Source organism: Neisseria sp. (assembly GCF_030523955.1).
In the GTDB taxonomy this organism is placed as follows: Bacteria; Pseudomonadota; Gammaproteobacteria; order Burkholderiales; family Neisseriaceae; genus Neisseria.
In genome coordinates this window covers 1-42247 of the sequence record NZ_JAUNHL010000022.1, presented here as the reverse complement: position 1 = coordinate 42247, position 42247 = coordinate 1, and the positions used below count along the sequence as shown (strand labels likewise).

34 protein-coding genes and 1 pseudogene are annotated in these 42247 nt (G+C 53.6%); 15 read left to right on the top strand and 20 right to left on the bottom strand.

Annotated elements, in window-relative coordinates; genetic code table 11:
* Positions 1–163: 163 nt before the first annotated feature.
* From Q4C79_RS06375 to Q4C79_RS06335, 9 genes are all read right to left on the bottom strand, one after another.
* Positions 164–1204: a DUF2157 domain-containing protein gene (locus Q4C79_RS06375; protein ID WP_303090188.1), complete on the bottom strand. Its 1041-nt coding sequence runs from the start codon at positions 1202–1204 to the stop codon at positions 164–166.
* A gap of 37 nt (positions 1205–1241) precedes the next feature.
* Positions 1242–2561, bottom strand: coding sequence for an MFS transporter (locus tag Q4C79_RS06370; RefSeq protein ID WP_303090187.1), 1320 nt, complete (start codon positions 2559–2561; stop codon positions 1242–1244).
* Positions 2562–2922: 361 nt separating this feature from the next.
* Positions 2923–3675 carry a class I SAM-dependent methyltransferase gene (locus tag Q4C79_RS06365; protein WP_303090186.1) on the bottom strand — a complete coding sequence of 251 codons (753 nt, stop codon included), beginning with the start codon at positions 3673–3675 and terminating at the stop codon, positions 2923–2925.
* Positions 3676–3863: 188 nt separating this feature from the next.
* Positions 3864–5669: a sigma-54 dependent transcriptional regulator gene (locus Q4C79_RS06360; RefSeq protein WP_303090185.1), complete on the bottom strand. Its 1806-nt coding sequence runs from the start codon at positions 5667–5669 to the stop codon at positions 3864–3866.
* Positions 5656–7269 (bottom strand): nitrogen regulation protein NR(II), encoded by a 1614-nt coding sequence (locus Q4C79_RS06355; RefSeq protein WP_303090184.1) that lies wholly within the window; start codon positions 7267–7269, stop codon positions 5656–5658. Before Q4C79_RS06355 ends, Q4C79_RS06360 begins: the two co-directional genes overlap by 14 nt.
* 152 nt (positions 7270–7421) lie before the next feature.
* Positions 7422–9725 carry a DNA topoisomerase IV subunit A gene (gene parC / locus Q4C79_RS06350; protein WP_303090183.1) on the bottom strand — a complete coding sequence of 768 codons (2304 nt, stop codon included), beginning with the start codon at positions 9723–9725 and terminating at the stop codon, positions 7422–7424.
* Positions 9726–9971: 246 nt separating this feature from the next.
* Positions 9972–11312 carry an NCS2 family permease gene (locus Q4C79_RS06345; protein ID WP_303090182.1) on the bottom strand — a complete coding sequence of 447 codons (1341 nt, stop codon included), beginning with the start codon at positions 11310–11312 and terminating at the stop codon, positions 9972–9974.
* Between the two features lie 150 nt (positions 11313–11462).
* Positions 11463–12794 (bottom strand): tRNA (N6-isopentenyl adenosine(37)-C2)-methylthiotransferase MiaB, encoded by a 1332-nt coding sequence (gene miaB, locus Q4C79_RS06340; RefSeq protein ID WP_303090181.1) that lies wholly within the window; start codon positions 12792–12794, stop codon positions 11463–11465.
* Positions 12795–13156: 362 nt separating this feature from the next.
* Positions 13157–13525, bottom strand: coding sequence for a hypothetical protein (locus Q4C79_RS06335; protein ID WP_303090180.1), 369 nt, complete (start codon positions 13523–13525; stop codon positions 13157–13159).
* A gap of 32 nt (positions 13526–13557) precedes the next feature.
* Between Q4C79_RS06335 and Q4C79_RS06330 the strand changes: the two are divergent.
* Positions 13558–13752 (top strand): annotated as a pseudogene (locus Q4C79_RS06330) (lipoprotein signal peptidase).
* 150 nt (positions 13753–13902) lie between these two features.
* On the opposite strand, the gene Q4C79_RS06325 reads toward Q4C79_RS06330, so the two are convergent.
* From Q4C79_RS06325 to Q4C79_RS06310, 4 genes are all read right to left on the bottom strand, one after another.
* Positions 13903–15783: a bifunctional sugar phosphate isomerase/epimerase/4-hydroxyphenylpyruvate dioxygenase family protein gene (locus Q4C79_RS06325; RefSeq protein ID WP_303090179.1), complete on the bottom strand. Its 1881-nt coding sequence runs from the start codon at positions 15781–15783 to the stop codon at positions 13903–13905.
* A 167-nt stretch (positions 15784–15950) separates the two neighbouring features.
* The gene (locus Q4C79_RS06320) at positions 15951–17291 is read right to left on the bottom strand and encodes an aromatic acid/H+ symport family MFS transporter (RefSeq protein WP_303090178.1); all 1341 of its coding nucleotides are present in this window, start codon (positions 17289–17291) and stop codon (positions 15951–15953) included.
* Between the two features lie 126 nt (positions 17292–17417).
* Complete coding sequence (locus Q4C79_RS06315) at positions 17418–18254, bottom strand: shikimate dehydrogenase (protein ID WP_303090177.1); 837 nt, start codon at positions 18252–18254, stop codon at positions 17418–17420.
* Between the two features lie 62 nt (positions 18255–18316).
* A complete protein-coding gene (locus tag Q4C79_RS06310; protein WP_303090176.1) occupies positions 18317–19426 on the bottom strand; it encodes a 4-oxalomesaconate tautomerase in 1110 nt (369 codons plus the stop codon).
* Between the two features lie 137 nt (positions 19427–19563).
* Between Q4C79_RS06310 and Q4C79_RS06305 the strand changes: the two genes are divergently transcribed.
* Entirely contained in the window at positions 19564–20487 is a 924-nt protein-coding gene (locus tag Q4C79_RS06305; protein ID WP_303090175.1) for a LysR family transcriptional regulator, read from the top strand.
* On the top strand, positions 20487–21905 hold the full coding sequence (locus tag Q4C79_RS06300; RefSeq protein WP_303090174.1) for a deoxyribodipyrimidine photo-lyase: 1419 nt from the start codon (positions 20487–20489) through the stop codon (positions 21903–21905). The genes Q4C79_RS06305 and Q4C79_RS06300 overlap by 1 nt, the downstream gene beginning before the upstream one ends.
* 486 nt (positions 21906–22391) lie before the next feature.
* Here Q4C79_RS06300 and Q4C79_RS06295 read toward each other — a convergent pair whose 3' ends face one another.
* The gene (locus Q4C79_RS06295) at positions 22392–23204 is read right to left on the bottom strand and encodes an inner membrane protein YpjD (RefSeq protein ID WP_303090173.1); all 813 of its coding nucleotides are present in this window, start codon (positions 23202–23204) and stop codon (positions 22392–22394) included.
* A gap of 157 nt (positions 23205–23361) precedes the next feature.
* Here Q4C79_RS06295 and ffh point away from each other — a divergent pair, with 157 nt between their 5' ends.
* Positions 23362–24726: a signal recognition particle protein gene (ffh, locus tag Q4C79_RS06290; protein WP_303090172.1), complete on the top strand. Its 1365-nt coding sequence runs from the start codon at positions 23362–23364 to the stop codon at positions 24724–24726.
* Positions 24727–25167: 441 nt separating this feature from the next.
* On the opposite strand, the gene Q4C79_RS06285 is transcribed toward ffh, so the two are convergent.
* The 5 genes from Q4C79_RS06285 to argE all read right to left on the bottom strand — a co-directional run bounded on the left by Q4C79_RS06285 (position 25168) and on the right by argE (position 30040).
* Positions 25168–25953: a cytochrome c1 gene (locus Q4C79_RS06285; protein ID WP_303090171.1), complete on the bottom strand. Its 786-nt coding sequence runs from the start codon at positions 25951–25953 to the stop codon at positions 25168–25170.
* 15 nt (positions 25954–25968) lie between these two features.
* Entirely contained in the window at positions 25969–27324 is a 1356-nt protein-coding gene (locus Q4C79_RS06280) for a cytochrome bc complex cytochrome b subunit (RefSeq protein ID WP_303090170.1), read from the bottom strand.
* A gap of 14 nt (positions 27325–27338) precedes the next feature.
* Entirely contained in the window at positions 27339–27920 is a 582-nt protein-coding gene (petA, locus tag Q4C79_RS06275) for a ubiquinol-cytochrome c reductase iron-sulfur subunit (protein WP_303090169.1), read from the bottom strand.
* A gap of 121 nt (positions 27921–28041) precedes the next feature.
* Entirely contained in the window at positions 28042–28791 is a 750-nt protein-coding gene (locus Q4C79_RS06270; protein ID WP_303090168.1) for a Nif3-like dinuclear metal center hexameric protein, read from the bottom strand.
* Positions 28792–28882: 91 nt separating this feature from the next.
* On the bottom strand, positions 28883–30040 hold the full coding sequence (gene argE, locus Q4C79_RS06265) for an acetylornithine deacetylase (protein WP_303090167.1): 1158 nt from the start codon (positions 30038–30040) through the stop codon (positions 28883–28885).
* 58 nt (positions 30041–30098) lie between these two features.
* Between argE and Q4C79_RS06260 the strand changes: the two genes are divergently transcribed.
* On the top strand, positions 30099–30635 hold the full coding sequence (locus tag Q4C79_RS06260; protein WP_303090166.1) for a gamma carbonic anhydrase family protein: 537 nt from the start codon (positions 30099–30101) through the stop codon (positions 30633–30635).
* A gap of 547 nt (positions 30636–31182) precedes the next feature.
* Positions 31183–32640 carry a pyruvate kinase gene (pyk, locus tag Q4C79_RS06255; protein WP_303090165.1) on the top strand — a complete coding sequence of 486 codons (1458 nt, stop codon included), beginning with the start codon at positions 31183–31185 and terminating at the stop codon, positions 32638–32640.
* Positions 32641–32897: 257 nt separating this feature from the next.
* Here the strand turns inward: pyk and Q4C79_RS06250 are convergent, their stop codons facing one another.
* On the bottom strand, positions 32898–33710 hold the full coding sequence (locus tag Q4C79_RS06250; protein WP_303090164.1) for a methylenetetrahydrofolate reductase: 813 nt from the start codon (positions 33708–33710) through the stop codon (positions 32898–32900).
* Positions 33711–33893: 183 nt separating this feature from the next.
* Between Q4C79_RS06250 and pxpB the strand changes: the two genes are divergently transcribed.
* The 9 genes from pxpB (at position 33894) to Q4C79_RS06205 (ending at position 41999) form a co-directional block, all read left to right on the top strand.
* Positions 33894–34544 carry a 5-oxoprolinase subunit PxpB gene (gene pxpB, locus Q4C79_RS06245; protein WP_303090163.1) on the top strand — a complete coding sequence of 217 codons (651 nt, stop codon included), beginning with the start codon at positions 33894–33896 and terminating at the stop codon, positions 34542–34544.
* The gene (locus Q4C79_RS06240) at positions 34541–35470 is read left to right on the top strand and encodes a biotin-dependent carboxyltransferase family protein (RefSeq protein ID WP_303090162.1); all 930 of its coding nucleotides are present in this window, start codon (positions 34541–34543) and stop codon (positions 35468–35470) included. The genes pxpB and Q4C79_RS06240 overlap by 4 nt, the downstream gene beginning before the upstream one ends.
* The gene (pxpA, locus tag Q4C79_RS06235; RefSeq protein WP_303090161.1) at positions 35460–36206 is read left to right on the top strand and encodes a 5-oxoprolinase subunit PxpA; all 747 of its coding nucleotides are present in this window, start codon (positions 35460–35462) and stop codon (positions 36204–36206) included. The genes Q4C79_RS06240 and pxpA overlap by 11 nt, the downstream gene beginning before the upstream one ends.
* Before the next feature lie 263 nt (positions 36207–36469).
* Complete coding sequence (locus Q4C79_RS06230; protein WP_303090160.1) at positions 36470–37660, top strand: NRAMP family divalent metal transporter; 1191 nt, start codon at positions 36470–36472, stop codon at positions 37658–37660.
* Between the two features lie 35 nt (positions 37661–37695).
* Positions 37696–38658 (top strand): YheT family hydrolase, encoded by a 963-nt coding sequence (locus Q4C79_RS06225; protein ID WP_303090159.1) that lies wholly within the window; start codon positions 37696–37698, stop codon positions 38656–38658.
* A gap of 198 nt (positions 38659–38856) precedes the next feature.
* A complete protein-coding gene (gene trpC / locus Q4C79_RS06220; protein ID WP_303090189.1) occupies positions 38857–39639 on the top strand; it encodes an indole-3-glycerol phosphate synthase TrpC in 783 nt (260 codons plus the stop codon).
* Between the two features lie 166 nt (positions 39640–39805).
* Positions 39806–40273, top strand: a complete 468-nt coding sequence (locus Q4C79_RS06215; RefSeq protein WP_303090158.1) for a hypothetical protein — start codon at positions 39806–39808, stop codon at positions 40271–40273.
* Between the two features lie 66 nt (positions 40274–40339).
* Entirely contained in the window at positions 40340–41116 is a 777-nt protein-coding gene (map, locus tag Q4C79_RS06210) for a type I methionyl aminopeptidase (protein ID WP_303090157.1), read from the top strand.
* 589 nt (positions 41117–41705) lie between these two features.
* Complete coding sequence (locus tag Q4C79_RS06205; protein WP_303090156.1) at positions 41706–41999, top strand: DNA-binding transcriptional regulator; 294 nt, start codon at positions 41706–41708, stop codon at positions 41997–41999.
* The last annotated feature ends 248 nt before the right edge of the window (positions 42000–42247 follow it).

Sequence of the window (42247 nt, the reverse complement as noted above, 5' to 3'; positions counted from 1 at the left end):
ATTTGGGCGGCGGTGGCGGAGAGTTCGGCGGCGAGAATCTGGGTGATGTTCATAGCGGTTTTCGAGGAATGCAAAAAGGGGAAAGGATAGCGGTTTTAAACACACTTGGCAAAGAAAATGCCTGTCTGAAAGTTTTCAGACAGGCATCATGCTGGTTGGGTGTTTATTGGAATTTCCGCTGTAAAAAACGGCGGATGGCAACCGGCATTTTGCTTTGCAGTTTTTCGGTAAACAGGTCTTCGTTGCGCTGCCACCATACGCCGATAAATACGACGGCCAAGCCGGCCAGTGTGAGCGAAATCGGAAACAGCCAGCTGTCTTTGAATATTTTATCGGCCAGATGCCAAAAATAACCGAGCATGCCCAATGCGCCGAAGATGGTGAAAACGCGGCGGCGGATTAATACGCCGGCAAACACCATGGCTACATTAATCAGGCAATACAGAAACTTGCTCCATTCGCTGTCGGAATCCATCATGCTCAGGCCGCCCCAGAAGGTCAGCACGCCGAAAAGATACAGCCAGAAAGGATAATCGCGTACGCTTTGGTTGCGGAAATCCACCCACAGTGCTAATGCAATCATCAAGATACCGAACCATACGGATACCTGTTTTCTCAACAGCCAGTCGTCGTATTCGCCCAAACCGAATATCAACCAACTGGACACGTCCATAGACATGTACCACAGTGTTACCGCAACCGGCATCAGCAAAAAAGGATAACGGTAGCGCCAGAACATCAACGCACCGGCAGCCAAGGTGGCCAATTCCATCAGAAGCCAGCGCCAGTCTATCCAGCGGTGGTAATCGCGGTAAACCCGATCGCCCGACCACAAACCCATCACATCCTGCACGCCGTATACCGCCAGCGGTACCAGCGCCACCACAAACGCCGCGCAAATACCCGCCGGAATCGACAGGCTGCGTTTGCGGAAATATTCGGTTAACGACACGCCCGCCACACCGTAAAGCAGGCACAGCAGCACAATGGCGCTGCCTCCGAAAGTTTCCCAGCCGAGTGTCATAAATAGCGTCATCGCGCCGATGGCGAGCAGCCCGCCGATGTAGTACAGCACATGATTGAAGCGAAACTGCGGTACTTCGTTTTGCTGCGACTGCCAAAACCGCCACAAAGCATCGGCCTGCTGCCGGCTGATAATCTGCTGCTCTACGGCTTGTTGCAAATGTGATTTACCGATATTCATGGGATTTCCTCTGTCAAACTCAGTTTTCAGACAGGCATCAACCGCTGATGTCTTCCAACGTACGTCCTTTGGTTTCCTCGCCGAGCCATACAATCACAGCGGCCACGGCCACCAACACCACGGTAAACATCACGAAAATCCGCCCGAAACCGCCGTCGGTGCCCACCATCGCCGCCACGGCCATAGGCGCCAGAATTCCCCCGACGCGGCCAACCGCGCCCGCCCAGCCCGAGCCGTAGGCACGGAAACGCACCGGATACTGCTCGGGGGTATAAGTATAAAGCACGCCCCAAGCGCCCAGATTAAAGAACGACATCAGGCTGCCCCAAACCAAAATCATCGCCGCCGAATCGCTGTGGCCGAAGAAATAAGCGCAAATCGCGCAAGCAAACAGAAACCCCGCCAACGTGGCCTTGCGGCCGATTTTTTCCACCAACACCGCCGCCGTAAAATAACCCGGCAGCTGCGCCAGAATCATCACCAATACATATTCGAAAGTTTTCACCACCGTATAGCCCTGATCCACCAACAGTTTCGGCAGCCAAGTGAAAATACCGTAATACGAAAACACAATACCGAACCAAATCAACCACAGCATCAGGGTACGGCGGGCAAACGGCGGCTGCCACAAGCGGGCGAAACTGATTTTTTCCTTTTGTGCGGGCTCGTTGACCACTGCCTCAGCGACTACAGCCAAGCCAGCCTCCTCTTCCAAACGGCTTACCATAGCGTGCGCCTCCTCCACCCTACCCTTATTCAGCAGATAAGGAATCGATTCGGGCAGCAATTTCCATACTACCGCCACATAAAACACCGGCAGCGCCCCGATTAAAAACGCGCTGTGCCAACCATATTGCGGGATGAAAAAATAAGAGGCCAGCGCGGCGACCAGCCAGCCCAAGCCCCAAAAACTTTCTAATATAACGATAAAACGGCCGCGTACCTTCGGCGGCGCATATTCGCTCACCAGCGATACCGCCACCGGCAACTGTCCGCCCAAGCCGAAGCCTACCCAAAAACGGAAAAACAGCAGACTCGCCAAATCCCAAGAGATGGCGCACAATCCGGTTGCTACGCTGTATAGCAGCATGGTACCGGCGAATACGCCCTTCCGACCGATGCGGTCGGCCAAACTACCACTCAACACCGCCCCGAGCGCCATACCGACAAAACCGATGCTGACAATCCAGCCCATTTCCTTAGGCGAAAGTTGCCATTCCGCTCCCAAAGTCGCCAACACAAACGACACCATGCCGGTATCCATCGCATCAAACAGCCAGCCCAAACCGACCAGCAACAATAATTTATAGTGAAACTTACCCACCGGCAGCCGGTGCAATCGTGAAAGAATATCCATTGCAATAAGCCTGTTAATGGTAATCCATCAAAATAAAAACGATTATATTGCCAATAAATCCATTTTTCGACACCAAACCGTAAATAGCCGAAAAACCAGATACGGGCAACACTAAAGGAGACCTTTGCAAAACCCTCAGATGTGGATGCAGTTCAAGGCGTAGCAGCGCAGCGAGCGCAGACATATCAAGTAGATAGGCAAGCGAGCGAGCAGCACACAACGCAGAAATGCGCCACAGATGGGGGTTTTGCAAAGGTCTCTAAAGATGTATCGGAGAAACCATATTATCCGGCCACCTTCGAAACATTCATAATATTTAAAATGCCTGTCTGAATATTTTTTCAGACAGGCATCATTCACGCTATGCCGCTACGCCGGCAAACGGCAAATACACATCAAAGCGTGTGCTTTTCCCTTCATACTGGTAGGCCGGTTTTTCACCGTTGAGAAAAAGCCCCAAACGCGGCCGTTTGACGACCACCCGTTTACGCGCCACCTTGCGGGCGGCGTTGAGCAGTGCAGCTTCATCCTGTGCTGCGCCCACCAACTCGTGAAAATAAGCCATTTCCTTTTTCACCGCGGCCGATTTCTGCCGCTCGGGATACATCGGATCGAGATACACCACTTCGGGCGCGGCTTCAACCGCCAACAAAGCAGCCATCGCATTAACCGCATCTGCTTGATGCAAGCGGATACGGGCGGCGATTTCCGCCGTTTCCTCCACCTCTCTCGCACGGCGCAAACCGTCTGCCAGCAAGCAAAACACTGCCGGATGCTGCTCGAAGACATCCACCTGCAAACCGTTTGAGGCCAAGACAAAGGCATCGCGCCCCAAGCCGCCGGTGGCGTCCCAAACCTGCGGCTTAGCCGTATGGTTAACCGCCTTGGCAATCAATTCGCCGCCGCCTTTGGTACGCCGATAATGCGCACTGCCGCCGGTAAAATCCACCTGCACCACGCTTTTTTCGCCGGCACGGCGCAGTACGATGCCATTGGCACCAGCCTGAAGATACAAGCCGCTAGCCGGCGGTTCATTCAGTTTCGCCAACCTGCTATCCGCCGCAACCGCCAACACGGCATCCGAAACATCATGCGATACATATACCGGAATCATGCCCGCTCCATTCATTTCTATAGCGGATTAACTTAACTTTCACTACGGCGTTGCCGCGCCTTGTCGTACTACTTGTACTGTCTGCGACTTGCTGTCTTGTATCGAAGTAATTAAATCCGCTATAAGTTCTGAGAAATCCGCTGCCTGCCCGAAAAACAAACGCCCCGTTTCCGGGGCCGTTTGCCTGATTAATTGATATCCAGCCGCTCCATGCGATAACGCATCGAACGGAAACTGATACCCAACAATTTGGCGGCTTGGGTACGGTTGTAACGGGTTTCCTGCAAAGCCCGCTCGATAATGTCGCGTTCCACCGCATCCAGATAATCCTGAATCTGCATCTTGCCCGGCACAAAAGCCTGCAAGACACCGTTTTCGCGAATATTCAAAGCCGGCTCGGTAGGCGCGGCCTCCTCAGAAGCATCCGCCGCCGTTAAAGTTGCCAATGGTGCGGTGTTGGGATTGTCACCGGCAGAGAAAGCGGAAAATACAGCCGCCTCCTCTTCTTCATGCTCGGGAGGCGGAACATCACGGCGAACCGTTTCCGCAGCATGAATCTGCAAGTCATCAGCCTGAATGATATTGCCCACCGTTAAGGCAACCGCGCGCTCCAAGATATTTTCCAATTCACGGAAATTGCCCGGATAGCTATAACGCAACAACGCTTCCTGCGCTTTAGGGCTTAAGCGGTAACTGGTGTCGCCTACCCGATATTTATTCAGCAAGCGAATAATTAACCCGCCCAAATCCTCGCGCATTTCACGCAACGGCGGCATCTGTAGCGATACCACGTTCAGGCGGTAGAATAAGTCCTGTCTGAAAACGCCGGCATCCACCAAACCCGCTAGGTTCTTATGGGTGGCACAAATAATCCGTACATCTACCTTAATTTCTTGCGGGTCACCGATACGGCGTACCGCTTTTTCCTGAATCGCACGCAGTAATTTCACCTGCATGGACAACGGCAAATCCGCCACTTCGTCGAGAAACAGCGTACCGCCGTTAGCGTGCTGAAAGAAACCCATGCGGTCGGAATCGGCGCCGGTGAAGCTGCCTTTTTTGTAACCGAAAAATTCGCTCTCCATCAGATTTTCCGGAATCGCGCCGCAGTTGACCGCGATAAACGGCTGATCGGCACGGTCGGACAATTCGTGTATGCTGCGGGCCGCCTGCTCTTTACCGGTACCCGATTCACCTGAGATATATACCGGTACCACGCTTTTGGCCAAACGTCGGATCAAATGGCGGGCCTCGACGATTTGCGGCGAACTGCCCATCAAGCGCGGCATATCGGCATCGCCCGAAAGCTGTTCTTCCTCTTGTTCGCGAGGAAACCCTCGCGTTTCTTCAGATCCAAACAAACGCTGGCGCAAGGATTTCATACCTGAAGTAACTTCAGCCGGCCGGTCAATCGAACCACCGCTTGGCTTACGGGGCGAAGAACCGAACAGTGAAGCGGATGATGTACTCACCGGCGAGCGCTCCGGCATCGGGCTACCCCCAACCGTACGCTGCGGCGCACCGCTTGCAAACGGCCGACCGAGCTTGGCTGCCGGCTGTGTAGGTGCTGCCTCCGGTGGCGGTGCGACTTTTTTCGGAGTTTCTATTGCTACATCCGTCACTTTCACCGCTGATTTCACCAATGAGCGAAGTTGTGACAAGGTGATCGGTTTTTGCAAATAATCAAATGCACCGGCATTGAGCGCTTCCACCGCTTGGTCGGCGTTTCCGAAAGCCGTAATCACCGCCACCGGCGTATCCAGCATTAATTCGTTGATATATTGCACAACTTCCAAACCCGAGCCGTCGGGCATACGCATATCCGTTAACACCAATGCATAATCATTGTCATCCAACTTTGCTTTGGCATCTTCCACCCCTACCGCCGTTTCAACGGTTAACCCCATTTTCATTAGGGTCATTTCCATCAAATCCCGGATATCGGCTTCATCGTCGACAACCAATACAGGGTCTTGCAAACTAGCCTTGTTCATTATTTTCTTCTCTCGGTAAAATCAATTCGAAACCGTTCATCTCAGGGTGGTAATGCAGCTGGCCAAGATTGGCATGAGCCAATTCGCGAGCGACATAAAGGCCTAAACCGGTACCTGTTTTTTCTGTTGTATAAAACGGTTCGAACAAACGATTGCGGATATCCGGCGGCACCCCCGGCCCGTTATCCGACACGACGATGGAAATATGCATTTTCCCGCTCGGCCGTATCAGTACCGTTATCGCATGCTCGTCTTTTTTACTGTGCCGCCAAGCATTATTGCATAGATTCCACATGATTTGCTGAACATGCATGGGATCAGCCGATACAGCCAAATTTTTGCCCTCCATATTCATTCGCAAGCAGCCGATTGCATCCGGATTATTAAGCGTAAACTCCTGCTTGAAAGCCAACCAAAACTTCATCAAATGGATGCTTTCGCGCGTTACATTATCCTTCTTATTCAAAGAGGTCACGTCCTCCAGCATTTTATCGATACGCTGAATATTGCTGTCGATAATGCCATGCAATTTGGCAGATACCGGGTCTTCATCGCCCTCTTGCAACAGATCATTGGCGTGACGGATGGCCGACATCGGATTGCGAATTTCATGCGCGAGATTGGCGGTGAGCTGGCCTAAAGAAGCCAGTTTAATCGACATTGCTTCCGCCGCCACATCACGCAGCGAGCGGATAAACAACATCAATAATTCGGTTTCCTGATTTTTTTGTACTAAAGGTACCGCACGTACATGCATGGCATGCGAATGCAGATGGATATCGGTTTCGAATACTTTGTCTATCGAATGCTTCCAACGACGAACCAGCTCACTGAAAGCAGGTTCCTGACGCTCTACTGCCAAAGCCGGAAAATAAGCTTTCGCCTGCCTGTTGAACAGCCACACTCGCTGGTTTTTATCGATTACCACCACCGCTTCCTGCACGCGGTTGAGCACCAGCTTATTAAGGCCGCTAACACGGTCGAAAGCCTGTTTGTGTTTGGCTACCGACTCGGAAGCAGCTTTCAGATTTTTAGTGGAAAACGCGGTCAGTGCCGCAACCAGATAGCCTGCGCCAATCAACAATAGCCCCATCAGTACCGTTCTAGGGTCGGCGATGCCGTCCAGCTTTAACGAAAACGCTTGGTCACGCAGCAGCAAGCAAAACAATACCAGCATGCCCGCGTAGCTGGCATACAGTAAAGGATAGCGGCCGTAACTGAGCAGGCAGGAAGTCGCGATAAAGGGCAAGACCAAAATACCGAAACCTGAACCTATCCCGCCAGCCAGATATACCAAAACCATCACCATCGAAATATCGGCAACCGCACCCGCATTGGGCAAAGCCAAGCTTTGTCGTTGCCAGCTGGGTCTCAGGTAGCCGAGCAGTGCGATGACACTGTAAATAAACAACCAAGAATAAAACTCTATCGGATTGAAAATACTTTCAATTTTATCAGTAGCGCTGTAATCACTGACCACCTGAAACACCAGTAAAGAAAAAATAATGGTGATCCGGGCGATATTGATCAGATTTGGCGTACGTTCTATTTGATTGTCCAAATCTTTTTTTGAAAATAACCGAGTGGATTTACCGCCCATAAACAGTTTTCCTTGTTCCGTTCGCATAGGGCCCTATAATTCAGCCCTCGCTTCATGATAATTTCATGATTCATTTTATTGTTAACTGTATTCCTGCTTAAAGCTACAGCCGGTTTGTTGCCTGATGCCCTATCCGGCTGGCAGGGAAAACATTATCCTGGAAACAGTGTTTTTATCGTTCCGGAGACATCCAGCAGCTTGCCTTTTCGACCCCGTTTACTGTCTATATCCTGAATCCTCAACCGCTCTTTGTGTACGGCACCGCGCTTGCCCACGCTCTCGGCAATAAATTCGGGGGTGCTGACCACCGTGATATAACTGAGGCGTGCACCTTCGTTTAATCCCATCAATTGCAGGCCTCTTCCTCGCGCCATGACTTTCAACTCGCCCAAGGTAAATGCCAACAAGCGGTTGTCACTGCTGGCCAATACCACTTTGCAATCGGGATTAATCAGCGACACCGCGTAAATCGGAACCGGCGGCAACACATATTCGCCCTCTTCCAGATTCATAACGACTTTACCGGCGCGGATACGGCTGACCATATCGCCCAACTTAACAATAAAACCGTAACCGCCGCTGTTGCTCAGCAAATAATACTGTTCAGACAGGCCTGTAAGAATGGCTGTGATTTCGGCGCCGTTTTGCAGTTCGATTAATGAAGCCACCGGCACACCGTCGCCGCGGCCGCCCGGAATTTCGGCGGCATCCAAGGTATAACTGCGCCCCAAGCTGTCGAGCACCACGATAGGCCAGATGCTGCGCCCTTCCAAAACCTGTTGCAGGCCGTCGCCCTCTTTGAAGGCCGTTTGGCTCAAATCCAGATTATGGCCAGCCCGGCTGCGTATCCAACCTTTTTTCGAAAGAATAATGGTTACCGGCTCGTCGGCAGTGGTTTGGCTCAACGTAGCGCGCTCGGCGGCCTCCACCAAGGTACGGCGGCCATCGCCGAATTGTTTCAAATCGGCTTGCATCTCTTTGATGATAAGCTTACGTTTGGCCGCTTCGTTTTCCAGCAAATGAGTGAGTGCAGCCAATTCCTCTTTCAATTCCGCCAATTCTTTTTCCAGCTTGAAGCCTTCCAAACGCGCCAACTGGCGCAAACGGATTTCGAGAATATCTTCCGCCTGTATTTCGCTCAAATCGAAAGCGCGCATCAACTCGGGTTTCGGTTCGTCGGCTTCGCGTATCACCCGGATCACTTCGTCGATGTGCAAAAAGGCAATCATGCGACCATCGAGAATGTGGATGCGTTTTTCCACTTGCTGTAAACGGTGCTGCAAACGGCGGGTTACGGTGGCGACTCGGAAATCCAGCCATTCTTGCAAAATGGTTTTCAGATTTTTCTGAGCCGGGCGGCTATCGTTGCCGATCATTACTAAGTTAACCGGCACATTGCCTTCCAAACTGGTTTGCGCCATCAGGGCATTGATAAAATCCTGCGGATCCGTACGGCTGGAGCGCGGCTCGAAAACCAGCCGGACCGGATATTCGCCGTCGCTCTCGTCGCGCACTTTTTCAATCAGCTCCAACATCAGTTTGCGGGTATTAAGCTGATCCTGGCTGAGCTGTTTCTTGCCGGCTTTGGGTTTGGGATTGGTTTGCTCTTCGATTTCGGCCAGAATTTTCTGTGCGCTGGTATTGGGCGGCAATTCGGTAATGATAACGCGCCATTGGTTACGTGCCAGTTTTTCGACTTCATAACGCGCCCGCACCCGTACACTACCGCGGCCGCTTTCGTAAATGGACTGCAATTCCTGTCGGCCGGTAATGATGTGGCCGCCGCCGGCAAAGTCGGGGCCTTGAATGTATTCCATCAAAGCGGCGGTATCCAAAGCAGGCTGTTTGAGCAACGCAATGGCCGCTTCGGTGACTTCGGTGAGATTGTGCGGGGGAATTTCGGTGGCCATACCCACCGCAATACCGGACGCGCCGTTAAGCAACACCATCGGCAGGCGCGCCGGCAGCTGCACCGGTTCTTCAAATGCGCCGTCGTAATTGGGAACGAAATCAACCGTTCCCATATGAATTTCAGATAACAGCAGATCGGCCAGAGGGGTGAGACGGGCTTCGGTATAACGCATGGCGGCCGCGCCGTCGCCGTCGCGCGAACCGAAATTGCCGATACCGTCGATTAAAGGATAACGCAAGGTAAAATCCTGCGCCATCCGCACCATCGCGTCATAAGCGGAAGCATCGCCGTGCGGATGATATTTACCGAGGATTTCGCCGACCACCCGAGCGGATTTCACCGGTTTGGCGCCGGCAGTCAAACCCATATCGCGCATAGCATAGAGAATGCGGCGCTGCACAGGCTTTTGGCCATCTCCCACTTCGGGGAGCGCACGGCCTTTCACCACGCTCATCGCATATTCAAGATAAGCTCGCTCGGCATAGCGACCGAGCGAGAGGGCATTATCGCCAACAGGGGAAGTTTCGGTAAATAACTCAGCCATATAAATAACAACACAGGTAATCAAGCGTTCACGGTATTGTAAATCAATTTAATAGCTTTGACTGCCCTGCCATCCGATTCTTTTATCGCTTTGTCGTATATGTGCGGAGAATTGGCTGAAATCCAACAAAATGCCTGTCTGAAACCGTTCAGACAGGCATTTCCTGCTAATAATCAAACAACGGATTAGATTAATTTCCCAAAATTAATTTAAACATTAAAATTATAAACTAAGAAACTTTTAATATCAGACACCGAGGAACCAGAATTTGGCCGCCCAAGCCACCGCGACAATCCATACCATCACCGGTACTTCTTTCGCGCGGCCGCACAGCAGTTTGATCAGCGCATAGCTGATAAAACCCATCGCAATGCCGTCGGCAATCGAATAAGTAAACGGCATGAACGCAATGGTGAGGAAGGCAGGAGCCGCTTCGGTCATGTCTTCCCAATCAATTTCCAGCGTACTTTTCATCATGTGGATACCGATATAAAGCAAGGCCGGAGCGGTAGCGAACGCCGGTACCGCCTGCGCCAGCGGCGAAAACCACAAACACACCAGCATCAAAACACCAACGGTTACCGCGGTAAGGCCGGTACGGCCGCCGGCGGCCACGCCCGAGGCGCTTTCCACGTAAGGCGTAATCGAAGAAGTACCCAGTGTCGCACCGGCCACAATGGCGGTGGAATCGGCAAACAAAGCGCGTTTCAGACGCGGCAGTTTGCCGTTTTCCAGCAAGCCCGCGCGGTGCGACACGCCCACCAGCGTACCGGTGCTGTCAAACAGATCGACCAAGAAAAATACGAAAATCACTGCAATCATGCTGCCGTTAAACAACTGGTTGAAATCCATCTGCATAAAAGTCGGTGCCACGCTGGGAATGGCCGACACCACGCCGGTAAACTCGGTCAAGCCCATACCGGCGGCAAGCGCGGTGACCAGCAGGATGCTGATGATGATGGCACCGCGCACGCGGAAATAATCCAGAACCACAATCAGAAAAAAGCCCAACAGCGCCAGCAATACCGGCCAATTGGGCGATTTCACTCCGTTTTCCAACACATACACATCAGCCATTTTCACCAAAGTGGCATCACTGGCGATCACCAAACCCGCGTTCTTCAGGGCAATCAGCGCCAAAAACAGGCCGATACCGGCGGAAATCGCCATTTTCAGACTCATCGGCAAAGCGTTAACCAGCATTTCCCGGATACGCAAAAAGCTGAAAACAAAGAAAATAATACCCGAAACAAATACCGCCGCCAGCGCCACCTGCCACGGCACGCCCATGCCTTTGACCACGGCGAAAGTAAAATAAGCATTCAAGCCCATGCCCGGTGCCAGTGCAATCGGATAGTTGGCAAACGCGCCCATAATGAAACAGCCGATGGCGGCCGAAACGCAAGTTGCTACAAACACCGCGCCGAAATCCATGCCGGTGAGCGACAAAATGCCGGGGTTGACGATGACGATATAGCACATGGTCAGGAAAGTGGTGACACCGGCAAGAATTTCGGTGCGCACGGTGGTACCGTGTTCGCTCAATTTAAACAGGCGTTCGAGCAGGCCTTGGTTGGGAGTAGTCATGTGAAGTATTGGTTAAGATAAGTAAAATAAACGGCATTATACCGTGACGGACGGCCAATTTCAAATTTGTTGACAATTTAGCAATTGATAAAATAAATGCCTGTCTGAAAAGCGCAAAATGATTTTCAGACAGGCATCGTTATATGGCGTTTATTCCCCTACCATTACCATTTCGCCGCGCAATGAGAACGTAAAGGCTTCGGTGATTTCCAACTCCACCATCTGGTTAATCAGGCGCGGATGACCGGTGAAATTAACCACTCGGTTGTTGGCGGTGCGCGCCTGCAATTGGTCGGGGTCTTTTTTCGAAACACCTTCCACCAAACAACGCTGCACGGTGCCCAGCATGGTCTGGTTGATGCGTGCGGTTTCTGCCTCGATCACTTCGTTCAAGGCTTCCAAGCGGCGCACTTTTTCCTCGTGCGGCGTTTCGTCGGGCAGATTGGCCGCCGGCGTACCGGGGCGCGGGCTGTAGATAAACACAAAGCTCAAATCGAAAGCAATGTCTTTCACCAGTTTCAGCGTTTGCTCGAATTCGGCCTCGGTTTCGCCCGGAAAGCCGACGATGAAGTCGGAACTCAAACACAAATCGGGGCGGATGGCGCGCAGCTTGCGGATAATCGATTTGTATTCCAGCGCAGTATAGCCGCGTTTCATCGCGCTCAATACGCGGTCGGAACCACTTTGGATCGGCAGATGCAGGTGCGAAACCAGCTTGGGCAGATCGCGGTAGCATTCGATAATCGCATCGGAAAACTCGCGCGGGTGGCTGGTGGTAAACCGCATGCGTTCGATGCCGGGAATTTCGTGCACGATGCGCAGCAAAGTGGCGAAGTCGCAGATTTCACCGTCGTCGGTCAGACCGCGGTAGGCGTTGACGTTCTGCCCCAGCAGATTGATTTCTTTTACGCCCTGCTGCGCCAGATTGGCGATTTCGGTCAGCACGTCGCCCAAGGGGCGGGAAAATTCTTCGCCGCGGGTATAGGGCACCACACAGAAACTGCAATATTTGGAACAGCCTTCCATAATCGATACGAAGGCCGAACCGCCTTCCACCCGCGCCGGCGGCAGATGGTCGAACTTTTCGATTTCCGGGAAAGAGATATCGACTTGCGCTTTGCCGGTTTCTTGTTTTTCTTCAATCAATTGCGGCAGGCGGTGCAGGGTTTGCGGGCCGAACACCACGTCTACAAAGGGGGCGCGTTTGACGATTTCTTCACCCTCTTGCGAGGCGACGCAACCGCCCACGCCGATAATCAGATTGGGATTTTTAGCTTTCAAGGGCTTGACGCGGCCCAGATCGGAAAACACTTTTTCCTGCGCTTTTTCGCGCACCGAGCAGGTGTTGAAGAGAATGATGTCCGCCTCTTCGGCGCTATCGGTTTGTTCCAACTCCTCACCTTCGGCCAAAACCGACAGCATTTTTTCGCTGTCATACTCGTTCATCTGGCAGCCGAACGTGCGGATAAATACTTTTTTCATAATGGGATGTGTCCTTCAGGTGGCCCGTAATCGCGGGGCTGATTTTTGGGAAAGCGCGGATTATAGCCCAACGGCGGAAGTTTTGAAATGAAATCAATAGATTTATCTTTACGCTAGGGTCTGTCGACAATTAACGCAACGGTGGTATTTTTGGTCAAAAATCCCCGTCTGCAGCGTTAGGTAGCGTAGCGGACTTGCGAAGCTAAAATGCTCGCAAGGTGTTCAACCTTGCTGTGCTTTTTGCCTTGCATACGCGGTTTTTGCTTCAAAAAACCGCTTCGCCGGTTAATTGTCGACAGACCCTAGGCCGCAAAAATGCCTGTCTGAAACTTTTTCAGACAGGCATTTTCGGGCAATACGGTTTACTGTTTCGCCCGCGCGCGCAGATAAGCCTGCTCTTCCGGCGAAAGTACCCAGATTTCGACAATGCGCTTATCCTCATCCATGCGCACCGCCACCGGCCTGCCCACCTTGGCAGGCAGTCGGTTTTTCACGATAAAGCGGTTGTTTTCATCGCGGATGCGCACGCCTTCCACGGTTTGGTAGGCCGTGCTGCTTTTGAGCCAGCCCAGCGTGAAAAAACTCAGCCAGGAAAAACCGTCGGGGCTCAACACCACCTGCGGATCATTCACTTGCTGCAACACCGCCACGCTCATATTCGGCGGCACCGCACGCCCCGCCCAAGCGGCGGTGGCGACACACATTATCAAGACGGTAAATAATCGGCGCATTTTTATTCCCCTACAATGCTGTTTCAATATATTTGGAGACCTCTGCAAAACCCCATCTGCGGCGCATTTCTGCGTTGTGTACTGCTCGCTCGCTTGCCTAACTCTATGTTATGTCTGCGCTCGCTGCGCTGCTACGCCTTGAACTGCATCCACATCTGTGGGTTTTGCAAAGGTCTCAATTCGGATTAAGATTTTGCGATTATACCGCCTGCGCCCGCACGGATTGAACAGGACAACACAATATTACGATGTCGTTTCCGAATCGGGCGGCGGATTGTTGTTTTCCGGTCGCAAAAAATCGTTTTCATAAACCGATGCCTGTCTGAAAACCGTTTTCAGACAGGCATTCTGGAAAAAAGAAACGCACGGCAACTGTGTTACGCTTTTTCGTGATGCCGTTTCCAATACAAATCCTGCGCCATCAGCCGCACCGGCGTGTTGGCGGCGCCGTATTGGTCGTAACCGTTGATGCGCTGGATCACTTCGAAGAAGAACCGCTCTTCCACCGGCTCGGAATAAACATGCAAAAACTCGCCGCCGGCACCATCGGCGTCGTACAGCAAATGGTGTTCACGCAAACGGTTGGTAAACTCGTCTTCCAAGCCGAAACGTGCTTGCAGATCATCGTAATAATTATCGGGAATATCGAGCAGGCGGGCGCCGTTGGCACGCAGTTTTTGTACGGTGCTGAAAATGTCGTCGCAACTAAAGGCGATGTGTTGCAGTCCGGTGCCTTTATAAGTGGCCACCGAGCGCGACAATACGGTGTTTTGGTCGCTGGAAACATTTAGAGGGTGGCGCACGCAGCGGTTTTCGCTGCGCAATACACGGCTTTTCATCAGGCCGTAGGGGTCGGCCAGCGTCATATCTGCTTCGATTTGGAAGCCGAATATGGCGCGAAAATGCAGCGTCCAGCTCTCTACCGTATCGGGCGTCATGCCGAAGGCGGCATGGTCGATGCGCTCGAGCAGCGTTTCGCCGCTTTGCGGGGCGAGATGGAAATCGGCATCGTAAATATTGCTGTCGACAAAATATTGCAAGCTGCCGTTGGGCGCGCGCACCGCCAGAATATGCCGCTCGTTAGGGCCGACTTTACCTTCGTAAATCTTGCAGCCGTAGCCGACGGCACGGTCGTACAGTTGTTGGGCGTTGGCGACGGTGTAGGCGGTGGCGCATACTGAGGTGCCGTGCGCCGCGAAAAAAGCATCGGCCAGCGAATCGGGTTCGGCGTTCAGAATCAGGCGGATGTCGCCTTGCTGGTAGAGGTGTACGTTTTTGGTTTTGTGCTCGCCGGTACGGCAAAAACCGAATTGTTCGAGCACGGCGCCTAGGCTTTCGGCGTGTTCGTCGTTAACGGCAAATTCGATAAACTCCATGCCGCGGTATTCAGGCGGCAGCGGTGGATGGAATACGTCGGCCGGGCGCGGCTGTTTTTCGGCCTGTATCTGCCGGCCGGCCTGCTCTTCTACGTAAAACAGCGAGGTGCGCGCATCGCGGGTGGTGCCGGTACCGGGTGCGGCGCGGAATTTGTCGTTGAACACTTCCAAAGACAAGGGGCCGTCGTAGCCGTTGGCAATCAGCGGTTTGACAAACGCGGCCACGTCCAATTCGCCCTGGCCGGGGAAATTGCGGTAGTGCCGGCTCCATTCGAGCACGTCCATTTTCATTTTCGGCGCGTCGGCCAGCTGCACGAATACGATTTTTTCCGGCGGTATCTGCGACAAGGTGCTTAAGTCGTCTTCTATCGACAGGGTGTGGAAGCTATCAAGGATAATGCCGAGATTCGGGTGGTTCACGGCCTGCACCAACTGCCAGGCATGACGGTATGAATAGATGTGTGCGCCCCAGGCCAGTGCTTCGTAGCCGACCAGCATGCCGTGTTCGGCGGCGCATTCGGCCAAGCGGTGCAAATCTTCGGCGATCAGTTTGTTGTCGCGGCTGGTAGCGGGCGATACGTTGCTGCACACCAGCAGGCGGTCGGTTCCCAATTGGGCCATTAATTCGAACTTGCGGCGGGCGCGGTCGAGCTGTCTGTCCAAACGCCCCCTCGGGCCGCCTTCAAAATCGCGAAACGGCTGGAACAGCATAATTTCCAGATTGAGATCGGCGCACATTTGGCGGATATCGGCCGGCGATCCGCTGAAATACAAGAGGTCGTTTTCAAAAATTTCCACGCCGTCGAAACCGGCGGCGGCAATGGCCTGTAATTTCTCTGGCAGCGTACCGCTGAGCGATACGGTGGCGATACTGTGTTTCATGGTGTTCTCCCATAGGGTCGGCGGGAAATGCCTGTCTGAAAAATAAAATGCCGGGTAACCGCTACACATTCTATCTTAAAAGCGAATAATAATGCCTGTCTGAAAACAAGCGGTCGGTTTAAAAATTGCAAACCTCCGCTGATTTTCAGACAGGCATTTTGGCGGTATTAATCCGCTTTCGGCGCGTGGCGGTAAACAAAGAACTTCACGGTCAGCGCAACGGCGATGATGACGGCAGGAACGGTGAGCGCAACGGCTACGGTAGAGAAGTTCCAGCCTTGGTTCAACATCCAGGCGCCGGCAAAGGCGGAGATGATGGCACCGGTGCGGCCGATACCGTGCATCCAGCTGTTACCGGTGGCGCGGGCGCTCAAGGGGAAGAAGTTGCTCGATAAGGCATTCATGCCGGTGCCGCCGCCGTTGAAGGCCGCGCCGATGATAAAGGCGGTAATGCACAGCAATACGTATTCGCCGCCGATGTTGCTCATCAGCACCAACACCACCGCACCCAGCAGATAAGAGGCGGACAATACGCGGTGCGGTTCCAGTTTATCCATCAGCCAGCCCAACATCACTGAGCCGAGCGGGCCGCCCAATTGGAACATGGCGGAAATAATCGAAGCTTGTTGGAACGACATGCCCGACTCTTTAATCATGGTCGGCATCCAGCTGCCCAACAGATACACCAAGAACAAGTGGCAGAAGTAGATCAGCCACAACAACAGGCTGCCGGTACGGTAGTGGCTGTTCAACACGGTTTTCACCGCATTTTCGTTGGCGTTTACGGTGGTGGCGGCCGGTACGGTAAACACGCTGTTTTCCGTGGTGCTGCCGGGCGCGCAGCGTTCAACGATGGCACGGATGGCTTTACGGTCGTGGCCGTGGTGCACCATGAAAGTCAGCGATTCGGGCAGTCGGAAAATCATGAACAGGCTCAGCAGAATCGGCAGCACACCGCCGAAGACAAACACACTCTCCCAACCCCATTGCGGAATCATCCAAGCCGCCAAGAAACCGCCGCCGGCCGCGCCCACGGTAAAGCCTGCGAATACGATGGTGACCATCAGCGCGCTGCGGCGTGCCGGCGAATATTCCTTAGCCAAGGTCGCCACCATGGGCATAATGCCGCCCATCGCAAAACCGGCGATAAAGCGGTAGACAATCAAAGCGGTTATGCTCTCGGTAAACGCCACCAAGAGCGTAAACAAACCGAATACGAATACGCTGACAATCAACACCTTGCGGCGACCGAAACGGTCGCCCAGCGGGCCCGCGGTCAACGCGCCGAAAGTCAAACCGAACAAGGCGGCGCTCAACACCGGCGCCAAATCATTGTTGCTCAGGCTCCAGGCTTCCTTCAAAGCGGGGCCGACAAAGCCCATAATCACCACGTCGAAGCCGTCCATCACCACAATCAGGAAGCAAAGAAAAATCACCAGCTTCTGATAAAGGCTGATCTCGCGGCTGTCGAGCAGCTCGCGGACATTGATTTCATTGGATTGTGACATCAGTTTCTCCTCTTTCATCACATTTTTTACTGTTATTCAGCACGCCGGCATGGATTTTGCATACCCAAGCCAGCCGTATGTTTTTTTTCAGACAGGCATCAAAATGCCTGTCTGAAAGCATATCCATCAATAACGGATCTGCGCCACTTCGCGCAAATGTTCCGCCGTGGTACTCGGCAGGCCGAAGTATTCCAGATACACCGGAATCTGCTCGAACAGCATATCGGTACCGACCTGCACCTTGCAGCCACGCGCCTTGGCCGCCGCCAGAAACGCAGTGGTTTCGCTTTGCAACACCACTTCGCCGACAAAAGTTTCCGGCGCAATGCGCTCAACATCCATCGGCATCGGATCGTTCGCATTCATGCCCATCGGCGTGGCATTGACCACCAAATCGAAACCGGCCGGATCGTTGCTGCCGGTTTCGACCGTCAAAGCCGGATAATGTTCGCGCAAACGCCCGGCCAGCGCATCGGCAGAGGCGTTGTTGAGGTCAAACAGCGCCAAACGCGCCACACCGGCCGCCGCCAACGATGCGGCAATCGCCGAACCGACGCCGCCGCTGCCGACCACCAGCGCACTTTTTCCCTCCGGCGCAAAGCCCTTGCGGCGTACGCCGCGCACAAAGCCCTCGCCGTCGAACATATCGCCCTCCAGCTTGCCGTCCGTGCCGCGGCGCACCGCATTGCAGGAACCGGCCACCAATGCCGTCGGCGTTAATCTGTCGACCAAGCCGATGGTAGTTACCTTATGCGGCATGGTCACCAGCGCGCCGATCACATTCTCGCAGGTAAAAACCGAGCGCAGAAAATCCGGATAAACCGGCGCCTGCGAAGAAAACGGTACCACCAGCGCATTAACGCCGGCCGCCTCGAAATACGGGTTGTAAATCATCGGCGATTTGAAGGTGTGTGTGGGAAAGCCGATGTGTGCAATCACTTGGGTTTGGCCGTTAATCAACATAATCTATTTCTCCTTTGCCTGTTTTGTTTGTTTTAATCTTTTTAAGAATGCCTGTCTGAAAACTATTTGCACCAAACCGAAGCTGGTATCAACACCTCGCCGCGCATCAGATTGCGTGCCGTGCGGATTAAAGCCGCTCCCGCCACTTTGCCTGCCGCATCAACTTCGAGCGCTACGCTGAATTCGCCGCTGGGATGCTCGACCGACCAACTGCCGGACGGCGGCGTTTCGGCCAAACCGGCCGCCACGCTATTGTCCATCACGCAAGCCGTCGCTACCGTTACCGCCGCCAATACGCCGATAGCATCATGACAAACGTGGGGGATAAAACAGCGGGTATGCACCGCACCGCCGTGTAAAGGCCGGTTGAGCAAACACATCTTCGGATAGTTTTTCTGCGAAACATCGCCCAAGCCCATTGCCAAAGCCGCCTGCAAACGCAGTTTCTCCAACAGCGCCTTCAGCTCATTATCTGCATTCATATCGGCCACCGTTTCGTAAGCGCTGCGGCCGACATCTTGCGCACGCACCAGCACCATCGGCATGCCGTTATCGATACAGGTGGCTTCTAACTTACCGAAACCCTCGATATCGAATACATCTTTCGCCTGCCCGGTCGGCAGCAGACTGCCCGCCACCGAGCCTTCGGTATCCAGAAAACGGATGCGTACCGGCGCTGCGGTACCGGGTACGCCGTCGATGCGGGCATCGCCCTCATACGCAATCTGCCCGCCCGGCGTGCATACCGTAATATCGCTCAGCATACCGGTATTCAAAGTCAATACACGCAAGGTCGTCTCTTCACCCTGTGCCTTGGCCATACCGGTTTCCAGCGCAAAGGGCACCACCGCCGCCAGCATATTACCGCAATTGGGCTGGGTATCCACCGTATCCTTGGCAGGTTGCAGTTGGGCAAACAAAAATTCCAAGTCCACACCCGGCTCGCGCCCCGGCGATACGATGCCGACTTTGCTGGTCAGCGGATGGGCACCGCCTACGCCGTCGATCTGTCGCGGATCTGGAGAACCCATCGCCGCCAACAGCACCGCATCACGCACAGCCGTCTCCGAGGGCAAATCCGCCGCCGCAAAAAACAGGCCTTTCGAACTGCCGCCGCGCATCAACATAGCCGGAACCGCCGTCTGACTGCCCATTTTGTGTCCTTTCCTCATCACTGTTCGCCAAAATAATGCTCGGATTATTATGGCTGAAAAACCTTTTTAAAAGCTGATATACTGTCTAGCAGCTATAACAAAATTGAATAGTTTTCAGCTCCGGAAACACCATTAATATCATAATAGGCGGAAAAATGGATTTGAAACAATTAAAATATTTCATGCACGTTGCCGAATTGGGCAGTTATACCCGCGCCGCCGACTTTCTCGGCGTCGCGCAGCCACTGCTCAGCCGCCAGATCCGCCTCTTGGAAACCGAGTTGCGCCACAACCTGCTCAACCGCCACGGCCGCGGCGTATCGCTTACCGATTCCGGCCGCATCCTGCTGGATCATTGCCGTATTATCCAACAACAAATCGATGCTATTCAGGAAGATTTAAGCGCCAGCACCGGCAAGCTGACCGGCCACATCACCCTCGGCCTGCCGCCCACCGTGGCCAAGCTGCTGTCGGTAGACATTATCAAAGCCGTTCGAAAACAACTGCCCGATGCCCACATCAGCATCATCGAAGGGCTCACCAGCCATCTGCAGGAACACTTGCAGCAAGGCAAAATCGATATGGCGCTGCTGTACAACCCCGCCTACTCGCCCCACCTCGACAAACAGCTGTTTTACGAAGAGCGACTGCATCTGATTGCGCCCAAAAACCATGCTTTAAACGTAACCACCAAGGGCCTTAGCGCCGCGCAATTGGCCGAACTGCCGCTGATTGCACCGTCAGCGCCCAATTCATTCCGTCTGCTGATAGAAGAAGAAATGGCGCGCCACAATCTGATTCCGAATATCCGTCTGGAAATCAACAGCGTGGAAGCCATGCTCAAATTGGTATCCGACGGCATGGGTTATGCCATTCTTTCGCCCTGTACCACCGAATTGATGCGCCATCCAGAAAGCGTGGAAGTCATCCCGATTGCCTCGCCGGTATTTACCAGCCAGCTGTTCCTCGCCACTTCCGCCAAACACACCTTATCCCGCACCCAGCGTGAACTGGTACGCCTATTAAAAGACATTACCCCCTTACTGGAAAAAGCTTACAACCAAGCCTATACCGCCTGATGACTACCCAAGCCCTCACCCTGGTCTGGTTGCGCCGCGACTTGCGCACCTTCGACCATACCGCTCTGCAAACCGCCATCCGCCAAGGCCGCCCGCTGGCCGCCGTATTTTTGTTCGACAGCGATATTCTGGCCCCACTGCCCGCTCACGACCGCCGCTTAAGTTTTATTCACCAATGCCTCAGCGAATTGCACCGCAAACTTGCCGAACTCAAGATTCCGCTTTATTTCCGCCACGGCCGGGCCGATATCGAGATTCCCGCGCTGGCGGCCGAAATCGGCGCTAAAACCGTTATCTGCGCCGAAGACTACGAACCGCAAGCCATTGCCCGCGATACCCGGGTAGCCGCCAAGCTGATTGCCGCCGATATTCATTTTCAGGCCGTTACCGACCAAGTATTGCTGGCCAAATCCGCCGTGATGACCCAACAAGGGCAGCCCTATCAAGTATTCACACCCTATTACAAAGCTTGGCTTGCCATCGCAAACGAACAATATGCAGGCTGGCAAAGCCGCGACGACTGGCCCGCGCTGCACCGCTTGCAGCAAAAACTGCCCGCCGCCCTGCCCGCCAGCCCGCCGCCGCCATCTTTATCTTCACTTGGTTTCCAAACACAGCCTTTGGTACAAGCCGGCGGCGAAACCGCCGCCCAAGCCGCGTTAGGCGATTTTCTGAACCGGCTGGCCGACTACCCGCTCACCCGAGATTTTCCGGCCAAACGCGGCACCTCGCAGCTATCCGTACACCTGCGCTTCGGTGCGCTTTCCATCCGTCATCTGGTTTATCTGGCCAAACAAGCCGACAACGAAGGCGGTGCCTTGTGGCTGAAAGAATTGGTGTGGCGTGAATTCTTCCAGCAATTGCTCTACCATTATCCCGATGTGGCGAACAATGCCTTTCGCGCCGAATACCGTAACCTGGCCTGGCAAAACCATCCCGAATGGCTGGAGCGCTGGCAAAGAGGCCAAACCGGCTATCCCATTATCGATGCCGCCATGCGCGCACTTGCCCAAACCGGCCAAATGCACAACCGCCTGCGCATGATCACCGCCAGCTTTTTATGCAAAGACTTATTAATCGACTGGCGGCTGGGGCAAGAATGGTTTGCCGCCCAACTCTTGGATTTCGACTTGGCTGCCAACAACGGTAACTGGCAATGGGCGGCCGGCACCGGCTGTGACGCCCAGCCCTACTTCCGCATATTCAATCCGATTACACAATCCTACAAATTCGACCCCGACGGACGCTTTATCCGCCGCCACCTGCCTGAAATCGCCCATCTGGACCATCATTTCATTCACGCCCCGTGGCTTGGCGGCAGCAATATCGACCGCAACGGCTATCCTGCCCCCATGGTCGACCATGCCGTACAACGCGAAAAAGCACTGGTCTTATTTACCGATGCCAAATTGGCCTGATGCCTGTCTGAAACGCTTTACGGCAAACCGCCGTCTAATTTTGTTCCCCCGTTTTTCTCGACAAACCGCTGAAAAAACAGAAAATAAAACCCTTAAACTACAAACCATTACAAAAAAATCATTCCCATAAGCCAGATAATGCTTGTTTATTTCTTCCAATTACATTACATTGTTTATCAAATATACGGAGCAAGCACTCCGACAAGCCAAGTAAACAAAGGCAATATAGAAATAGAGAAACTTAATTGTTGTAAACATTTATGCAAACAGGCTGCCCAAATGGCAGCCTGTTTCGTTTCATATCACTATGGTCTGAAAATTCCTGTAACTCTTCAATAGCGGATTTAATGACTTCGATACAAGGCAACAACGCCGTAGCGAAAATTAAGTCAATCCGCCATACAACAAGAAACCGGCTTTTCCCAAAGGAAAACCGGTTCTATCCATTTCTTCTACGCCCGTCTGGCAATGCCTGTCTGAAAGCACTCAAGCGCCGTTTTTCAACATCACTTCCAATACAAACTTACTGCCCACATAAGCCAGCATCAGGCTGACAAAACCGACTATCGTCCATACCGCTACTTTTTTACCCCGCCAGCCCGACTGGCGACGTTTAAACAGCAAAGCGGCATAAATCAACCATGAAAGAATCCCGAACACGGTTTTATGGGAGAAACGCGCAGGCACGCCGAATACCTCTTCCGAGAACACCGTGCCGCTCACTACCGATACCGTCAATAGCAAAAAACCGGCCCACATCCCCTGAAACATCAATTTTTCCAAGCTCAACAGCGGCGGCAGGAACGCCACCATAGGCGAGAAGCGGTGCTGGTGCAGATGACGGTTGAGCCACAAAATCAAAACCGCAAGCAGCGCGGTGAGGCCGAATAATCCGTAAGCCAACAGCGATGAGGCAATATGCAGCATAAATGGCCAATTGGTTGCCAAATAGCCCGTGTAATGCCCCGGAAATACGAGTGCCGCCAACATGGATAGCGCCGCCACCGGATACAACAGAAGCTGCAAACCGCGCAGGCGGTAAAAAAAGCTGCCGGCGAAATACAACATCAGCATCAGCCAAACAATCATACTGATGGAATAACCAAACCCCAGAATAATCTGCTTTCCGCCCAGCAACGGCTGCCACAAAACCAAGCTGTGCACCAACAGCGCCACGCTCAAAATCAACAATTCGGTTTTAATCGGATAAGGCTTATCTCCCCCTACCCGCTGAAAACGCCACACGAAAGCAGCCAGCAGGCCATAAACGATCGTCAGGCAAATCAAAAGAATCGGCATCGGTTATCCTAACTTGCGCATACTCAGAACGGCGCCGGTGGTGTAAAATACAACAATTTTAGCAAAGAACACCCTAGGCGTGGCAGCAATTGCAGCGCCGGCGCAGGCGGCGGCAAATATTTTAAGCCGCTACAGCCGCTATTTTGAAGGATAAATCATGTTAGACAACTTAACCAACCGGTTTTATTCGGTATTCCGCAATATTCGCGGACAAGCGCGCTTAGACGAAGAAAACATCAAACCCGCGCTGCGCGAAGTGCGGCTGGCGCTCTTGGAAGCCGACGTCGCCCTGCCTGTGGTCAAAGATTTTGTTGCCGATTTAAAATCCAAAGCCATCGGCCAGGAAATCAGCGAAAATCTCACCGCCGAACAAGCTTTCATCAGTATTGTGAACCAGGCACTGATCGATTTGATGGGCAAACAAAACAGCGCGCTTAATCTGGCCGTTTCCCCGCCCGCTGTGGTACTGATGGCCGGCTTGCAAGGTGCCGGTAAAACCACCACCGTCGGCAAACTCGCGCGCCTGCTGAAAAATCAGGACAAAAAGAAAAAAATCCTGCTGGTTTCCGCCGACGTATACCGCCCCGCAGCGATTGAACAACTGAAACTGTTGGCCGAACAGGTGGGCGTGGATTTTTTCCCTTCCGACAACAGCCAGCAGCCCGTTGCCATCGCCCGTGCGGCAGTGGATTATGCCAAACGCCATTTCTATGATGTCTTGATGGTCGATACCGCCGGCCGGTTGGCCATCGATGAAGAGATGATGGACGAAATCAAAGCGCTGCACGCGGCGGTGAATCCGGTGGAAACCCTGTTCGTCGTCGACGCCATGCTGGGCCAAGACGCCGTTAACACCGCACAAGCCTTTAACGAAGCACTCCCCTTAACCGGCGTGGTACTCACCAAGATGGACGGCGACTCTCGCGGCGGTGCCGCCCTATCGGTACGCCAAGTAACCGGCAAGCCGATTAAATTTATCGGTGTCGGCGAAAAAATCGACGGCCTCGAAGCCTTCCACCCCGACCGTATCGCCAGCCGCATCCTCGGCATGGGCGATGTGTTGACGCTGGTAGAAGACGTTCAACGCGGTATCGATGAAGAAATCGCCACCGAAATGGCGAAGAAGCTGAAAAAAGGCAAAGGCTTCGACCTCAACGACTTTAAAGCGCAAATTCAGCAGATGCGCAATATGGGCGGCTTGGAAAACATCATGTCGAAAATGCCGGGCGAGCTTGGCCAATTGTCCAAGCAAATTCCCGAAGGCACCGCCGAAAAAGCCATGGGGCATGTGGAAGCCATTATCAATTCGATGACACCGAAAGAGCGTGCCAATCCCGCCCTCATCAAAGCCAGCCGCAAACGCCGTATCGCCGCCGGTGCCGGTACCACCGTGCAGGAAGTGAACAAAATGCTCAACCAATTCGAGCAGTCGCAAAAAATGATGAAGATGTTCAGCGGCAAAGGCATGGCCAAACTGATGGGTATGGCTAAAAACATGAAAGGCATGTTCCCCGGCATGTAATGCCTGTCTGAAAAAATGCCTGTCTGAAAATATCTTTCAGACAGGCATTTATTATTATTTGCACGTTTCCGTGTTATCAAGCAAATGCCAACAGGAACATGCTGGAATTTTTGTAAAAACCGAAAACATTGCCAAAGTTTTACGCTACACCACACTCGTTCTTAACACAATTATATTAAGTTTCAACAACATGAGATATCCCGGTCAAACCCCAGTATGACGTGCATGCTTTTTATCATCTAATTGAATTTCAGAGTAAGTAGGTTCGCCACACCGCCTTTTCCAAAACCAAAAGGCGCGCTCAAACAAACCCTAATAATGTATATATGCACCCAAATATTGAAACAGCTTAACCGATTATGTTCGCACCCCAAATACCGGCAATGCCTGTCTGAAAAGAAAAAAAGCGGAGCACTCAAGCTCCGCTTTTTACGTATCGAATTAATGGATGTCTTTCCAATATTCTTTTTTCAGGAAATAAGCCAGCGGCAACATTACAGCCAACAGGAAAATCATGACGACGTAACCGATTTGCTTGCGCTGTACTTGCGCAGGCTCGCCCATGTAAACCATGTAGGTTACCAAGTCTTTAACGTACTCGTCATACTCTTTATCGATAACCTTGCCGTTCGGCAGCTGGCGGCTGTGCAAACCGGTAGTTTTCCAATAAAGCTTGGGTTCGCTCACACCATGCTCGTTGGTTACCCAAACCGGCTGGCCTTTGGCATCCAGTTCAACCGCTTTCACCCCCTGCTGTTCCCACAAAGGATGCGGCATGCCGACTTTATCGAATACCGTATTGTTCCAACCGGTCGGGCGGGTCGGATCTTCGTAGAAGCCGCGCAGATAAGCGTACAGGTAATCGGCACCGCGCGCACGGGCCATCAGCGTCAAATCTGGCGGTGCCGCACCGAACCATTTGGCCGCATCGGCCGGATCCATCGCAGAGAGCATCACGTCGCCCACTTTATCGGTGGTGAACATCATGTTCTTTTTGATTTGCTCTTCAGTCAGCCCGATATCCTGCAGGCGGTTAAAACGCATGCTGGAAGCGGAGTGGCAGGATAAGCAGTAGTTGGTGAAAATCTGTGCGCCGCGCTGCAAAGCCACTTCGTCGCCCAAATCGATATCGACTTTCGGATAAGTACCGCCGCCGGCCGCAACAGCCATGCCCATCGGCGCTGCCAGCAGTAAGGCAGCAAACCAGTTTCTCAAGGTTTTTTTCATTTTCGCTGCCCTCTCTTAAACACTGATTGCAAACAAATACGAACCGATTAAAGTGATTGCCACGTAAACAAAGAACATCACTTTTTGCTTGGTCGTACCCATGGTTACACGTGCCGGTACTGCACGGTCTTTATCAATCTTGGTGTAGAACGGCATACCCAAGAAGAATGCAAAGTAAATAATCGAGAAGACACGGGCAAAAATGGTACGTACGTCAGTGGCCGGCAATGCACCCAAAATACCCAAGCCGATGAAGGAAATAATAAACAGCACCAGCATGGTTTTGAAAATCGGACCGCGGTAGCGGATGGATTTTACCGGAGACTTATCCAGCCAAGGCAGCAACGCAATCAGCACGACTGCAGCGCCCATGCCCAATACGCCCCATACTTGCGTACCGAAGAACGACGGAATCGCACGCAAAATGGCGTAGAACGGTGTGAAATACCATACCGGTGCAATATGTGCCGGTGTTTTCAACGGATTGGCACCGTCAAAGTTCGGTTTTTCAAGGAAGTAGCCGCCGCCTTCGGGAGCGAAGAACATAATCGCACAGAAAACGATCAGGAACACCACCACGCCCAGGATATCTTTTACGGTGTAATAAGGATGGAAAGGAATGCCGTCGACAGGGATACCGTTTTCATCTTCGTTATCGTGGATTTCCACGCCGTCGGGGTTATTGGAACCGACCTCATGCAGAGCAATCAAGTGCGCCACAATCAAGCCGATCAATACCAGCGGTACGGCGATAACGTGCAGGGCGAAGAAACGGTTCAGGGTAACGTCGGATACGTTGAAGTCGCCTCGGATCCAAGTGGAAAGATCCGGACCGATAACCGGAATGGCGGCAAACAGGTTAATAATCACCTGCGCACCCCAGAACGACATCTGACCCCAAGGCAGCAGATAACCCATAAAGGCCTCAGCCATCAGGGCCAAGAAAATTAGGGAACCGAATATCCACACCAGCTCGCGCGGTTTTTTATACGAACCGTATACCAGACCGCGGAACATATGCAGATACACCACCACGAAGAACATGGAAGCACCGGTAGAGTGCATGTAACGGATAATCCAACCGCCGGATACGTCGCGCATAATGTATTCGACCGCAGTAAAGGCAGCCGGCAGATGGTAGGCGTTCAGGTTACCGTCGGGTTTGTAGTTCATGGTCAGGAAAATGCCGCTGACGATTTGAATCACCAACACCAAGAGAGCCAACGAACCGAAAAAATACCAGAAGTTAAAGTTTTTCGGTGCGTAGTACTCGGTTACCTGCTCTTTCATCATTTTAGTCAAAGGGAACCGAGCGTCCACCCAGCCTAACAATGATTTTTTTTCATTATCGGTATGATTGTGGTTTGCCATAATAAATCCCTTTATTAATCTTCGCCGACCAGAACGACCGAGTCGCTCAGGAATTTATACGGCGGAATGATCAGGTTGGTCGGAGCGGGTACGCCTTTGTAGACGCGGCCGGCCAAGTCAAACTTGGAACCGTGGCAGGGGCAGAAAAATCCACCTTTCCAACCGGCACCCAAATCAGCGGGGCCCATATCCGGGCGGTAAGTCGGCGAGCAACCCAGATGGGTACAAATACCGATGCACACCCACAAGTTAGGCTTGATAGAGCGTAATTCGTTTTTACAATACTCCGGCTGATGCTCCACTTCCGATTTAGGATCGGCCAATTCACCGTCTAACGTCGGCAAATTTTTGATTTGCTGTTCGGTGCGGTTGAGAATCCAGATAGGCTTGCCACGCCATTCTGCCGTCATCAACTGACCGGATTCGATTTTGCTGACGTCCACCTCGACGGCAGCACCCGCAGCCTTGGCTTTCTCCGAAGGGAAAAAGCTGGCAATCAGCGGGGTGGCAACTCCGATTGCCGCGACACCGCCCGCTCCTGCTGTTGCCAGCGTTAGGAAGCGGCGGCGCCCTTGATTGATTTCTTTGTTATCCATTATTCAGTCATCCTAAAATTTGGGAACACCGAGCCATTAAACCGCATAATTCTAACCGATTTTGCGGGCTTACTTAAAGTATTATTTAAAATAACGTAAAGTTTTACAGGAAACTTTGATTTTACGCAGGGTTTTGTTCGTCGAAAAAGTAAATCTCCAACCCAAATTGACATTTCATCGCTTCGGCTAATGCCTGCACGCCGTAACGTTCGGTGGCATGGTGGCCGGCGCTGATAAAAGCAACTCCCGTTTCGTGCGCCAAATGATATTGCGGCTCGGAAATTTCACCGGTGACATAAGCATCAACGCCCTCGGCCGCCGCTTGGGTGAAAAAGCCTTGGGCACCGCCGGTACACCAAGCCAGTGTTTTGATTGGTTTGGACATATCGCCGGCAACAATCGGTTCCCGTTCCAACTCGGCAGCCAAGTGTGCACCCAACACCGCTAACGACTGGCTTTCAGACAGGCATCCGATATTCAGCAGGTTCTGTTCGCCGGTTTGCCGCTTCAGTTGCCAACCCATTTTTCGGGCAAGCTGCGCGTTGTTACCCCACTCAGGATGGGCATCCAAAGGCAGGTGATAACCAACCAAATTAATTTGGTGTTGCAGCAATGTTGCAATACGGCGCTGCTTCCAGCCGGTGATGGTAACCGGCTCGTTTTTCCAAAACATGCCGTGATGCACCAACAGCATATCGGCGCCGATGGCAGCGGCGTATTCGATGGCGGCAAGGCTTGCGCTAACAGCCGCCACCACTTTGCGGATTTCTTCCCTGCCCTCCACCTGCAAGCCGTTGGGGGCATAATCCTGAAATTGGGCGGTTTGCAGATTTTCATCACACCAAGCCAGAATCTCGCGGCGCTGAGCCATAATGTTCCTTTCTATTGTACTTCTGTTGCTTATCGAAACCGGCCGTAAACGGCCGGTTAGTGGTTTGCGGATGATTATTATAGCGTGCCCGTCAATAGCTTTGCGCCGCAATCAGTTTACCCAGAAAATCGTCGCAACGGGCCAATTGTGCCAATTCGACAAATTCGTCGGGTTTATGCGCTTGGCTTATACTACCCGGCCCGCAGATAACGGTATGAATACCGGCCTGCTGAAACTGGCCACCTTCGGTGGCATAAGCGACTTTCAGACGGGCATGGTCTGCCACCAATTGGGTAACCAAATCATGCAGCAGAGCGGCTTCTGCTTCCGGCATGGCCGGTACGTTTTCACCGTGTACCATCTCGATGGAGCAAGCCGGGTCTACCGCCTGCATCTGTGGCTCCAATACTTTTTTAATGTGCTCCTCAATCGGCCGCACAATCTCTTCGGTACCCATGTGCGGCAGGTTGCGGTAATCAAACTCAAATTCACACAGCTGCGGCACGATATTGCTGGCCGTACCGCCACCAATGGTGTTCACGCTCAAAGTGGAAAACGGCACGTCATACGCCGGATCATTCTGATGACGGCTTTGCAATTGATGCGCCAGTTCGTTAATGAAGACAATCAATTTAGCAGCGTATTCGATAGCATTCACGCCTTGCGGGGTCAGCGAGGAATGGGCGGCCTTGCCGTGCACTTTGCAACGGAAAGTGTGTATGCCTTTGTGCGCCACCACCATTTTCATCGAAGTCGGCTCACCGACAATACAATGTTCAGGAGTGAGCCCGCGCGCTTGCAGTTCGGCAATCATCACCGGCGCTCCGAGGCAGCCGATTTCTTCGTCATAAGACAATGCGATATGCAACGGCCTTTTCAGCCTGGCGGCTTTCATTTGCGGTACCGCCGCCAGCACCGAGGCAATAAACCCCTTCATATCAGCGGCACCGCGCCCGTATAGCTTACCTTCTCGAATCTCCGCAACGAAAGGATCGCTGTGCCAATCCTGCCCGTCTACCGGCACTACATCGGTGTGACCGGACAAAATCAGCCCGCCTTCTTGGCTTCCGCTTGCCGACGGAATCGTCACGAACAGATTGGCTTTGGTGCGCTCTCCGTTATAAGCCAGCCAAGGACTCAGCCCCTGATCCTGCAACCATTGTGCGGCATCGTCAATCAGCGCCAGATTGGAATAGCGGCTGGTGGTATCGAAAGCAATCAGCCTCGACAGCCATTCGATTGTATTCATGGCAGTAAACCTTTGATAAAATGTAACAATGATTATAACCTGAAAAAAGAGGAACACCATGCCCGTTCGCCCCTATCTGCAACATTTCCCCGAAATCGCTTCCGACTGCTACATTGACGATACCGCAGTGGTGATCGGCGACGTGCACATCGGCCCCCAATCTTCAGTATGGCCGGGAGCGGTTTTGCGCGGTGATGTAAACGACATCCGCATCGGCAGCGGCACCAATATTCAGGATTTGAGCATGCTGCACGTTTCCCAGCCCAGCGATGCCAAGCCCGAGGGTTCGCCCTTGATTATCGGCAATTATGTAACCATCGGCCACCATGTCACCCTACACGGCTGCACCATAGGTGATTATGTATTAGTAGGCATGGGTTCTATCGTACTGGACGATGCGGTTATCGGCGAAGAAGTGATTATTGGCGCCGGCAGCTTGGTACCGCCGCGCAAAACCTTGGCTAGCGGTTATCTTTATATGGGTTCGCCCGTCAAAGCCGTGCGCGAGCTTACCGAAGACGAACGCCAACATCTACGCCGCTCGGCGATGCATTATATAGAAGTAGCGGATAACTACCGCCACCAACACTCTTAAACCTTCAACCCGCCTGCCGTCTTGATAATCAAACATGCCTGTCTGAAAATATTTTTCAGACAGGCATTGCGTTAGTGTATCCCTTTTCCAAACCGTTTCTATGATTTTAACGATAATATTTTAAAAACAAACAGATATACCAACTCAACCAATCAACTCAAGCAAAAATATACCCCTTATCTGAGATATGCCATGACTTCGCCCGTTTGCATGCCTGTCTGAAACCTTTTCCCGTCACCGCCATAGCAAAACTTTACCTCACAACTTCATTCAATTATTTATGTTTTTTTCGCAATATTACTCCGAAAATCCACCATTTCTCACCATCATATACCGAATATTACGCCGACAAACGATATTCGCCGCCTCTGCGCGCCGGCATGAATCTTGTCGCATATCAAACAAAAGAAACTTTACTACAATAAAACAGCATAAAAGAGTAAAATAGCCGCCAGAACATCGAAGCAATGTAGTTTTACAACTCAATCATAACCGACTGCCTGTATTCAGGCCGCCCTTATCTCAGATCATCCCGGAAGGAACCGCTATGACTACCCAACGCGATACCACCCGCATCCGCCACAATACCAAAATCGTCGCCACTCTTGGTCCGGCCAGCAATAATGTCGATTTGCTGCGCGACATGATTAATGTCGGCGGCCTCAATGTCGTCCGCTTCAACTTCAGCCACGGCACACCGGAGTTCCACCAGGAAAACGCCAAAATCGTGCGCGAGGCCGCGCGCCAAGCCAACCGCGAAGTGGCGATTATGGCCGACTTGCAGGGTCCGAAAATCCGCGTCAGCAAGCTGACAGACGGCAGCGTAGTAATCGCTGCCGGCGAAAAAGTATTATTTGATGCCGCGCTGGAAGGCGAAGGAAACCGCGATCGCATCGGCCTCGACTACCGCGAATTGCCGGGCGACGTCAAACCCGGCGACGTTTTACTATTGGACGACGGCCTGCTCACCGTAACCGTCGAAAAAGTCGAAGGCAGCGAAATCCACACCGTGGCCAACAACAGCCACATCTTAAAAAGTAATAAGGGTATCAACAAACAAGGCGGCGGCCTTTCCGCCGGTGCCTTTACCGAAAAAGATTTCCGCGACCTGAAAACCGCCGTCGGCATCGGTTGCGACTACTTGGCCATCAGCTTCGTAAAAAACGCCGAAGACATGAAAACCGCCCGCCGCTTGGTGGAAGAAGCCTGCACCGACGGTGTAAAACCCGGCTTGGTAGCCAAAATCGAACGCATCGAAGCGATTGAGAATCTGGATGAAATCATCGAAGCTTCCGACGGCATCATGGTTGCCCGCGGCGACTTGGCGGTCGAGGTCGGCAATGCCGCCGTACCCGCCCTGCAAAAACGCATGATCAAACGCGCCCGCGAAATGCGCCGTTTCAGCATCACTGCTACCCAAATGATGGAATCGATGATCACCAATCCCGTGCCCACCCGCGCCGAAGTAAGCGATGTGGCCAATGCTGTCTTGGACGGTACCGATGCGGTGATGTGCTCTGCCGAAACCGCCGTCGGAGCCTATCCGTTTGAAACCGTACGCTACATGGCACAAGTGTGCGCCGCCGCCGAAAAAGAGCAGGACTCACTGATCGGCGTTGCAGCCAGCGCAGAGCCCGTTCACCGCATTGATTACGCGATTGCCACCGGTGCGGTATATGTTGCCCGCCAAGTAGAAGCCAAAGCGATTGTTGCGCTCACCGAAACCGGCACCACCGCCTTCCAAATCAGCCGTTCCAGCATCCAGCTGCCGATTTACGCACTCACCCCCAGCGTGGCTGCCCAACGCCGCATGGCGATGTACCGCGGCGTCCGCCCGCTGCGCTTGGAAACCAGCAAAGAACACGAAACCGCTCTGGATGAAGTGGAAGAGTTGCTCAAAGAGCGCCAAGTGCTCGCTTCAGGCGATCTGTATCTGATTACCAGCGGCCAGCGCATGCGCGAAATCGGAGCTACCAACACCATTCAGGTGATGAAAATCAAATAATCGGTGATTGGTAACGAAGGAAAAAGCAAACCGTACGGTCTGCTTTTTTCATATGTACCATGCCAGAAACCTTTGCAAAAGACTTTTTAATCCTGAATTTATTGATATCTCATCATACTCGGGCTTGACCCGAGTATCTGCTTTTTCTTTCAAAGCAAAAAGATGCTCGGGTCAAGCCCGAGCATGACGCAAGTGTTTTTAGGTATCGAAAAGAATTTTGCAAAGGTCTCTGCATGTCTGAAAAATCGTACCAGCCCTTAAGTACCCCACTTTTGCGCTTCTGCTCCCAACCATGCCAAAGTCTGCGGCAGCGGGCTCATCGGGAAAAGGTGCAGATGCACCTCACCTAAGTTATCCGTTCCGAGCGCTTCGAGTAATACTTGCACAAAGCGGCTGGGATCAACTTTATCGGCATCATGTTTTGCCGTCCAACCGTACCGCACCAAGGCATCGACATCGGCTTCTACCCGGCACAAACGGCAAAAGCGCAGCATCGATTCGACATCGGTCGGGCTGGGGATGCCGATGCGTACCGGCACGTGTATGCCTTGTTCGCGCAACCGGCGCATCCAACCGACTACCGCCAGCGGGTTCAGGCAGATTTGGGTGGTAATGTCGGTGGCAAAACCCCGCTCTTCCAGCGCCCGCATTTTGCCAAGCAAATGACCGTCCAACTGATCTTGCGCAATCACCGGATGCCCTTCCGGATAAGCGGGCAGCCCGACGGCATCCAGCGGCAAACCGTCCAGATGGCCGGCCTCAATCAAGGCCAACGCACCTTCGAACGGCCCGACAGGCTCCAACGGATCACCGCCCACCAGAAAAATCCGCCGCAAGCCTCGCCTTACGACGATTTCATGCAAAAATTGATCGAGTTCGCCTGCCGATTTAACCCGGCGCGCCGATACGATCGGACGCGGAGTCAGGCCGGCCGATCGCAATTCGTCAACAGCTTGAAGCCTGTCTGAAAGCGCATCCGCGCCGATGTAAGCAATATTCACCACCGCATCTTGCGAAATATCCTCGGCAACCGCCGTAAAGCGCGGCACACCGCGCGACGTAGTCTCCAATGATATTGCTTGAAAAAATGAATTTTTATGTAGCATACTTCTCTAAACCCCTGAAAATGATTGTCGGACATCCAAAGTTCGTCAATACTCACTGCAGTTTAGGGGATATTCCAGCACTTGCAAAGCAATTAAGATGCAACATCGCCCCTCCCGCAAACCACGCTCCAGCCGCCGGAAACCACCATGCCCGCACCCACCTTTGCCCTGCTCAACGAAACCGCCTTGATCTGCACCCTTCCGCCGCCCGCCTCGCTGGAAAAACAGCGCAAGCTGTGGGCTTTTGCCGATGTTGTGCGCGAGTGGCCGGGCGTTAGCGAAGCGGTGGTGGGCATGAATAATCTGACCGTATTCACCGGTTATGAAACCGATTTGGACGAACTGGCCGGCAAAATGAAGCGCTGGTGGCCGCGCATCCGCCCGGGCGCACACCAAGGCCGTTTGCAGGAAATCGCCGTGGTGTACGGCGGCGATTTCGGCGAAGACTTGGCCGAAGTGGCCGCCTTTCACCGCCGCACACCCGCCGAAATCGTCAAACAACATACCGCACCGCTCTATACCGTGTTCATGATGGGTTTCCAGCCCGGCTTTCCCTATCTCGGCGGCCTGCCCGATTCGCTGCACACACCGCGCCGCGCCGTACCGCGTACCCAAGTACCCGCCGGTTCGGTCGGCATCGGCGGCAGCCAAACCGGCGTTTACCCGTTTGCCTCGCCCGGCGGCTGGCAGATTATTGGCCGCACCGAAGCTGCCCTGTTTCAGACAGGCATTTCGCCGCCCACGCTATTATCCGCCGGTGATACCGTCCGGTTTGTCGCCGAAAGGATTATCCTATGATGACCGTCAACGAAATCCGTGCGCCTGTCCATATTCAGGATAGCGGCCGCTACGGCTACCGCCATCTGGGCATCGGCCACGCCGGCGCGATGGATGTACTCGCCCTGAAGGCCGGCAACTTACTGCTGGGCAACGACGAACACGCCGCCGCGCTGGAAATCGCACTCGGCAGCCTGAGCGTTTCCTTTTCGCGCGACACCGTTTTCTGCCTCACCGGCGCGTTTTACCAAGCTTTTTTAGACGGGCTGCCGGTACATTCCTACTGGCGCTACAGCGCCCGCCGCGGCCAGACCTTGCGGCTTGTCCGCGCCGTACAGGGCATGTACGGCTATTTGTGCGTATCCGGCGGCTTTGACGTAGCCGAAATACTCGGTTCGCGCAGCACCGATTTGAAAGCCGCGTTCGGCGGCTTTCAAGGACGCAGCCTGCAAGCCGGCGACCGGCTCCGCTTGCTGGACGGTAAAACACAAGCCAAACGCATCGGCATCGCTCCGCCCGCGCGGCCGCCGCGCATCCGCCTGCTGCCCGCCGCCGAATACACCGCCTTCAGCGAAGCGGCGCATAGTGGGCTGGTTGAAAACGGCTGGCTCTTGCGCAGCGACAGCAACCGAATGGGCTACCGCTTCGACGGCGCCGAACTACCTTTACAACAGCCGCTGGAAATGCTGTCGCACGCCGTGTGCGCCGGCACCGTACAAGTACCGCCGGGCGGGCAGCCGATTATCCTGATGGCCGATGCGCAAACCACCGGCGGTTATCCGAAAATCGCCTGTGTCGCCGCCGCCGATCTGGGCCATCTGGCGCAAACCCGTTTCGGCAGTACGGTTTATTTCGAAACCGTTTCCGTGGCCGAAGCCAGGCGGCTGCAACAGAGAAACCAGATTTATTTAAACCAAATCAGAAGGATAGTTGAAGATGCAGATTGATTTGAATGCCGATTTAGCAGAAGGCTGCGGGTTGGACGAAGCCCTGATGCAGCGGGTGTCGTCCGCCAACATCTGCTGCGGCCTGCACGCCGGCAACGCCGCCGAAATGGCCGCCGCCCTGCGTTGGGCCAAGCAATACGGCGTGCGCATCGGCGCCCATCCGGGCTATCCCGACCGCGAAAACTTCGGCCGCCGCGCTCTAAGCCTGTCTGAAAACGATTTGCGCGCCTATTTGCGCTACCAACTCGGCGCGTTGCAAGCGATGGCCGAAGCCGAAGGCTTGCGCATGCACTATGTAAAGCCGCACGGCGCGCTCTACAACCAAGCGGCGCAAGATGCCGATCTGGCCCGAACCGTTGCCGAAACGGTTAAACAGTTCGACCCCTGTCTGAAACTGATGGCGCTCTCCGGCAGCCTGCTGCTAAAAGCCGGCCGTGCCGCCGGCCTAGGAGTTATCTCCGAAGTCTTCGCCGACCGCCGCTACCTGCCCGACGGCTCGCTGGTGCCGCGCAGCCGCCCCGATGCACAAGTGGAAAGCGATGAAGAATCGGTTGCCCAGGTCTTGCAAATGGTAACCGAAGGCAGCGTTACCTCCGTAGACGGCAGCCGCGTTGCGGTACAGGCCGACAGCATCTGCCTGCACGGCGACGGCGAACACGCGCTGACGTTTGCCGATACCATCCGCCGCGCGCTGGCGCAAGCCGGCATCACGGTGGCCGCAGGCGAGCCGGTTTGAAAGGGGCGCTTTTGTTTCTTATTTAATTTACCAACCGCAAAAACCTTTTCAGACAGGCATACCGTGCCGATAAACAAGCTATCTATGCCTGTCTGAAAAAATACCACCGCAGTTAAACCGCTTGCTTCGTAACCGTTCCGTCATACTCGGGCTTGATCCGAGTATCTTAAGTATTGCTGAAATTCAAGATATTCGGCGCAAGCTTAAGTTTGGCACCCAACTTTTTAAGTTGATTAACGATAACAAAAACAAAGGAGAATTCCATGTCTGCACCCAACCGCCGCAATGTTTTGCTCGGCGCAGCCTTCCTGATGGCCACATCCGCCATCGGCCCGGGCTTTCTCACCCAAACCGCCACCTTTACCGAAAGCCTGCTGGCCAGCTTCGGCTTCGTGATATTGGTGTCCATCTTGCTGGACATCGGCGCGCAGCTCAATATCTGGCGCATCATCGCCGTTTCCGAAAAGCGTGCGCAAGACATTGCCAACCGCGTGCTGCCCGGCGCCGGTTATCTGCTGGCGTTTTTAATCGTTATCGGCGGTTTGGCTTTCAATATCGGCAACGTCGGCGGCGCCGGCCTCGGCCTCAATCTGCTGATGGGCATCACGCCGGAAACCGGCGCGTTACTCTCGGGAGCCGTTGCCATCGGCATTTTCCTGTTTAAGGAGGCCGGCCGGGCGATGGATAAGTTCGCCCAGCTCATGGGTTTCGTGATGATTGCCTTAACCGTTTACGTCGCCTTCAAAGCCAGCCCGCCGCTGGGCGAAGCCGTGGCGCGCACTTTCGTACCGGAAAAGCTGGACGCCATGGCCATCGTGACCTTGGTAGGCGGTACGGTCGGCGGCTACATTACCTTCGCCGGCGCCCACCGTCTGCTCGATGCCGGCATCAAAGGCGAGCAAGCGCTGCCGGAGGTGAGCCGCAGTTCGATTACCGCCATTCTGGTCGCCTCGGTGATGCGGATGGTGTTGTTTTTGGCGGTATTGGGCGTGGTGTCGCAAGGGGTGGCGCTTGACCCGAAAAACCCGGCGTCTACTCCTTTCCAACACGTTGCCGGCAACGTCGGCCTGCTGCTGTTCGGCATCGTGATTTGGGCGGCTTCGATTACTTCGGTAATCGGCGCGGCTTACACTTCGGTATCGTTTATCGCCGGTTTCCATCCGGCCATCGAACGCCACCGTAACAAGGTGATTATCGCCTTCATCGTTATCTCCACCCTGATACTGGCCACCATCGGCCGGCCGGCGCAAGTGTTGGTGTTGGTCGGCACGCTCAACGGCCTGATCCTGCCGGTTTCGCTCGGCCTGATCCTGTTGGCCGCCTACCGTTCCGACATCGTCGGCAACTACCGCCATCCGGTGTGGATGACGGTTTGCGGCGCGCTGGTGGTGATCGCCATGGCGGTGTTGAGCGGCATCACATTAGTGAAATACATCGGCACGCTGATGGGGTAAAATAAGCCCTTAATTACTTTTAAACAGCAAAACCGATGGCCGCTCCCGATTCCGCCGCTTTCCTGCGCCAATTGCCGCCGTTGCACAGCCCGCTGTGGCTGGCCGGCGGCAATCTGCAAACCCTATATGCCAAGCTGCTGCAAAGCCCGCCGCCGGCTTACCGGCGCGAACTGCTGCCCGATAGCAGCGGCCACGAACGGGCGGCTTACGATTTTATCGACGCCGATGATGCCGATGCGCCGTTAGTCGTGTTGTTTCACGGGCTAGAGGGCGGCAGCGGCAGCCATTATGCGGTGGCACTGATGCAAGAAGTGGCGGCGCGCGGCTGGCACGGCGTGGTCGCCCATTTCCGCAGCTGCGGCGGCGTACCCGCGCAAAAAATGTACCACAGCGGTGATACGCCCGAAGTCGCGCACATGCTCTCGCTGCTCGCCGGCCGTTACCGGCGGATTTATGCGGTCGGCGTTTCGCTGGGCGGCAACGTATTGGCCAAATATCTGGGCGAACAAGGCCGCTTGCGGCAAAGCACGCCTCTGCACGCCGCCGCCGCCGTTTCCGCCCCGCTTGATTTGCCGGCCGCAGGCCGCACGCTGGAGCACGGCCTGCCGCGCCTGCTTTATACCCGCTACTTCCTCAGCACCCTAATGCCCAAAGTCCCGCATCAACCCGGCCTGCACATCCGCTCGCTGGCCGATTTCGACAACGCCTACACCGCGCCCTTAAACGGTTTTGCCGATAAAGACGATTATTACCAACGCGCCGCCGCCAAACCTTGGCTGCCCGACATCGCCACGCCCACCCTGCTGTTGAACGCGCAAAACGATCCCTTCCTGCCCGGCCGCTTTCTGCCGCAGGAGCACGAAGTGTCCGATTCGGTTTACCTGCTGCAACCGGCAAACGGCGGCCATGTCGGCTTCGTATCCGGCCATGGCCGAGGCCACCTGCGCTGGATGCCGCTGGCCGTTTTATCGTTTTTCGATTGGCAGCAAAAGCGCTGATTGTGCCGGTTTACCCGCGTTTTCAAACACAAGCAGCCGTTTTTCCGTTAAGATTGCAGGCATTTAAATATGGGTAGCTGCTGAAATTTAAGCACAACGCCCAGCGGAAAGCCACGGACAGTACGCAGAAATAAAGTTATTTCACTATATTTTTCAGACAGGCATTTGCCTGCCATGCTTCATCTATCAGAGAACACCATGACCGACATCCTCGAACGCATTCTGGCCACCAAAGCCGAAGAAGTAGCCGCCGCCAAAGGCGCCGTCTCCTTGGAAGAAATCCAACGCCGCGCCCAAGCCGCCGCACCGGTGCGCGACTTTACCGGCGCCATCCGCGCCAAACACGCCGCCGGATTGCCCGCCATTATTGCCGAAATCAAAAAAGCCAGCCCCAGCAAAGGGCTGATCCGCCCTGATTTCCAACCCGCCGCCCACGCCGCTGATTACGAACGCGGCGGCGCGGCCTGTTTATCGGTACTCACCGACGAGCAATATTTCCAAGGCTCGCCCGAATACCTGCAACAAGCACGCGCCGCAGTATCGCTGCCGGTATTGCGCAAAGACTTCATCATCGACGACTACCAAATTTATCAGGCACGCGCTTGGGGCGCCGACGCGATTTTGCTGATCGCCGCCGCGCTGGAAGCCGAACAGTTGGAACGCTTCGAAAGCCTTGCCCATCAATTGGGCATGGCGGTTTTGCTGGAATTGCACGACCAGAACGAGCTGGCCAAATGCACCAATCTTGCCACCCCGCTTTGCGGCGTCAACAACCGCAACCTGCGTACTTTTGAAGTCAACCTCAACCAAACCCTTGAGTTGCTGCCCTACTTGGCAGGCAAAATCGCCATTGCCGAGAGCGGCATCCGCAACAAAGCCGATATAGACTTCATGCGCAGCCACGGCGTACATACTTTCCTGATCGGCGAAACCTTTATGCGCGCCGATGACATCGCCGCCGAAGTCGGCCAATTGTTTTAAGACTTCGCTCTATATGCCTGTCTGAAAAACCATTACCGTTTGTTCAGACAGGCATTCCTAAAAATAAGCCTGCAATCGCAGCGGATTGATTTTTCAGACAAGCATTCCTACCTACTGATTAACCGGGCCGCCGATAAGCAGCGCATCAACAGAGAGTAAAAAATCCATGAAACAGCTTTTGTTTACCGCCCTCACCCTTGCCCTCCTAACCGCCTGCGGCGGACAGAATGCATCGGAACCTGCCGCCGGCCAAGCCTCCGGTGCCGCTTCTGCTTCCGCCGCTTCCGAAGCTTGGATTACCTCCACCCAATCCAACGAAGCACCCGCCGCATCCGAACCCGCACCTCCGGCTCCCGCCTCCCTTCCCGCCACCGTTGAAACCCCTGCCGTACCGGCTGCGCAAGCCGCTTCGGCAACGGCAGGCAGCGGCGGCAAACTGGCAGCCGAATGCGAAGCCTTCATCAACCGCATGAGCGCCTGTTACGACAAATTGCCGCCGGATACCGCCGAGCCGATGAAAGCCACCTTGCAAGAAACCCGCAACGCCCTCAGCGAAGCGGCGGCAGACGGCGCGGCATGCAAAACGATGAGCCAAGAGTTCGACACCACCGCAGCCACTTTGCAATGCGAATAAACCGTTAACCTCTATTTGCTCCGCCTCTCAACATCCCGGCGGAGCCGTTATTTTAAGGACACACACATGGCCGTTATCCTCAAAACACCCGAAGAAATCGAAAAAATGCGCGAGCTCGGCCGCTTGGCCGCCGAAGCCTTGGATTACATCGGGTCATTCGTCAAACCCGGCGTGACCACCAACGAAATCGACCGTTTGATCCATGATTACCACATCAACGTACAAGGCGGCTATCCCGCGCCCTTAAATTACGGCAACCCGCCCTATCCAAAGTCCTGCTGTACCTCGGTCAACCACGTCATCTGTCACGGCATTCCCGACGACAAGCCCCTGAAAAACGGCGACATCCTCAATATCGACGTCACCATTAAAAAAGACGGCTTCCACGGCGATTCCAGCCGCATGTTCGCGGTGGGCAACATCAGCCCGCAAGCGCAACGCCTGATCGACGTTACCCACGCCAGCATGATGGCCGGCATCGAGGCCGTAAAACCCGGCGCCACACTGGGCGACATCGGCCACGCCTGCCAGCAGGTAGCCGAAAATGCCGGCTATTCCGTGGTACAGGAATTCTGCGGCCACGGTATCGGAAGAGGCTTCCACGAAGAGCCGCAAGTGCTGCACTACGGCAAAAAAGGCCAAGGCATGGTACTCAAACCCGGTATGATTTTTACCGTTGAGCCGATGATCAACCAAGGCAAACGCCACCTGCGCATCCTCGCCGACGGCTGGACGGTGGTCACCAAAGACCGCTCACTCTCCGCCCAATGGGAACATGAAGTGTTGGTTACCGAAACCGGCTACGAAATTCTCACCGTCAGCCCGGCCACCGGCAAGCCTTAAGCTTGTGCATTTCCTACCATTTTCTATAGTGGCTTAAATTTAAGCCTCTATATAGCGGATTTAATTAACCTTCGATACAAGGCAGCAAGGCGCAGACAAGTACGGTAAGGCGCAGCCGAGCCTTCGCGAAAGTTAAGTCAATCCGCTATATCAACTCATCTCGGCGCACTCTGCCTTATCTGACAATTTCCAAATACACAGCTTTATTCAGTCGCAAAACAACAACAAAACAATTTTCCACTGTTTGCATAACCCCGCCCGACTATCTTGCAGTTCCCAAACCTGTTTCCGTGATGTTGAAGCCAAAATTTCCCGCTCTGCAACCGTCATTCCATTATCATTACCGCTCATCAAGGCAACATCTTTAACGGAGCTTGTTTGAGCTTAGAGTCTAACTCAATGATTTTTATATATGTTTCTTTTTGTACACATAATTTATTTTGACTATTACCCTGCATAATATTTTTTTATCAATTTCGTTTGAAATTGCAAAAGAAACACTTATACTGCACTTAGCAAGCAATCAGATAACAAACAATTCCCATACTGATTGTTTTGCGACAGGCATCCAAATAAAAGGAAATTTTGCATGGCAAATTTTGAAAAAATTGAAAACATCAGGGACATTCGTCGTAGCTTAGGTTTAAATCAAATGGAATTCTGGAGCAAACTGGGCGTAACCCAGTCCGGAGGTTCTCGTTACGAGTCGGGTCGCAATATGCCCAAACCCGTGCGCGAACTTTTGCGCATTGTCCATATTGAACGAGTGGACTTAAGCGCTATCAATGCCAACGACCTCGCTGTCGCTTCATTGTTGAAAGAGCGCGACCCTGAGCTGTACGAACAATTACTGTCCGACAGCCAACAAAAAAAATCAGCGTAATCCCATATCAACGTCCTCGTTTTTACTCAATACGTTTTATCGGCGGCCAAAAAACTTTCTATCGGTTTTGAGGCCGCTTTCTTCATTCGCACAACCATGCCTGTCTGAAAACAAACGCTTTTTGCGTTATAATCTGACGATTTAATATCTTGAAACGCGCATCTGCGAACCGATACCATGCTAAACAAATACCACCCCGCCGAAATCGAAGCCAAACATTACCGCAACTGGGAAGCGAAGGGCTATTT

What these genes read in the sequence shown, in the direction of transcription:
- Q4C79_RS06375 (WP_303090188.1), bottom strand. Translation starts at nt 1,204, where the DNA reads ATGAATATCGGTAAATCACATTTGCAACAAGCCGTAGAGCAGCAGATT.
- Q4C79_RS06370 (WP_303090187.1), bottom strand. Translation starts at nt 2,561, where the DNA reads ATGGATATTCTTTCACGATTGCACCGGCTGCCGGTGGGTAAGTTTCAC.
- Q4C79_RS06365 (WP_303090186.1), bottom strand. Translation starts at nt 3,675, where the DNA reads ATGATTCCGGTATATGTATCGCATGATGTTTCGGATGCCGTGTTGGCG.
- Q4C79_RS06360 (WP_303090185.1), bottom strand. Translation starts at nt 5,669, where the DNA reads ATGAACAAGGCTAGTTTGCAAGACCCTGTATTGGTTGTCGACGATGAA.
- Q4C79_RS06355 (WP_303090184.1), bottom strand. Translation starts at nt 7,269, where the DNA reads ATGGGCGGTAAATCCACTCGGTTATTTTCAAAAAAAGATTTGGACAAT.
- parC (WP_303090183.1), bottom strand. Translation starts at nt 9,725, where the DNA reads ATGGCTGAGTTATTTACCGAAACTTCCCCTGTTGGCGATAATGCCCTC.
- Q4C79_RS06345 (WP_303090182.1), bottom strand. Translation starts at nt 11,312, where the DNA reads ATGACTACTCCCAACCAAGGCCTGCTCGAACGCCTGTTTAAATTGAGC.
- miaB (WP_303090181.1), bottom strand. Translation starts at nt 12,794, where the DNA reads ATGAAAAAAGTATTTATCCGCACGTTCGGCTGCCAGATGAACGAGTAT.
- Q4C79_RS06335 (WP_303090180.1), bottom strand. Translation starts at nt 13,525, where the DNA reads ATGCGCCGATTATTTACCGTCTTGATAATGTGTGTCGCCACCGCCGCT.
- Q4C79_RS06325 (WP_303090179.1), bottom strand. Translation starts at nt 15,783, where the DNA reads ATGAAACACAGTATCGCCACCGTATCGCTCAGCGGTACGCTGCCAGAG.
- Q4C79_RS06320 (WP_303090178.1), bottom strand. Translation starts at nt 17,291, where the DNA reads ATGTCACAATCCAATGAAATCAATGTCCGCGAGCTGCTCGACAGCCGC.
- Q4C79_RS06315 (WP_303090177.1), bottom strand. Translation starts at nt 18,254, where the DNA reads ATGTTGATTAACGGCCAAACCCAAGTGATTGCACACATCGGCTTTCCC.
- Q4C79_RS06310 (WP_303090176.1), bottom strand. Translation starts at nt 19,426, where the DNA reads ATGAGGAAAGGACACAAAATGGGCAGTCAGACGGCGGTTCCGGCTATG.
- Q4C79_RS06305 (WP_303090175.1), top strand. Translation starts at nt 19,564, where the DNA reads ATGGATTTGAAACAATTAAAATATTTCATGCACGTTGCCGAATTGGGC.
- Q4C79_RS06300 (WP_303090174.1), top strand. Translation starts at nt 20,487, where the DNA reads ATGACTACCCAAGCCCTCACCCTGGTCTGGTTGCGCCGCGACTTGCGC.
- Q4C79_RS06295 (WP_303090173.1), bottom strand. Translation starts at nt 23,204, where the DNA reads ATGCCGATTCTTTTGATTTGCCTGACGATCGTTTATGGCCTGCTGGCT.
- ffh (WP_303090172.1), top strand. Translation starts at nt 23,362, where the DNA reads ATGTTAGACAACTTAACCAACCGGTTTTATTCGGTATTCCGCAATATT.
- Q4C79_RS06285 (WP_303090171.1), bottom strand. Translation starts at nt 25,953, where the DNA reads ATGAAAAAAACCTTGAGAAACTGGTTTGCTGCCTTACTGCTGGCAGCG.
- Q4C79_RS06280 (WP_303090170.1), bottom strand. Translation starts at nt 27,324, where the DNA reads ATGGCAAACCACAATCATACCGATAATGAAAAAAAATCATTGTTAGGC.
- petA (WP_303090169.1), bottom strand. Translation starts at nt 27,920, where the DNA reads ATGGATAACAAAGAAATCAATCAAGGGCGCCGCCGCTTCCTAACGCTG.
- Q4C79_RS06270 (WP_303090168.1), bottom strand. Translation starts at nt 28,791, where the DNA reads ATGGCTCAGCGCCGCGAGATTCTGGCTTGGTGTGATGAAAATCTGCAA.
- argE (WP_303090167.1), bottom strand. Translation starts at nt 30,040, where the DNA reads ATGAATACAATCGAATGGCTGTCGAGGCTGATTGCTTTCGATACCACC.
- Q4C79_RS06260 (WP_303090166.1), top strand. Translation starts at nt 30,099, where the DNA reads ATGCCCGTTCGCCCCTATCTGCAACATTTCCCCGAAATCGCTTCCGAC.
- pyk (WP_303090165.1), top strand. Translation starts at nt 31,183, where the DNA reads ATGACTACCCAACGCGATACCACCCGCATCCGCCACAATACCAAAATC.
- pxpB (WP_303090163.1), top strand. Translation starts at nt 33,894, where the DNA reads ATGCCCGCACCCACCTTTGCCCTGCTCAACGAAACCGCCTTGATCTGC.
- Q4C79_RS06240 (WP_303090162.1), top strand. Translation starts at nt 34,541, where the DNA reads ATGATGACCGTCAACGAAATCCGTGCGCCTGTCCATATTCAGGATAGC.
- pxpA (WP_303090161.1), top strand. Translation starts at nt 35,460, where the DNA reads ATGCAGATTGATTTGAATGCCGATTTAGCAGAAGGCTGCGGGTTGGAC.
- Q4C79_RS06230 (WP_303090160.1), top strand. Translation starts at nt 36,470, where the DNA reads ATGTCTGCACCCAACCGCCGCAATGTTTTGCTCGGCGCAGCCTTCCTG.
- Q4C79_RS06225 (WP_303090159.1), top strand. Translation starts at nt 37,696, where the DNA reads ATGGCCGCTCCCGATTCCGCCGCTTTCCTGCGCCAATTGCCGCCGTTG.
- trpC (WP_303090189.1), top strand. Translation starts at nt 38,857, where the DNA reads ATGACCGACATCCTCGAACGCATTCTGGCCACCAAAGCCGAAGAAGTA.
- Q4C79_RS06215 (WP_303090158.1), top strand. Translation starts at nt 39,806, where the DNA reads ATGAAACAGCTTTTGTTTACCGCCCTCACCCTTGCCCTCCTAACCGCC.
- map (WP_303090157.1), top strand. Translation starts at nt 40,340, where the DNA reads ATGGCCGTTATCCTCAAAACACCCGAAGAAATCGAAAAAATGCGCGAG.
- Q4C79_RS06205 (WP_303090156.1), top strand. Translation starts at nt 41,706, where the DNA reads ATGGCAAATTTTGAAAAAATTGAAAACATCAGGGACATTCGTCGTAGC.